The organism is Acidimicrobiales bacterium (assembly GCA_035316325.1).
Lineage (GTDB): Bacteria > Actinomycetota > Acidimicrobiia > Acidimicrobiales > VFJN01 > DASXTK01.
This window is the reverse complement of record DATHJB010000160.1, coordinates 1-41,088: the sequence shown is the minus strand read 5'-3', so window position 1 is coordinate 41,088 and position 41,088 is coordinate 1. Positions and strand designations below refer to the sequence as shown.

The following is a 41,088-nucleotide window of genomic DNA, read 5'->3' as shown; positions in this document are numbered from 1 at the left end:
CTTGTTGTTGTCGTTGCCGCCGCGGAGCTGGTCTCTGAGCTGTCCGCGGAGGTTGCGTTGGAGGCGTCGCTTGGCGCGGGCCTTGACGTTGGGCTTGGCCTTCTCGAGCTGCCCGCGGAGGCCCTTGGCGTCCTTCTTCAGCGGCGTCTTGGGCTGCTGCGGCCCGCCGGGGCCGCCACGGGCGGGGCCGCGGCTGCCCGGCCTGCCGGTGGGTGGCTTGGTGCCCGGGCGCCCCGCCCGCGCCGCCTGACCGGCGCCCCGGCCCGCCGACGCGGCGCCCCGACCGGCCGCGCCGGCACCTCGGGCGGCCCCCTGAGCCCCCTTGCCGGCAGCCTTCCCCGCCGCCTGGGCACCCTTCGCCGCACCCCGGCCGACGACCCGACCGGCCACGGCGCCCACCCGGGCGGTGGTCTGGGCGGCCACCTGCCCGGCCCGCTGGACCACGATCACCACGGCCTGGACCGCCATCGCTCACCCCCTTCCGAGTGCCCGTGGACCCCGATCAGGGCCAGTTCTCGCTCCGGCGCCCCATCCGCTCCGCGGTCCGCCGGTGGCCCCGCAGCGTCATGCGATGGCGCAGGCGCAGGGCCACGGCGTAGCCGGGGTTCTTCCAGTCGCTCACCCGCGGCATGCGCATCTCGGTGACGGTCCTGACGCTCGTCTCCTGACGGCCGGACGGGGCCGGCCCGGCCGCGCCGCCCGATCCTCCTCCGATCGTGGGAACGCCCCCGCCCCCGCCGCCGCCCCCGCCGCTCCCGGGCACGATCAGGCCCGAAGGGGTCCGGCCGGCCACGCCAGGCCCGCCGGTCCCGGGGACGATCGTCGGGCCCGACGGTGCTCCGCCCCCGCTCCCGCCGCCCCCTCGGGGGAACGGGCCCGGGTGCCGCACGTTGCCCATCGTCCGGCCGCCCACGTGACGGCCCATGTCGCGCATGTCGGCGCCGACGTTGCGCACCCCCTGGCCGGTGGCGCCCATCCCGCGGCCCACGGCCTGGCCGAAGCCGCTCCGCCCGAGGCGGCTGCTGGCCAGGCGGCCGGTACCGGCGCTGACCCCGCCGCGGATCCGCCCGCCGAGGCCCCGGGCACCGTTGGCGATGCCGCGCCCGGCACCGGCGAACGTACCGCCGACCGAGCGTCCCACGTTGGCGGCGCCCTGGCCGACCCGGCTGCTGGCGACGGCCCTGCCGGTGCGGCTCCGGGCGATGGCGCCGCCGGCCCGCCGGAGCCCGGCGAAGCGGGGCGGACGACCGCCGCCGCCACCACGACCGCCACCCCCGCCGCCTCCTCCTCCTCCTCCAACACCGCCACCGCCGCCGCGGGACGCCGTCCTGGAGCTGACGTGGACTTGCGGGCCCTCACGCCGGCGCTCCATGCGCTCCAGGTTCTTGAAGGCACGTCGGGCCTGGCGGCGCTCGGCGAGGCGACGCTGGGCGAAGCGGGCCGGAGCCGCGGCCGCCGCCATGGCGCCGCGGTCGGCGGCGCTCAGGTCGAAGCCGCCGCCCGTGCCGCCCGCCCAGTTGGCACTCGCCGGCGACAGCCGGGTGAGCGTGTCGTTCATCCGCTCGCCCATGTTCTTCGACGCCGCCAGCAGCCGCTTCCGGCCGATGAACACGCCCGCCACCACGCCGAGGACCAGGCCCCAGCGTTCCAGCAGGCTGTCCTTGCCGGTCTCGGCGGTGAGGTTGAGGATGCGCTCGGTGGCGATGAGCATCATCGACAGCAGGAAGCTCATCAGCACCACGGCGATGGCGCACTGGATCACGCTCGATACCCACGACCAGGCCATGCGGCGCGCCGTGCCGGGCAGGGCCGCGCAGGCCGCGGAGAACGGCGCGAGGGCGAACATCGTCGCCAGCAGGAACTTGCCGAGGATCAGCGAGATCGCGATCAGGCCGAGCGTGAACATCACGCCGATGGACACCGCCGTGGTGACCAGGGCACCGACGAAGCGGTAGGTGGTCGGCGCCTTGTTGAAGGCCACGGCGTCGCTGCAGTCGTCGTCGGAGTCGTCCATGTAGCGCCACGACCAGCCGCCGTCGTCGGTGAGGCCGGCGGCCTTGATCCGCTCGGCGCGCGTGCCGCAGTCGCCCGGCAGGTTGGCGGGGCCGCCCCAGTTGACGTACTCGTAGGGCTCCACGACGAAGTACTCGAAGACCTGCTGCTGGAGCTTCTTGACGGTGGGCGCGATCAGCGTCCCACCCGTGCCGTCGCCTCCGGTCGGGGGCTCGGTCTGTTCGGGGTCGGCGGCGTTCATGAGCGCCGAGGACACCTCGTCCATGCGGTCGGACAGGGCGTTCATGTAGCCCGCCTCGTTGCCGACGAGCACCGCGGCCAGGCCGATCATGACCGCCGAGAACAGGAACTCGCCGGCGGCGATGCCGATCTTGCCGCGCAGGGCGTTCCAGGCGACGAAGGCCATGAGGATGAGCCACGACAGGTCCTGGAGGTCGGCGGGCCCGACCACCTGGGTGTTGTAGCGGGCCGCGATCTCCTCCGAGAACGGCGACATCTCCCGCAGCTTCTGGTTGAAGGCCAGCGAGATCAGCCACATGCCGACCTGCACCGCGGTCTTCCCGATGTTGAAGATGATCCCGGTGATCCCGCCCCAGATCTTGCGGTCGAACGACAGGACGCCGCCGCCGTCGTAGGTGATGTTGTAGTTCGAACCTGGGTAGGTGCCGACGCAGGCGTCGGGGACGACGCCGTCGTCGTAGTCCTCGCCCATCTGCTCGCAGGTCTTGGGCCAGAGGTGCTCGGCGAGGGTGCAGTTGCCGTCCCCGGCCTCGTCCCTGGCCTCCTCCTTGAACCAGTCGGGGGAGTTGTCGTCGAGCTCGATGTCGCGGTCGTCGTCGATGATCTCCCAGCCCCAGCCGTCGCACTCGATGGTCTCGGCCTCGGCCCGCGCCCCCATGGCGTAGAAGAACCCGAGCGCGAGGAGCGTCAGGACCAGCCAGTGCCCGAGCCGGCGCCGGCGTCGTGCCGTGGTGGTCACGACCCCGACTCCTCGGCCAGCGCCTGCGCCAGCGGCGACCGCCGCCGGCTCCTCGCCCGCGCCCTCGCGGCCGCGGGGTCGTCGGTCACCTCGGGCTCGCCGGGGTCGTCGTCCGGCGGCATCGGCGCAGGTGTCGGCGGTGTCACCTGCGCCGATGCGACCTCTTGTGCCACCTCCGGCTCCGGCTCCGGTGCCGGTGCCGGTGCGACGACCGGTGGCGGTGCCGTGGCGGGGTCGGGCTCCGGCACGACGACGAGGGGCGGCGGCGCCGGGAGGCTCAGGCGTTCGGCGGGAACGCCGAGCTGGAGGGGTAGGGCGTCGAGATCCTCGGACTCGTCGTCGTCGTCGGGCTCGTAGGGCAGGCCCCAGCGCTCCGCGCCCTCGTCCGGGGAGTGGTGGATGGCGCCGAGGTCGGTCTCGTCGAACACGTCGCCGTCCTCGTCGGGCAAGCCGTGGCTGCCCTTCGGCGTGGTGTTCATCGCCTCCTCGATGTCCTGCAGGACCGGCGGCAGCACCTGGATCAACCCGACCCGGTCGCGCACGTCCCGGTACAGGCACTGCCCGGTGTCGAGCCCGGCTTCGAGCGTCGCGGCGGCGTCGCCGCTGTCGGGCGTCCCCAGGAACCGCAGCGCCGCCGGGATCGCCCGCCGGGCCTGGCGGAACACGAACCGGGACCCCAGCAGGTCCTCCAGCTCGTTGATGGCGAAGTCGTTCGGGTGCTGGCTGGCCAGCCAGATGGCTCCGTTGTGCTTGCGGCCGTCGCGCACGCCCTCGATCAGCAGCTTCTGCCCGTGCGGCGACGCCAGCAGCGCCCACGCCTCGTCGTAGAGCGCCGCGGCGAACCGGGTCGGGTCGCTGAACACCACCCGCCGCCCGACGGCCGCCACCAGGTACAGCAGCGCCTGACCCAGCACCTGCTCGGGCAGCATCATCCGCATGCCCTGCTCGGTCGACAGAGTCTCGCGGTCGGCCAGCGCCAGGTTCGGCGCCCAGAAGATCACGAAGTCGGCGTCGAGCGAGATCGGCCGCCCCCGCCCGAACGCCAGCTGGCCGGTCGCCGAGCGCCGGTAGTGGGCCAGGCGCCGGGCCAGGCTGCGGGCCGCCGGGTCGGGCTCCTTCACGTCGGCGCCCATCCGCTCCAGCTCGTCGACCACGTCCGCCAGGCACGAGTCCTGCCGCTCCGCCACGGAGTCGACGGCCTCGGCCAGCGCCGCGCCCTCCTCGCTGTGGGCCGAGCTGCCCGACAGCAACGACAGGAAGCCCAGCGTGACCGTCACCCGCTCGTCGCCGTGGAAGCTCCGCATCGGGTCGAGGTGGACGTCGGCGCCTGCCTCCAGCCGCACGACCTGCACCCGCCCCGGCATCGACTCGGCGAAGCGGACGTACTCGCCGCTGGGCGTGCGGTCGATCGTGACCACCTGCCCGCCCCGGGCCACGGTGTCCCAGCACAGGCGCTTGAGGAAGAACGACTTGCCCGACCCCAGCCGCCCGACCGCGGCCAGCGACGGGCTGGCGTTGGCCTTGGGCCCGAAGGCGGGGTCGAACAGCACCGGCGAGTTGTTGCCGCCGTCGAGCGACACACCCAGCAGCAGGCCCTGCGGGTCGCCGACCTCGGGGCCGCAGAACGGGCTGCCCGCGGCCAGGTCGCTGGTCAGCATGAACTGCGTGTAGTCCCGGCAGACCATGGCGGTCGAGGTGCCCGGCAGCATCGACCGCACCAGCTGCGCCTGCCCCGCGGTGGGCCGGGCCAGGCCGTACTCCTGGGGCTCGAACCGCCCGATGATGGCGGCCGCCCGGTGCTCCAGCTCCACCAGGCTCGACGCCGCCACCGACATCAGCACGGTGACCTGCAGCTCGGGCTCGGCGGGGTTGGCGCCGAGCTGGGCGCGCTGCTCGTCGATCGCCTGGATGGCCGACGCCAGCTGCGGGGGCGCGCCGGTGAGGTCGCCGTCGTACTCGTCGACCTGGCCGATGAGGTCGCGGTGCTTGCGGCGCACCTTGATCTGGGCGTCGGCGTTGCGGACCGACCGGATGCGCACGCACCAGTCGACCGGGAACCCCACCCGGTCGGCATGGAACAGCCACTCGCCGCCGCCCCCCGGGAACGAGAAGTAGTGCGGCATGTCGGACATCGCCATCACGGTCTGGTAGCTGGTGAAGCCGCCGGAGTCGATGCGGACGTAGCGGCGGTGGCGGGGCCGGTCCTCGTCGTCCGAGTAGCCGCCCTCCTTCACCACGGCGTCGGTGAGCTGGGCGAGCACGCCGCGGGGGCGCCGCCGCTGGTCGTCCATCTCGTCACGCCGGGCGCTGCCGCGGGGGTCCTCCGGCGGCTCCCAGCCCTCGTCGAACGCCGGCTCGTCGGCCTCCCGCCGCATCGCCCGGGCGTACAGCCAGCAGATCTCGCCGGCGCTGGCGCGCCGCAGCGGCACGTGGGTGCCGAGGCGCACCTCCATCTCGTGGGCCTGGCGCTGGCGGAGCTCGATCTCCAGCTCCGGGATCGGCGTGGGGCCGATGCCGAACTTGGAGCTGACGTCGGACACCGCGTCGGTCAGCACCTCGTGCCACGCCCGCTTGGCCGTGGGCAGCGCCGCGGCCACGTAGTAGCGGCGGTTGTGCAGCGGCACCTGCTCGAGCCAGTCGGCGGTGGCGTCGCACACGACGGCCCACGCCGGCTGGCGCTCGATGGGGACGCCGTCGATCATCCGCTCGACCACGTCCATCGGGTGGAGCAGCTCGCAGATCGACAGCAGCATCGAGTCCGGCGGCAGGCTCATGAGCAGGCCGCGGATCTGCGAGTGGATCGCCAGCTTGTCGGCCGAGGCGATGTGGGCGTGCGGGAACGGTTGGGCGTCCCACACGGCCCACACGCCGCCGTCGGTCGACCAGATCAGGTTGCCGACGATCGCCCGGGCCGGTGCCTTCACGGCCCGTCCTCGCCGCGCTCGAGGTAGACGGGCGTCAGCCAGGGCGTGGCGGCACGGGCGTCACGGTAGGGGCGGCCGCCGACGTGGCCCTCACGGGGCATCCACAGCATCGACAGGTAGGCGAGGGCCGCCCGGGGCAGGCTGCGGCCCTCGAACCGGGCGCTGCGGACCGCCCAGGCCAGCCCGACGGGGACGAGCACCATCGCCACGACGCCGAAGAGCCGCGGGAGGAAGGGGCCCCACCACTTGTAGGTGTACGCCTCGACGATGATCGTGACGACGACGACGGCCAGCTGGGGCAGCGACAGCTGGAAGGGGGGCGTCCAGCCGCCGATGTGGCCCAGCACCATCGGGTGGCGCCGCGCGTGGGTGTACGTGGCGCACATGATCTGCTCGTCGTCGAGCTCGTCGGCGTCGGACATGGCTCAGCCGCCGCGGCCGCCTTCGCGGTACTCGGTCACGTCCTCGTTCACCGCGTCCTGGAGCGTGTCCATCTGCGCGATGCCGAAGCTGACGATCGCGCCGAGCAGCACGGCACCTACGGTGGGTACGACCGAGCGGGTGCGCACCCAGGTCCAGATGACGAACCAGATCGCCATGACGGCCACCGCTGCGGTGAGCAGCGACTTCGCGTCGGCAATGGCGCCATCGAAGATGTCGAACATCGGGCTCTTCCTTTCCTGTTCTCCTGTTGCTGCGATGCGCCGGGTGCTGCGGAAAAGCGCGCCCGGCCGTCACAATTCGGGCGTCATTCACCTGGCACGGTCAGGGTCGTCGTGACCCCTTCCGTGCCGTCGCCCTCGTCCGGGTAGTCCTCCAGCGGGTCGCTCTCGGGGGCGAGCGTCGTGTCGGTGGTGTCGTCGGTGCCGGTGCCGTCGGTGGACGTGTCGTCGGTGGAGTCCGTCGACGTGTCGGTCGACCCGTCGACGGCGGGCGGCAGGCCCTGGGGCTCGCCCTGCTGCTCCTCGGGGATCGGGTCCACGGCCGGGGCGCCCCAGACCGAGAGGATCTCCCAGCGGTCGATCCGCTGCGTCGCCTCGAGCTCGTAGCCCACCGTGTGGGTCGAGTCGCCCGGCGTCGTCACCCGGGCCAGCGCCCAGATGCGGATGTCGCCGTTGTCGAGCTCGACCACCGCCAGCTCCGTCAGGACCAGCTCCGTGAACGGCGCCGGGTCGGCGGCCTGCATCTCCACCCGGGGGGCCAGGTAGCGGCCGGGGTCGCCCTTGCCGGCGAGCAGGGCGTTGAGGAAGCCCTCGACGGTGGCGGCGACGCGGTCGTCGTTCTCGGGCGCCTCGGTGTTGGGCGCCGCAGTGCGCCAGCCGTCGGGGATGCCCTGGGGCGCCGGCACGACCGCCGGCGTGGTGATGGCCTTGAGGCCCTTCGACACGCTGCCGACGATGCCGACCTCCACGTACCAGGTGGTCGGGGGCAGCTCCTCGTTGCCGCTGCCGATCTCCACCAGGTCGGCGGCGACGGTCACCGTCCAGTAGCCGTCGGCCTCCAGGCGCTCGCCGGCGACGGTCCGCGCCCGCAGCACCCGGATGGGCTCGGTGTCGACCCGCTCCAGCTCCGGAGGTTCGACGAAGTACTGCGTCAGCGTCGACGCCTCCTCCTCGGTGGCGGTCAGCCACTCCTCGACGACCACCTCCGCCACGCCGGCCACGGGCGCCGGCACGCCGATGCCGTCGTCCTCCTCGATGGCGTCGGTGGCGGCGGCCTCGGGCGACTTCCGCACCAGCCCGGCGATCCCACCCAGGCACCCCAGGCCCACCGCCAGCCACAGCCCGATGCGGGCCATCAGCTGGGTGGCCGGCCGCACCGGACGGGTGACGTAGCGCTCGACGGGCGCGAACTCGGCCTCCAGCTCCGGGTCCCAGTCCGGGCCGGCCGGCAGTTGCCCCGACGGCAGCTGGCCCGGCGGCAGCTGGCCGGGCGGCAGGGCGGCCGGCGGCGCCGACTGGGGCGCCTGCGAGCTCCCGAACTCCCAGATGCGTGTCACATCCGGTCGATGCGCCCGCAGCGGCGCGAAAGCGCGCGACTGCTCAGAGGCCGTCAGGCCGTCAGGCGACGGCGGTGATGCGGTGGCGGCGCATGACGTCGGCTACGTGGTACGGCGCACCTGCCACCGGCAGGCCCAGGCGCCGGCACAGCTCGACGCACAGGGCGTCCCGACGGTCGTCGGCCGCGGCCGCCAGCTCGGCCAGCGCCGCCCGCTCGCGGGGGCCGACGGCGTCCTCGTCGCGGCAGCGGGCGGCGAGCGCCTGCAGCTCCACGCTCGGCTCCGGCAGCGCCTCGGCCAGCGCCCGCAGGTAGCGGTTGCGGCCGAAGCGGAAGCTCACCGACAGGGCGTCGTCGACGTACTCGACGTAGTGCCAGCTGGCGGCCGGGATCAGCAGCGCCTCGCCGGGCTCGAGGACGCAGTCCCAGGCGTTGGCGTAGCGCAGGAACGCCTGCAGGTCGGTTGCGCTGAAGTTCTGGAGGAACAGGGCGCTGGTGCGGCGCGCCTGTCGCTGGTTGCCGGGGGCGAGCTTGCGCGACTCGGCCGGGTCGATCACGACGTAGCGCTTGCGGCCCGACACCTGGCACATCAGCACGTGGCGCTGGTCGCCGTCGTAGTGGAGGTGCGCGACGTCGCCGGCCCCGCCGGCGTGGACGTACGACTCCCAGGGGTCGTCGGTCTCGACGTACGCCGGCGGCGCGACGAGACCGGGTGGCGCGGCGTAGGCACCGGGCCCGACGTGGAGCTCGTCGAGGAACGTCCGGTCGGCCGCGGGCCGGAGCTGCGCCCGTGCGAGCGCCGCCCGGGCGGCGTCGACGTCGAACACCGCGCTCAGGACGACGGGCGTCCCCGTCCGCATGAACCTCCGCTCGAACGCCCGCACCTCGAGCGCTTCCGTCGCCGTTCCGCTCCGCACCTCCCGATGGTGCCCACCCCGGGTGAACCCCGCCCGACCCCTCGGGAAACCCCGCCGGAACACTCGGTTTCCGAGAGGTAGGGGCAGAGGGCGGTCGCTCTCGGCGGTCGGGAAGAGGCTGAAGGCAGTTGTCGATCACTCTCTGCAACTAGTGATCAGATTTTTGGAAAAACTTTGCAGTAAGCCGTTCACAACAGGGTCAGATATTCGTAATTTTGCCTTATAGGCAGCCGGACGAGTCCGGCCCGGAAAGGCGTCTGCGATGTCCAGATCGAGCCCGCCCCACCCAGTCCGTCCCCGGCGACTTGCCGCCATCCTGGCGAAGGCCGTCGTCCTCGCCGTGGCGATCGCCGCTACCGCCGTCCCTCACCCCGCCGCCGCAGCCGGCGGTCCGAACCTCGCCGTCGGCCGGACGGCGACGGCCAGCAGCGCCAAAGCGCCGCACGTCGCCGCCAACCTCAACGACGGCAACCAGTCCACCTACTGGGAGAGCACCAACGGCGTGTTCCCCCAGTGGGCCCAGGTCGACCTGGGCAGCAGCACCGCCGTCGACCAGGTGGTGCTGAAGCTGCCGAGCAGCTGGGGAAGCCGGTCGCAGACGCTCACCGTCCAGGGCAGCGTCGACGGCAGCAGCTTCACGACGATCGTCCCGTCCGCCGGCCGGGCGTTCAACCCGGCGTCCAACAATGCCGTCACGATCGACTTCGTGGCCACGACCACCCGGTTCGTCCGGGTCAACATCACCGCCAACACCGGTTGGCCCGCCGGCCAGCTGTCCGAGCTCGAGGTCTACGGCGTCGTGGGAGGCCCCGGCGGGGGCGGTGGCACGAACCTGGCGGTCGGCAAGCCGATCACCGGCTCGTCCTTCGTCCACGTGTTCGTGGCCGCCAACGCCAACGACAACAACCTCGCCACCTACTGGGAGGGCGCACCCGGCGCCTACCCGAGCACGCTGACCGTCGACCTCGGCGCCAACGCCGCGCTCAGCTCGATCGTGCTGAAGCTGAACCCCGACCCCGCCTGGGGTCCCCGCACCCAGACGCTGCAGGTCCTCGGCCGCGACCAGGGCAGCAGCTCGTTCACCACCATCGCGGCGTCGGCCGGCTACGCGTTCAGCCCGGCCACGGGGAACACGGTGACGATCCCGGTCACGGCGACGGCCGCGGCCGTCCGGCTCCAGTTCACCGCCAACACCGGAGCGTCGAACGGGCAGGTGGCGGAGCTCCAGGTGATCGGCACGCCCGCACCGAACCCCGACCTCACCGTCACCAACACGTCGTGGAGCCCCGGCTCACCGGTCGAGACCGACGCCGTGACCCTGTCCGCCACGGTCCGGAACGCCGGCGATCGCCCGGCCGCCGCGACCACCGTCGACCTCTTCCTCGGCGACACCCGCGTCGCCACCGTGCCCGTGGGCGGCCTCGCCGCCGGGGCCAGCACCACCGTCTCGGCCAACATCGGCGCCCGCACCGCCGGGTCCTACCCGGTGCGGGCCGTCGTCGACCCGTCCGGCACGGTGATCGAGAAGAACGAGACCAACAACGCCTACACGCACCCGTCCCCGCTGGTCGTGGCCGCGGTCGCCTCGTCGGACCTCGTCGCCTCGGCGGTGTCGTGGACGCCGAACAACCCGTCGGCCGGTGACGCCGTCACGTTCTCGGTCGCGATCAGGAACCAGGGCACCGTCGCCTCCGCCGGCGGCTCCCACGGCGTGACCGTGACCGTGCGGGACGCGAGCGGCGCCATCGTGCGGACCCTCACGGGCGCGCACACCGGCACCCTCGCCCCCGGGGCGACCGCACCCCCGGTCTCGCTCGGCACGTGGACGGCCGCCAACGGCAACCACACCGCCACCGTCGAGCTCGCGGCCGACGCCAACGAGCTGCCCGTCAAGCGGGCCAACAACACCAGCACCCACTCGCTGTTCGTCGGTCGCGGGGCCAACATGCCCTACGACATGTACGAGGCCGAGGCCGGCGTGGTCGGTGGCGGCGCCGGGGTGGTCGGGCCGAACCGGACCGTCGGCGACCTCGCCGGCGAGGCGTCCGGCCGCCGGGCCGTCACGTTGAACAGCACGGGCTCCTTCGTGCAGTTCACCACCAACGCCAGCACCAACACCCTGGTCACCCGGTTCTCCATCCCGGACGCACCGGGCGGCGGCGGGACGACCGCGACGCTGAACATCTACGTCAACGGCCAGTTCCTCAAGCCGATCACCCTCACGTCGCGGTACGCCTGGCTGTACGGCGCCGAAGCCAGCCCGAACAACTCGCCGGGCTCCGGTCCGGCCCGGCACATCTACGACGAGGCGAACGTCATGCTCGGCACCACGGTGCCGGCCGGGAGCACCATCCGGCTGCAGAAGGACGCCGCCAACTCGTCGAGCTACGCGATCGACTTCGTCAGCCTCGAGCAGGTGACGGCGATCCCGAACCCGGACCCGGCCCGCTACGTCGTGCCCACCGGGTTCGGCCACCAGGACGTGCAGAACGCGCTCGACCGGTTCCGCATGGACACGACGGGCCAGCTCCTGGGCGTGTACCTGCCGGCCGGCGAGTACCAGACGTCCTCCAAGTTCCAGGTGTACGGCAAGCCGGTGCGGCTCGTCGGGGCGGGGCCGTGGTTCACCCGGTTCAACGCCCCCGCGGGGCAGGAGAACTCCGACATCGGGTTCCGGGCCGAGAACACGGTGAACGGCTCGACCTTCTCGGGGTTCGCCTACTTCGGGAACTACACGTCCCGGATCGACGGCCCCGGCAAGGTGTTCGACTTCCAGAACGTGGCGAACATCACCATCGACAACATCTGGGCCGAGCACCAGGTCTGCCTCTACTGGGGCACCAACACCGACAACATGGTGATCAGGAACTCGCGAGCGCGGAACCTGTTCGCCGATGCCCTCAACATGACCAACGGCAGCATCAACAACCTCGTGAGCAACATCGAGTCCCGCGCCTCGGGCGACGACAGCTTCGCCCTGTTCGCGGCCACCGACGCCGGCGGCGGCGAGCAGACGGGCAACGTCTACGAGAACCTGACGTCGATCCTGACCTGGCGGGCCGCCGGCGTCGCGGTCTACGGCGGGTTCAACAACGTCTTCCGGAACATCTACATCGCCGACACGCTCGTCTACTCGGGCATCACGATCAGCTCGCTCGACTTCGGGATCCCGATGCTCGGGTTCGGCGCGAGCCCGCCCACCCGGTTCGAGAACATCTCGATCGTCCGGGCCGGCGGCCACTTCTGGGGGGCGCAGACGTTCCCGGCGATCTGGATGTTCTCGGCGTCGAAGGTGTTCCAGGGCATCCGGGTGAGCGACGTCGACATCGTCGACCCGACCTACTCGGGGATCATGTTCCAGACCAACTACGTCGGCGGTCAACCCCAGAACCCGGTCACCGACAGCGTGTTCACCGACGTCTCGATCACGGGCGCCCGCAGGAGCGGTGACCAGTTCGACGCCAAGTCGGGCTTCGGCATCTGGGTCAACGAGCTACCCGAACCCGGCCAGGGCCCGGCCGTCGGCTCGGCGACCTTCGACAACCTGCAGATGAGCAACAACGCCCAGGACATCAGGAACACGACGTCCACGTTCGACGTCGTCGTCAACTAGTCAGGCCGGAGGGCTCACGCGCTGCGGTGCTCCCGGGAGGGAGAGGAGCGGCGCGTGAGCTCTTCCAGGAGGGCGACGGTCTCGGGGTGGAGGGTGTCCTCGGGTTCGACGCCCATGTCGGGGTCGGCGATGACGTCGCACAGCTCGCGGAAGACCCGCTGCACGCCCGGGACGTTGCCGGCGGCCCGGGCGGCCCGCATGAGCAGGCGGTACATCCGCTCGTCGCTCGGGAACGCCCGCAGGCCCCGCCGGGCGGCCCACTCGGCCAGCCGCCAGTCGCCGGTGGCCAGGCGGATCTCGGCCAGCTCCTCGGCGGCGTCGACCACCTGGGCCACGATCATCCCCCGGTGCGGCCCCACCCAGGCGTAGCTGCGCCCGACACCCACGAACGGCTCGCCGCGCACCAGGCCGAGGGCCTCGCCCAGCAGGTTGGCGGCCTCCTCGACGTCGTCGGTCGCCTCGGCCTGCGCCACCAGGTCGCAGAACAGGCCGTAGTCGGTGAGCACCCGTTCGGACAGCTCGTAGCGGCCGCCCTCGGTGCGGGGGAACAGGTCCTCGCCCACCAGCGCCCGGGCCGAGCTGATCGTGTTGTAGACGGTCTTCGAGGCGTTGGCGCCGTCGGGGAAGAGGTTGATCTCCAGGTCCTCACGGTCGACCGACGACTCCCGCAGCGCCAGGTAGACGATCGCCTCGAGGCCCTTCTGCCGGGTGGGCAGCAGCGGCGCCTCGACGTCGTGCTCGTGGCGCGGCGGTCGGACGGCCTGCACCTCGCCGAACACCCGGACCAGCACGTCCACGTCGTCCATCAGGGCGGCCAGGTCGCGCACGGGTGCCTCCTCGGGCTCCTCGATCGGGGCGGGCACCGCCGCCACCACGGGTTCCGGCACCTCGAGCGGGGGAGGCGGCGGGGGTACTGGGGTCGGTGGTGGCGGAAGGGGAGGGGGAGCGGGAGGGGGAGGGGGAGGGGGAGCGGGAGCGATGTCGACCTCGTCGACGTCTTCGAACACGTCGTCGGGCACCTCGTGCAGGAAGGGCGCCAGGATGTCGGCGTCGACCTGGGGCTCGACCTCGACCTCGGGCTCGACCGGCGGAGGCGGCGGCGGTGCGACAGGGGGTGCGACCGGCGGGGGCGGCGGTGCGACCGGGGGTGCCAGCGGCGGGGCGAACGGGGCGTGGTCGTCGGGCAGGAACCCCGGCAGCGGCGCCGACGACGGTGGGGGCACGTCGGGCACGGTGACCATCGCGCTGGGCGGTCGGCGCACGTCCATCTGCTGGAACACATCCTCGATCGGCACGTCCTCGTGGCGGGCCGCGACGTCGAGCAGCGCGACCACCACGCTGGTGTCGTCGGTGTCGAGGCGGTGGGGCTGCACCTCCTTGTCGATCCCGGCGATGCGCAGCCAGCCGTCGTCGCCGATCGACATCAGCCGCCCGATCGGCGTGCCGTTCGCCGGCGTGATCACCGCCACCCCGCCGTGCGGCCGGTTCGTCAGGGCGGTGAGCCGCTGCCGCTCGCCCAGGTCGTTGGGCCGCACCGCGCTCACCACCACCAGCGGCTCCGACGCCTCGACGCCCACCCCGGCCGCCCGGGCCTGGGCCGTGGTCTGGCAGCGCAGCGTGCGCAGGGCCGTGTTGATCCGGGTGGAGTGCGCCTCGGCCTCGTCGAGGGCGTCGGCCAGGCGTGGCACCGACGTGACCCACGGCATCTCGGTGAGCTCGCCCTCCATGCCCACCAGCAGGACCCGCGACTGCTCGCTCCACGGGGCGGTCGACGCCGCCACCGCCATCGCCCGGAGCAGCCCGAGCGTCTGGTCCATCGGCCCCGACACCGACACCACCGGGCTCGCCTCCAGCTCCACCAGCACCTCGGTGCCGTCGGCACTGCTGCCCAGGGGGATCAGCGTGGGTGTGGGCATGTCGCGGCGGGCGGCGATGGCGGCCAGCTCCTCGAACGACGCTGCGGTCATCCACGAGCTGAGGTCGAGCGACATGAAGCCCCGCGGCGGCGGTGACGGCGAGTCCAGCACCAGGATCACCGCGTTGCCGCTGGCCTCGACCCAGCGCACCGGCGGCAGCCCGGCGGCGCCCGAGGCGGCGGCGGCGGCCCGCAGCGCCACGTCGAGCAGCCGGGCCCCGTCGACGTCGGCGCCGTAGCGCAGCTCCCGCTCGTCGTGCTGCATGTCGGGCGGGGGCATGGCGGCGATGTGGCCCCGGGCCCGGCGCCGCAGCTGGGCCCGACGTCGCCGCTCGACCATCAGCAGCACGCCGGCCAGGGCGACGCCGCCGTACAGCAGCCCCTTGTGGACGCCGCTGCTCTCCTCCTGGTGGCTGATCGTCTCGGGGGTGGGCGTCGCGGTGGGTCGGGTCGGCTCGCCGGTCCCGCTGTCCGTCGGCGGGACCTCGCCCGCGTCGGCGGGCGGCGGGGTGTCGGCCGGTACCTCGTCCACCGGCGCCTCGTCGGTCGACGGTGGGGAGTCGACCGAGCCGTCGGTCGACGGTGGCGTGTCGCCGCCGCCGGGTTCGGGACCGTCGCCGGTGACCGGCGGGGCGTCGCCCGAGCCGGGGATGCCGCCCATGCCGCCGGACGAGTCGGTCGACGGCGGGGCCTGGTCCTCGGTCGACGGTGGGGTCTCCTCCTCCGACTCCTCGGTGGACGGCGGGGTCTCCTCGTCGGACGGCTCGGTGGGCGGCGGAGACTCGCCCTGCTGCTCGGTGGTCGGTGTCGTCCCGTCAGTCTGCTGCTCGGTGGACGGTGGGGTCTGGTTCTCGGTGGTCGGCGGCGTCTCGGTGCCCGACCCGTCGGCGGGCGGTTCCGGCGCGTCGGAGCCCGAGCCCGCCCCGGGCGGTGCCGGCGGCAGGGGCGGTGCCAGCGGGTCGGCCGGGGTCGCCGGGACCGTGAACATCTGGGCGGGGTAGATGAGGTCGGGGTCCTCGGGCGGCAGCAGCCGGTCGCGGTTGGCCTCGATCAGCTGCTGCCAGTAGGGCACGACCTCGGCGTCGGTCGGCGCCCGGCCCCACTGCTCGGCCAGCTCGGCCTCGGCCAGGTCCCAGAAGTTGTCGCCCTTCATCACCACGAGCTCCCCGTCCGCGACGGGCGGCGCGGTGGGCGGCGGCGGGGTCTGCGCCGGGGGCGGGGTCTGCTGCGGCGGCGCCGGGACGCTGGTGCTCGACGGCGTCGACGTCGAGGGAGCCGACGTCGGCGTCGAGGTCGTCGTCGTCTCCTGCGCCGGCTCCTCGAAGCCGGCCCCGGTGCCCGTGACCGGGATCACCAGCTCCCAGCCCGGCCGCACGGACGCGGACGCGTTGGCCCACGTCTCGCCGTCGGGCTGCACCCGGTGCTGGTTGAGCTCCCAGATCTCCCGCCAGCGCAGGCCGTCGCCCAGGTGCTCCACCGCCAGCGACCACGACGTGTCGCCGCGCTCGACGTTGATCGTGCGGGTGGCCTGCGACGGCGTCGACGTGGACGACGACGGCACCGGCTGCCCCTGGGCGTCGAGATCGATGTGCACGCCCGCCCCGGTGGCCGCCGACGACCACACCGCGCTGGGTGCGGCCACGTCGCCCACGTGGAGCTCCACCGGCGTCGCCGGCGCGGGCGCGGCCATCACCGGCACCGCGGTCGCCGCCATCGACGTGAACGACCCGAAGCTCACCACCACCGACCCGACCAGCCGCCCGGCGAGCCGCTGCACCGGCCCGCCGAAGTTGAGCTCCGACGTGCGCCCCTGCACCTGGGCCCCGACCTCGGCCACGACGCTGCCGGCGAACAGCGCCCAGCTGGCCCACAGCGCCAGCGTCAGCACGGCGAACAGGGCCTCGTCGGTGACGACCGTGGTGGGCAGGTCGACGACCTGCTCCCAGGTGGGGACACCGGTGATGGGCCAGTCGCCGAAGCGCAGCAGTGCCCAGGGGATGCCGCCGAGCAGGCCGCCCAGGACCGCGAGGGCACCGAGCATCTGCAGCAACGCACGTACACGTCTCACGGCGCACCTCCTGGGTCTGTCGTCGGGACGGCCCTCCCGAGGGAACGACGAACGACGGGGCTCGCCCCGTTGCCCCCGCGATGCACCGACCGCCCACCGAAAGCGCGAGGCGCACGCTCGCTCACGGTGACACCTGGATCGCCTCGGCCGTGGCGGTCACGTCGATGTGGAGCGTCGGCACGCCGAGCATCCGCGGGTCGACGTCACCCTGCACGTTCACCGTCACCTCGAGCCCGTTGACGGTCACCGTGCCCTCGTAGCCCTTCTCCTCGACGTAGTCCAGGGCCGCGGCCCGTGCCGCGGCCACGTCGAGGACGACGCGCGATTCCCCCACGGCGGCCCGCTCGTCGATGCGGCTGGCGCCGAAGCGGGCTGCGGCGGCCGCGGTCCCGAAGGCGTCGCTGCGGGCGCGCAGCACCCGCCCGGCGTCGAGCGTGAACCCCATCACCGCCACGATGCTCACCGAGATCGCGACCGTCCACACGGCGACGAAGCCCCGGTCGTCCCGGCTCCGCCGCCTCACGGCGCTTCCTCCCGGTACGGGTCGATCACTTCGGTCGACGTGGCCGTCACCTCGAACGTGCCCGGCATCCCCAGGCCGGTGGCCTGCGACATGTCGACGTGGCAGGTGATCGTCACGGTCACGGTCGACGGGTCCTCGGGCGGGTCGTTGAGGACGATGAGGGGTTCCCACACCATCGCCGGGCAGAAGCTGCCGCCCTCGTCGACCATGTCAGCGGCCTGGGCGCGCGCCGCGTCCACGGCGGCGTCGGGGTTGCGGTTGTCACCGATGCTGATCGTGCGCGCCGCGCTGCGCGCCGCAGCCTCGACGTTCTGGGCGCCGTTGTTCGCCTTGCCGATGAACACGACCGCCATGATGAACCCCATGTGGATCGGCAGGAGCGCCACCATCTCCAGAGCGGCCGAGCCCCGATCCCGGCCGCGCCCGTCGCCCTGCCCCGGTCGCCGCCCCCGGCGGATCACTCCACGATCCTCTCGACCGGGCCCGTCAGGACCACCTGGATGTGCTTCTGCAGGCCCGGCACCACCGAGACCGGCTCGGCGTCGATGGTCACGACGACCTCCTCGGCCCCTCGATCGACGTCGACCTGCACGTCCTTGATGCCGCCGGCGATGCCGACGAACTCGTCGGCGGCCGTGCGGCCGTCCTCGGCGGTGGCGTTGTAGGAGCGCGCGGCCTCCAGCGCATGGTGGGCGGTGGCCGTGGCCACCGACCGACCGTGGTACCAGAAGCTGACCTGGATCACCGTGAAGAACAGGGTGAACACGATCGGCATCACCGCGACGCTCGCGGCAATGGCTCCTCGGTCGCCTCGGGCGCGCGCCGACATCTCGTCACCCCTCGCGGACGAGGGACCTACCAGCCGATGTTGATCGACGTGACCTTGCCGACGAGCCACGGCCCCAGGGCGGCGCCCACGAGGATCGCGGCGGCGGCGAGGGCGCCCATCATGGCGGCCTCGTCGGTGATGCCACCGCTGTCGTCGCGGGCGGTACGCCATGCGTGAGCCATGAAGCTCACCCACAACTTCATCGATTCGATCGTTCCCATCTCGTTGCTCTCCTTCTCGGGAGTCCTCTGCCGATTCCCTCTAACTGCCGATCTGGAATGTCGCTGATATCGCCGGGTAGCCGAGGAAGATCAGGAAGCCGATCACCAGCAGCACACCGGGCAGGCTCATCCGCTCGGTCGCTGCTGCTGCCACCTCCTCGGTCTCCGACGTGATGCGCTGCCGGATCGTCTGTGCCTTGGCGGCCACGGTCTCTCGCACCGCGGCCCCCTCCTCGCCGGCCATCCCGACAGTGCTGGCCAGTTCGTCGAGGTCTGTGATGCCCAGGTCGTTGCCGAGCTGGGCGAGTGCGTCCCAGGGCGTGTCGCCGCGCACGTAGCCGGAGCGCAGGGAGCCGCGCAGCATGCTGAACGCCCAGCCCTGGCCGGCGGCCGCGGCGGTCTCCATCGCCTGCTCCACGCCCCGGCCCGACGCCAGGTTCATCACCACGACGTCGCACCACGACGAGAGGGCGTGGGAGAAGGCGCGGCGCCGTTCGGCGGCCTCGCTGCGCAGGCTGGTGAAGGGCAGGAGCACCCCGAACGGCACGCCGATGAGCACGATCAGCCCGGGCACGATCGGGGGGAGGGGGTTGCCGGTGGCCGTCGACACGATGCTCAGCCACGGGCCGAGCAGCAGGCCGAAGAACCCGAACGACGCCACGCGGGCGGCGTGCTCCTCGGGCGTGCGGCCGACCATGGGCAGGTCCTGGGCGGCGCTCTCGACGGCGCTCTTCAGCGGGGGGATCGCTTCGAGCAGGTAGTGGCCCACCCGGGTGTCGCGGTCGGCCTCCTCCTCCTGGCTGAGGCGACGGGAGCGCTGCGGGTTGTCGAAGCGGCGCAGGATGTCGCCCAGGGGCTCGGGCGCGGGCCGCAGCCCCACCCAGGCCACCCACAGCCCGGCGCCCAGCAGCAGCCCGGCGAGGATCGCGGCGGTCACGGCTCCGCCACCTTCACGGAGAGGAAGCGCTCGGTCGGGCGGCTGCGGCCGAGTCGGCCCATCGCCATCACGCCCAGCGCCCAGATGACGCACACCACCAGCAGGACGACCTGCCCGACCGCGGAGCGGTAGGGCGACAGGTAGTCCCGCGCCACGACCACGAGCAGGACGACGAACAGCGCCATCACCATCAGCACCGAGCGCATGTCGGCGCGGGGCCGGGCCCGGGCCACCTCGACGCGGCGGTGCATCTGGGCCTCCTCGCGCGCCGTGGTCGCCAGGTCGTCGAGCACCGCCCGGATGTGGCGGCCGCCGGCGCGGGCCGACAGCCGCAGGGCGGTCACCACCAGGTCGCCGATGGGGTGGTCGAGGTCGTCGGCGAGCCCGTCGAGCGCGGTGTCGATCGACTCGTAGGGCAGCCGCCGGGCCAGCCGGATGACGTGGGGCCGGATCAGCACCGGCGCACCGGCCGCGGTGGCCACGAGCACGCCTTCGATGCCGCGGGGCGTGCCGGTGGCGTCGCGCAGCATCTCCGCCCAGGTGGTGAGGGCGTCGGCGATGTCGGCGCTCTGGGTGCGCTGGCGCAGGGCCGGCGACGTGGCGAACCAGACGGCGACGCCCAGCGCGAACCCGGCGACCGGCCAGCGGGTGAGGAGCACGAGCGCCACGGCCGGCGCCACGATCAGCACCACCCGCTGCGGCGAGACCGGGTCGAAGGTGCGGCGCTGCGACCGGGCCTGGCGCTCGACCACCGGGGCCTGCTGCAGGCCCGCCCAGGCCAGCATCAGGCCGCCGACCACCAGCACACCGCAGGCCATCGCGACGCTGGTCACCACGGCCTCCCGGGCAGCGGCGGGCCGTCGCGGTGCAGGTCGGGGTCGTAGCCGTACTCCATCAGCAGGTCGAGCAGGTCGACCGGCATGGGGGCGTTGGGGTTGCGCACGGCGGCCCGGTCGGGGCCGGGCACGAAGATCTCGTTGGTGATGACCTGCTTGTCGGTCACGTCGTAGCCGACCACCTGGCTGACCTCGGAGATCACCCGCTTCCGGTCGGGGGTGAGGTCGATGTAGACGATCAGGTCGAGGGCGAAGGCCGCGGTCTGCAGCACGTCGGAGCGGTCGAACTGCGCGCCGCCGCGGCGGGCGTAGTTGACGAGCTTCTCGAAGGTCTGCCGGGTCGAACGGGCGTGCAGGGTGCAGAGCGTGCCGGCGATGCCGTCCGACGCCGCCTCCAGCATGAACACCACCTCGGGCCCGCGCACCTCGCCCACCACGATGCGGTCGGGGGCGTGCCGCTTCACGGCCCAGGTCAGGTCGGCGAGCGTGATGGCGCCCTGGCCCTCCATGTTGGAGGGGCGCTCCATCAGCTCCAGCACGTGGTCGTGGCGCCGGACGTCCAGCCCGAGCTGCAGCTCGGCCTCCTGCTCCAGCACGACGATGCGCTCGTCGGGCGGGCACTCGTGGAGCAGGGCGCGCATGAGCGTGGTCTTGCCCCGGCCCATGCCGCCGGCGATGAGCATGTTGAGCCGGGCCCGCATCGCCGCGGCGAGCAGGCTGGCCATGCCCTCGTCGTACATCTTCCAGTCGTTGACCAGTGTGTACTGGTCGGCATCGACCAGCGGGTGGCGGCGCACCGACACGTAGGGCCGGGCCGACACCCACGCCACCGCGGCGAGGCGGGAGCCGTCGGACAGCTGCAGGTCGAGCAGCGGCCGGGCCGGCGAGAACTCCTTCTCGATGTTCGACACCCCGGACGTCAGGCCCAGGCGGCCGCCCTTCCGGGCCAGCGACTGGATCTGCTCGATGAGCCGCTCGTCGGACTCGGCCACCGGCGGCACCCGCTGCTCGCGGCCGTCGAGCGTCCGCACCCGCACGTTGTCGCAGCCGATCACGAAGATGTCGGTGACGTCCTTGCGGGCGAGGTAGGTCTCCAGGCCGGGCAGGGTGGAGAAGAGCCCGGCGAGGACCGAGTCGATGACGTGGTCCTCCTCGTCCGGGTTGAGGGTCATCTCGCCGCGGCGCTGGGCGGCGCGCCACTGCCCGTCGAGCTCGCGGCGCAGGATCGACCGGGCCATCTGTGTCCGGTCGAGCTGGTCGAGCGGCGGCAGGTCCTCCTGCTCGCGGCGCGCCTCCTCGTCGCCGATCTCCACGGCGACGATCCGGCGCAACTGGTCGACGAGACGCTCGTTCACGACTACACGACCTCCGGTCCGGTGATGCCGGGGTGACCGGGAGAGCCCGGGGGGCCGGCATAGCCGGGACGGGCGACACCAGGGCCGGGGCCGGAGCCGGGGAGGTGGGCGGGTGGTGCCGAGCCGTTCTGGCCGGCGGTCACCGGCATCGCGATCTCGAACAGGTTGCCCCACACCGCGGCCGCCGAGCGGGCCAGCAGGGTGCGCATCCAGGTGCGGCTCACGCCGTGGGCCCACAGGTTGGTGGCGCCGCGGGGGTCCCAGGCGATCGACCCGGCCAGCGGCAGGTCGAGGTGGTGGGCGACCTCCTCGGGCCGGTAGGGCTTGGCCCCGACCACCAGCGCCGCGGCCGGCCGCTTCGCGACCTCCCGCACCCGGTCGACGATGTGCCGGGTCGCCTCGACGCCGGCGACCGTGGGCCGCACGACCACCACCAGCACGTCGGCACCGAGCACCCGCCGGGCGGTGGTCTGGCTGGGCTCCCAGCGGCCGGCGTCGACGATCACGTCGAGCGCCGCGGTCCGCAGGGCCGGCACCCAGCGCTCGCTGATCGAGCCGATCACCGACTCGGCCACCGCCCCCGAGTTGGGCGCCAGCAGCGTGGCGACGCCGTGGGGCACCATCGTGGCGTTGTCGTCGACGGCCGCCGCCGACGTCGACCGCCGCAGCAGCGTGGCCGCGTCGACCAGCCCCACCACGGCGGGCTGGCCGGTGAGCACGGCGATCGACCCGCCCGAGGGGTCGAGCTCGGCGAGGATGGACCGCCCGCTGGTCGTGGCGACCGCCGCCAGCGCCGCGGCCGCGGTGGTGACCCCGGGCGACCCCTTCGCAGCGACGAGCACGTACGCGGGCATCAGGGCCGTGGCCATGGACGTTCGGCCGTCCACGGCGAGTCAGGGGCGCCGGTCGCAAGGACCGACGTCGAAGGAAGGCAGGCGCCTTTCGAGGCGGAGGACGCAGCGAGCGGCGTCATCTGGCCGTCGTGGTGGGCGCAAACGTTCATGGCCACGGCCCTTTAGTCCTGGCCCGGGACGCCGAGGGTGATGCGGCCGTCGCGGGCGGCGTCGCCCAGGGCGGTCGTGTTGTCGGCGTTGCGGACGATGAACTCGATCTGCCGCTTGCCGTCGTTCTCGTCCTCGTCGCCGACCGAGTAGAGCTCGGCGTCGACCTGGTCGACCGGCGGGTCGCTCTGCTGCTTGGGGATCACGTTGACGGTGATCTGGCGGCCCGGCACCAGGGCGCTGGGGCCGGCCTGCCCCCGGTCGACGACGCCGGTCACGATCGTGAAGCCCGCCGCCGGCGGCGACACGTCGTCGGCGAACAGCTGGGTGCCGGCCAGGAGCGTGCCCTCCCGCAGCTCCACCGCGGCGATGCGGCCCACCAGGTCGTCGGCCTGGCTCGCCTTGACCGTCTCCACCGACGGGTCGGCGGCGACGCGCACCGTGCGCAGGTCCTCGCGCGTCAGCTCCTGGTACATCGACACGTCGTTGGCCAGCGCCAGCACCTCCACCCGCTTGCCGGCCGACACGTAGACGGCGGCGAACACCCAGGCACCCAGCAGCGCCAGGGTGATGCCGGCGGCGAAGCGGCCCCAGCGGCGCCGGGTGGGCAGCCCGCCGGGCGACGTGGACACGGGCGCGGGCGTGCGGCGGCCCAGCCGTCGCGGCGGCGCGATCGTCGGTCGGCCCGCCGGTGGCCGGGCGGGCGTGGGCGCCGCCGGTGCGGGCCCGTACGGATCGCCACCCGGGCCCGGTCCGCCGGGCGGCGGCGGGGGAGGGGGCGGTGGCCTGTCGTCGAGTGAGCTCATCGTGTCCTCTCGCCTACTCGCCTGGCTCGGTCATCACGCCCTGTACCTCGTCCACGATCCGGTCGAAGGTGCCCACGCTCGGATCGGCCGTGAGGGCACCCTCCTGCCCGGGCTCGGACGACCCCCAGTTCACCACCCAACTGATGGTCACGTCACCGGCCCACGCGTCGGGGCGTCCGGCGGCCCCCGTCCGACGCCCGTAGACGTGGGCGCAGGCGCCGTCGACCTCGGCCTGCGCACGGGGGCCGGCGCCGCCCGGGTCGTAGGTCGTGCCGTCGTCGTCGCAGGCCACGGCGGGGGCGTCGGGCTCGCCGGGGTGGAGGGTCACGGTCGGGTCGACGGTGATCCACACGGTGATGCCGGCGAAGGTGGTGCGGTACTCGGTGGCCGGCTGGGGGTTGTCGATCGCCACGAAGGTGGGCACCTCGAGCGTGGAGCGGGTGCCCTCGTCGGGCGCGAGCACCGGTACCGGCGGCAGCAGGAGGCCCTGCACGTGCGCCCACAGGGGTTCGAGGATGTCGGTCGCCGTCGGCCCGGGCTCGGGGGGATCGTCCCCGCCCCAGCCCTGCTCGTACACCAACCAGTCGAAGTCGACGCCCATCTCGAAGCCGGTGCGCAGGAAGCAAGCGAAGACCCAGTAGGTGGTGGCCCCCTCGGGCTGGGGATCCGTGTCGTACACCCCGGGGGAGTTGTACACCTCCCACTCCTCCAGGGTCATCCACCCCTCGTTCGGGTCGTCGGGCGGCCCGCTGGGACACTCGGGACCGGGGCCGCCGTTGGGCACATCCCCGGGCGCCAGCGTGATGGGCACCACGACCCGGCCGCCGCCACCCCCGGCGTCGGCATCCGGGCACTGGGCCCCGTTCACCTGGTTGGGGCAGTCCTCGCTCTGCGTCGGGGCTGCGGGGGCCGCGGCGGCGGCGCCCGACCACAGGCCGAGCGACGTCGTCGACAGCAGGATCGCCACCAGGGCGGGATGGATGGATCGCGCTCTCATGGTCCCTGGTCTCCCTCGGTGCAGCCCTGGAGGCCGGGGGGCGTCTCCAGCGTGTCGAGCAGCCAGCGGCCGTCGACGCGCACGGCGGTGCCCTGGCCCGGCAGCAGCACGGGTTCGTCGGTGCGGTCGGTCTCGTCGTCGCCCTCGTAGCGGACGTAGCGCTGGACGGTGCAGTGGGCGAAGCGGACCCCGTCGTCGCCCACCTGTTGCACGCCGCCGTCGAGGTAGGTGAAGTTCAGCGGGTGCTCCGACGACGCCGGCTCCAGCCGCACGTCGTCGGCGGCCAGCTGCTCCCAGCCGTCGAGCGAGGCCCGGGCGAAGGCGTTCTCGGCGGAGAACAGGGCGAGGAACCGGTCGTCCACGTCGTCGCCGGGGGAGTCGAGGGCCGCCGGGTCGGCGACGATCTCCTCCACCAGCTCGTCGTAGCTGGCCAGCAGGTCGACGACGTGGGGGTACACCTCGTCGAGGCGCTCCGCCGGCGGATGGGTCTCGCTCGGGGTGTCGGCACCGGCGTCGAGCTCCACGCCCGCCACCTCCCCGTCGTCGCCGTCGCCGCGGGAGTCGTCGTCGGAGCTGCACCCGGCGACGAGCGACAGCGTGACGACCAGCGCCATCCCCGTCTCCGTCACCCTCCGTCCGCTCGCCGCGCTCACTGTCGCACTCCCAATAGCCGAGCCGAGGCCCGCGGCCTCGCCCCACCCCTCGTGCGGCGACACCTCGGGTCCTGGCGTTCCCGTTGTTCTCAGGGTCCCGATGGCGTTAGCGCGGACAGCACCACCGGAAGCATCAACTGTAGTGAACTTACTTGTGGTACGTCTAGTAACAGTCGAAGGACGTTACGAGGTATTTGTACGCCATTCCGAACGGGTTCACACGTCGCCTTACAGGTTCATCACACGTCGGGACAGGTTCGTCACCCGTCGATGACGCTCTGCACCTCCTCCACCTCGCGAGGTAGCGCCGCCGCCAGCGGGATGTCCGCCAGCACGCCCGTCTGGCCGCCGCCCGCGGTCTGCGCCCAGGAGACGGACCAGGTGACGGTCACCTCGCCCTCCCAGGCGGTCGGCCGACCCGCCACACCGGTCCGCAGGCCGTAGACGTGGGCGCAGGCGCCCTCCGCGTCGGCCTGCTCCCGGGGGCTCGGCCCCTCGGGGTCGAAGCGGGTGCCGCCCGGCTCGCAGGCGACGGCCGCGCCGCCGTCGCCGGGGTCGAACGTCAGCGCCGGGGCGGCGGTGAGCGTCACGCAGATCGCGCCGGTCGGGTCGCAGCTCTCCCGGGTGAACCCCTCCTGCCAGTTGCTGACGGACACGAAGGTCGGGACGTCGATCAGTGAGGGGGTCCCCGCGGCGGGGTCGCTCACCAGGGCGGGATCGAGCAGCTCACCGCGGACGTCCGCCAGCAGGTCGCCGGCCACCTCCTGCGGCGACGGGAGCGGCACCTCGCCCGGCTCGAGCCATTGCGGGATGTAGGGCCCGTACTGGGGGTTGCCGTTGATGTACTGGACGCACTGGTACGCCTTGATGTCGGGACTGGCGCCTTCCGGCTTGCCCCAGGGCTCCGACCCCGGGTTCACCTGCTCCCAGGGGTTGCACACCAGGTAGTTGTCCGGGTCGAAGCCGCCGCCGCCCCCGTCGCCGTCGTCGCCCGGTGTGGTGGGCCCCGTGGTGGTGCTGCCGCCTTGGCAGATCGTCACGCTGACCATCTTCCCCGTCACGCGGCTGCGCACGGCCGTCGTCACCGGCGTCTGGCCGGGCGGGCACGCCGCGGACGGTGCGGCCGTGGCCGTGGCCGTGGCCAGCGGCAGGCCCAGCAACAGCACCAGGCCCACGGCGGCGATCGAGAGGCGTCGTCCCTTGCGCATCATGCGTCCTCCGTGTCCGTGCCGTCGGTGCGGCACCCTGTCTCCGTCCCCAGGAGCTCCAGCTCCCGCAGACGCCACTGGCCATCGATGCGGACGGCCACACCCCTGCCCGGTTGGTCGGTGAGTCGAACGTCCTCCACGGGATCGCCCTGCGCGTCGTGCACGCTGTAGTGATGCTCGTCACAGGTCGGGAAAGTGACCTCGTCGTCGGACACGGCCTCGATCTCGCCGTCGAGCCACGAGGCGATCGCCGGCTCGCCCGCCTCGGACGGCTCGACCGTCAGCCCCTCCTCGGCGTTGGCCCGCCAGCCCGCGAGCGTCTGCTCGGCCGCGTCGCTGTCGGGCTCGAAGATGTCGAGGTACTCCTCGACCGTGGGGTTCGACGGGTCCTGCGCCGCCGGCTGGTCGGCGAGGATGTCGTTGACCGTCGTCTCGTACCGGGCCAGCAGGTCCTCGACGTAGGGCTGCACCGCGGCGCCGTCGGATCCGGGCGGCTCCGTGGACGTCGGGTCGAGCTGCACGCCCTCGACCCCGTCGCCCGAGCCGGTGCTGGCGTCGTCGTCCGACCCCGACGAGCACGCGCCGACAGCCAGCAGCGAGACGGCCAGAACAGCTGTGTGTCGCCATGTCACGGCGGTGTGCACGGTCGGCGCTCCTCTCTGTCCGGGCAGGGTGCTGGTTCTGACACAAGAAGTCACCGCTCCCCAATAGCGCTTACGGCCCTCGCGTTTGTCCAGCGAAACACCATCGATTTCACCACCGATTCACCGAGTGAGGGGGTCGGCCCCGTGGCTACAGCGCCAGCTCGACGTCGACGAGCGTCGTGTACCACCCGCTGTCCGTGAAGGCGTCACTGCTCTCCTCGCCCACGTAGATGTCGAGATGCTTCGCCCCGCCGGTGCCCGTCGGGAGCGGCTCGCCGACCAGCCAGCGGGCGTCGGAGATGCGGTCGCACACCTCGTCGGCCACCTCGGTGCCCTCGGCCGCCTGCCCGCAGTCTTCCACCCGGAAGTGGGTGCCGCTCCGGAGCACGTCGGGCTCGGCTCCGACGCTCACGAACGGGCGCAGCACGCCGCCCGCGGCGTCGCGGGGCGCGGTGTCGAGCCAGAACCCCCGCTCGGCCGACCAGTTGAGCACCAGCCCGGCGTGGTCGCCGCTGGTGAGGCGACCGTTGCCCTCCAGCTCCACGGCGTCGACGAAGTCGCCCGGGTAGCGGCCGAGGACGTCGTCGCCCCGCTCGCAGCCGACCGCCTGCCGGCACCCCACCACCCGCCGCGTCGGCCCCTCGTGGTAGCGCTCGACCGGCGTGTAGTACACGGTCAGCTGCCAGCCGGTCTCCGCCGGGTCGGCCCCGTCGCCACCGCCGCAGCCGGCGAGGCTCGCCGCCAGCAGCACCGCTCCGACCACCCACCGCGCCCGCACGACCTTGACGTTAGGGAACGAACCTGCCCCCGCCGTCCCGCGCAGTAGGCGAGGGCAGGTTCGGCTGGGGTCACGCCGCCGACGTGAGGGTCTGCAGCGTCGTGCGCAGCCGGGTCAGCGCACCGTCGATCCAGGGCAGCGCCAGCGGGTCGGGCGCCCGCAGCGCGGCCCAGCGCTCCTCGTCGCTGCGGCCGTAGAGCAGGCTGGTCGCCGCCCGGAAGCGCAGCGCCTCGGGCGCGTCGCCGAACGCCTCGCCCGGCAGGACGCCCACGCCGTGGTGCTCCATCAGGTGGCGGGCCAGCTCGCCGCCGCTGCTGATCCCCACCCGGGCCAGCACCTCGCGCTGCGTGCCCAGGTCGGGGTACACGTAGAACCCTGCCTGCGGCGCCCGGCAGCTCGCCCCGGCGGCGACGAGCTCCCGGTGCACGGCGGTGGCGACGGTCTGGTGCAGCGCCCGGCTGGCGGCCACGTGGGCGACGACCTCGGCGGGCTCGTCGAACACGTAGGCGGCGACCTCCAGCATTGGCTGGGCCACGCTGGTCCACAGCTCGCTGGCCAGGCCGATCACCTCCTGCTTCACCCGGTCGCCCAGCGCGCTGTCGGGCATGCGGGCGCAGCCGATCCGCCAGCCGCCCAGCGCCATGTTCTTGCTGAGGCCGGTGGTGACGAAGCAGCGCCCGGGGGCGTAGGCCGCCGGGCTGAGGAAGTCGTCGGGCTGGTAGCAGAGGTCGCGGTAGATCTCGTCGGACACGACGGCGAGGTCGTGCTCCTCGGCGACCGCGCACACCCGGGCCAGCAGCTCGGCGCCGGCGACGGTGCTCGTCGGGTTGTCGGGCACGGTGAGCAGCAGGATGCCGGGCGTCCGGCCCTGCCTCCGGGCCCGGCGGAGGGCGTCGTCCAGCAGGTCGGGGTCGGGCACGCCGCCCGACGACTCCGGCGCCGGAACCCGCAGCACCCGCTTGCCGGCCAGGGTGGCCTGGGGCTCGTAGCTGACCCACGAGGGGCCGGGCAGCACGACGTCGCCGGGCAGGCAGGCGATCAGCGCGTAGAGGAGCGGCTTGCTGCCGGGGCCGTACACCAGCTGGTCGCCGTCGGTGGGCAGGCCGCGGCGGGTGAAGTAGCCGGCGGCGGCCCAGCGGGCGGGCGACGAGCCGGCGACGGGGGCGTAGTGGTTGCGCCGCACGGCCCCGGCCAGGCGACGGGCGACCTCGGGCAGCACCGGGAGGCCCGCCTCGCCGAAGCCGAGGTGCAGCACGGACTCGCCCGCGGCGTGCCGGGCCTGGAGCTGCTCGTTGATGGCCAAGGTCGCTGATTGGGAGACCATGCCCGCAACTATGGCATTTTCATTCAGGAATGCAAGTGGAGTTGCAGATAGAGTGGCGGGCATGGGACCGGACAGCTACGAGGCACTCGTCGCGCTGCTGCACGAGCGCCTGCCCGACCTCAGCCGCTCGCACCGGCTGCTCGCCGACCGGGTGCTCGCCGACCCCGAGGGCATCGCCTTCATGACCATCGGCGACCTGGCGGGCGCGGTCGACGTCAACGAGTCGACCGTGGTGCGCTTCGCCACCGGGCTCGGCCTCAAGGGCTACCCGGGGCTCACCCGGCTGTGTCGCGACAAGCTCAGCGAGGAGGCCCAGCTGCTGCGGCGCTTCACCAACGCCGAGCAGCAGCGCCACGCCGGCGACGACCCGCTGGAGCAGGCCGCCGCCTTCGACCAGGCCAACGTCGCCCGCACCCTGGCGCGCATCGATCCCGACACCTGGTCGGCCACGGTCGAGGCGCTGGCGGGGGCGCCGCGGGTGCACGTGCTGGGCCTGCGCAAGGTCCACTCCGTGGCGTTCCTGCTGTCGTACCTGCTGGGGATGGTGCGCGACGACGTCGAGCTGCTCAGCCCCGCCACCGGCACCCTGGTGGAGGGCCTGCGCCGGGTCCGGCCGGGCGACTGCTTCGTCGCCGTCTCCATCCACCGCTACATCCGTGAGACCGTCCAGGGCTTCCGCTGGGCCAGGGACGCCGGTGCCACCACGATCGCGCTGACCGACAACGCCGGCTCCCCGCTGGTGCCCGACGCCGACCACACCTTCTACGTCGACACCGCCGGCGTGGCGGTGCTCCGCTCCCTCACCGGGTTCGTGACGCTGGTCCAGGCGCTGGCCAACGGGGTCGCCGCCGAGCGGGGCGACGCGGCCCGCGCCACCCTCGGCGTCGAGGAGTCCCTGCTCGACGAGTTCGGCGTCTACGAGTAGCTCAGCCGAGCAGGATCGCGACGACCCACCCGACGGCCAGCCCGGGCCCGAACGGGAGGTGCTTGGGCCCGCGGCCGACGAGCCGCAGCACCACGACCGCCAAACCCGTCACGACGAAGGCGCCCCACACGACCAGCAGCAGGCCCTCGGCGCCGGCGACCATCGCGGTCACGGTGGCGGCGGCGAGGCGCACGTCGCCGAAGCCGACGGCCCGGGCCAGCCACAGCACCGTGCACCCGGCCACCAGGAGCGCCGCGAACAGCACCGGTCCGACCAGCAGCTCGCCCCACTCACCGCGGTCGGCGGCGTAGGCGCCCAGCGCGACCAACGACACCGCGGTGGCGGCGTGGGCCACGAGCGTCGGGACGCGACCCTCCACGACGTCGACCAGGGCGGCGGCCACGATCCCACCGGCGGCGAGGCCGGGCGCCGCGGGCACCGGGCTCGCCGCCTGGGTCAGCGCCGAGGCCGCCCCCGCCAGCAGCCCGCCGAGCCACCACAGCCGCCGCCCCCCGTCGGTGTGCGCCGTCGTCCGCACCCCGATGGCGGCCACCGCCGCCGCGAGCACCGCCACCACGACCGTCATGGCAAATTGCGTCCGAAAACCCGCATGGAGCGGGCCGACCGACGCAATTTGCCGGAGGACGGCACGGTCACGTCACGTCAACCGGGCCGCGAGGCGCTCCAACTCGGCGACCCGGCTGGCCTTCACCAGCACGGCGACGCCCTCCCCGAGTGGGCCGAGGGCGGCGACGGCGGCGTCGAGGTCGTCGCCGTCGACCAGCACGCCGCCGTAGGCCGGGACGCCCACGCTCACCACCTCGATGCCCAGGTCGCGGGCCAGCTCGCCGATGCCGACGTGCTCGGCGTCGCTGGTGGCGCCGATCTCGGCCATCACCCCGAGCACGGCGACCCGGCGGGTGGCCGGCAGGGCGGCCAGGGCCTGCAGGGCGGCGGCCATCGAGGTGGGGTTGGCGTTGTAGGCGTCGTTGACCAGCACCGCCCCCGACGTCAGCCGCACCACCTCCATCCGCCACGGGGAGAGCTCGGCGGCGGCCAGCGCCTCCGGCAGCGCCTCGACGGGGACGTCGCACGCCAGCGCCGCGGCCCCGGCGGCCAGGGCGTTCTCCACCATGTGGACGCCGCGGACGTTCAGCTGCACGTCCGCGGAGCCCCAGGGGGAGCGCAGCGTGAAGCGGGCGCGCAGGTCGTCGTCGACGGTGACGTGGTCGGCGTGGACGTCGCCGCCGGCGCCGAACGTGAGCGCCCGGGCGCGGGTGCGTGCCGCCATCGCCGCCACCCGGGGGTCGGCGGCGTTGAGCACCGCGGTGCCGTGCGCCGGCAGCGCCTCCACCAGCTCGGCCTTGGCGGCGGCCACGTCGTCGATCGTGCCGAAGACCTCGGTGTGCACCGCGGCCACCCTGGTCACCACGCCGACCGTCGGCAGGGCCAGGTCGCACAGCGCCTTGACGTGCCCCCGGTCGCGGGCGCCCATCTCCACCACCAGCGCCTCGGTGCCCTCGGGGGCGTTGAAGAGCGTGAGCGGCACACCCAGCTCGTTGTTGAACGACTTGACGCTGGCCGACGTGCGCCACCGGGCCGCGAGGGCCGCGGCCAGCAGGTCCTTCACCGAGGTCTTGCCGACCGACCCGGTGACCCCGACGACGTGGGCGTCGGCACCGAGGTGGTCGCGGGCGTGGCGGCCCAGGTGCGCCAGGGCGACGGCGGTGTCGTCCACCACCACGGCGCTGCCCCCGACCAGCTCCCGGCTGGTGAGGTAGCCCGCCGCGCCGGCGGCCAGCGCTGCGCCGACGAAGTCGTGCCCGTCGCGCTCGGCCACCACCGGCACGAACAGCTGGCCCGGCGTGATCGACCGGGAGTCGATCGTGGCCCCCGACACCTGCAGGTCGGGCCCGTCGAGACGGCCACCGGTCGCCGCCGCCACGTCGCTCAGCTTCAGGTCCACAGCGCCCGATGATGGCACCTACGCTCACTGGCCATGACCAGCAGCGATCGTGTCCGCCTCGTCGTGCTCTTCGGGGGCCAGTCAGCCGAGCACGAGGTGTCGTGCACGACGGCGGCCCACGTCCTGCAGGCGGCCGACCCCGAGCGCTACGAGCTCGTGCCGATCGGCATCACCCGCGAGGGCACCTGGGTGCAGTCCGACGACGCCGTCGCCGCCCTGGCCCACGGCGTCGCCGAGTTCCCCGGCCGGGTGACGGCCGCCGGGACCGCGGTGGAGCCCCTGCCCACGGTCACCCCGGCGAGCACCGACGACCTGCCCGTCGTGGTCCTGCCGCTGCTGCACGGCCCCCACGGCGAGGACGGCACGGTGCAGGGGATGCTGGAGCTGGCCGGCGTGCCCTACGTGGGCAGCGGGGTGCTGGCGTCGGCCCTGTGCATGGACAAGCTGAAGGCCAAGGAGATCGCCGCCGCCAACGGCATCCCGCAGACCCCCTGGCTGGGCCTGCGCGACACCGAGCTGGCCGACGGGCCCGCCGCGGTCGAGGCCGAGGGCCTGCGCTACCCGCTGTTCGTGAAGCCCGCCAACCTGGGCTCCTCGGTGGGCATCACCAAGGTCGTCACCCCCGACGCCCTGGCCCCGGCCCTGGCGCTGGCCGCCGAGTACGACGAGTGGCTGGTGGTGGAGCAGGGCGTGGTCGACGGCCGCGAGATCGAGGTGGCGGTGCTGGGCAACGAGGCGCCGCGGGCGTCGCTGCCGGGCGAGATCGTGCCGGGCAACGACTTCTACGACTACGACGACAAGTACGTCGACGGCACCACCGAGCTCCGCATCCCGGCGCCGCTCGGCGACGAGCTCACCGCCGAGGTGCAGCGCCTGGCCGTCGAGTCGTACCTGGCGCTGCGCTGCGACGGGATGGCCCGGGTCGACTTCTTCCACCAGCAGGGCACCGGCTTCCTCCTCAACGAGATCAACACCATCCCCGGCTTCACCCCCATCTCGATGTACCCGAAGATGTGGGAGGCGTCGGGCCTGGCCTACCCCGACCTGATCGACGAGCTGGTGCGCCTGGCCGTCGACCGCCACGACCGCCGCTCCCGCTTCTCCACCAAGCGCTGAACCGAAATCTCGACAGAGATGGCCCTCTGGCCACCGTCTCTGTCGAGATTTCGGTGGGGGAGTCCCCAAGAGTGGAACGTGTTCTAATTTTGTGGTTCGCTGGTAGGCGATGCGCACCGAGATCTGCGACCGCCTCGGGATCGAGTTCCCGATCTTCGCCTTCAGCCACTGCCGCGACGTCGTCGCCGCGGTGACCAACGCCGGAGGCCTGGGCGTCCTCGGCGCCGTCGCCTTCGACGGCGACCAGCTCGAGGTCGAGCTCAAGTGGCTCGACGACCACGTGGGCGACAAGCCCTACGGCGTCGACCTCGTCATCCCCTCCAAGTACGAGGGCATGGACCTCGACGACATGTCGCCCGCCGACCTCGAGGCCGAGCTGCGCAAGCACGTGCCCGACGGCCACCGCGACTTCGCCGCCAAGATCCTCGCCGACCACGGCGTCCCCGAGATGCCGCCCGAGGACGTCCACGACCGCCAGCTCCTCGGCTGGACCAGCGTCACCGCCGGCCCCCAGGTCGAGGTGATCCTCCAGCACGACAAGGCCCGGCTCGTCGCCAACGCCCTGGGCACCCCACCCGCCGAGGTCGTCGCCGAGATCCAGTCGACGGACCGCCTCATCGGCGCCCTGTGCGGCTCGGTGCGCCACGCCCTCAAGCACAAGGACGCCGGGCTCGACTTCGTCGTCTGCCAGGGCACCGAGGGTGGTGGGCACACCGGCGAGGTGTCGTCGCTGGTGCTGTGGCCCCAGGTGATCGACGCCCTCGGAGGTGGCGGCCCCGGCAGCCTGCCGGTGCTGGCCGCCGGCGGCGTCGGCAACGGGCGCCAGGTCGCCTCGGCCATGGCCATGGGGGCCGCGGGCGTGTGGACCGGCTCGCTGTGGCTCACGGTGGAGGAGGCCGACGTGCCCCCCGCCCAGATGGAGACCTACATCGCCGCCACCAGCCACGACACCGTGCGCTCACGGTCGTTCACCGGCAAGCCCGCCCGCATGCTGCGCAACGACTGGACGGAGGCCTGGGAGCGGGAGGACTCGCCCGAGCCGCTGCCCATGCCGCTGCAGATGATGGTGGCGCTCGAGGCCGTCCAGCGGGGCCACCGCTACCCGGAGGCCGCCAAGGACGTGAACTTCAACCCGGTCGGCCAGGTCGTCGGTCAGCTCGAGAAGGTGGAGCGGGCCGGGCAGGTCGTCCAGCGCCTGGTCGAGGAGTACGTCGACGCCTGCGAGCGCCTCAACCGCCTCAACGGCGGCTGAGGCACCCGCTCGGGCGTCGGTCGCTCGGTCGCTCAGCCCGCCGCCGTGGTGGTGGTGGTGAGGCTCTGGGCGCAGCCGCTCATCACGCTCTGCAGCTCGGCCGTCAGCGGTGAGTCCTGCAGCGCCGCCTGGTCGCCGCCCGAGGTGAAGGCCAGCTCCCAGAAGTCGTGGATGAACTGGTCGTCCACGCCCTCGCTCAGGCACTCGGGCACGCCCGCCGGCACCGACGGGTCCGACCCGATCACCGCCACGAAGGCGCCCCGCAGGTCGATGCAGTCGCCGAACCAGTCGAGCAGCGCCGCGCCCTGCTCGGCGTCCGGCACGTAGGCGTCACCCTGGGCGATGGCGCCGCCGATGAAGCCCTCGATGGCGGCGGGGTCCTTGTCGGCGAGGCACTCCTCGTCGACGTCGACGTCGCCGGCCTCACCGGTGAAGCCCTCGGTGAAGCCCTGGGCCACCCCGTCGGCGACGGCCTGCCGGGACTCGGGGGCGCAGTCGACGATGCCCTGGTAGACCTCCAGGCCCTGGTCGTCGGTCAGCTCGATGCCCCAGTCGGCGTGGTCGGCGCTCGGCTCGGCCTCGATCTCCGCCGGCGTCACCTTGTCCGCCAGCTCGTCGACGCCGATCGTGTCGACGTAGGCCGCACCGACGCACTGGGCGTCCTCGTCGGACAGGTCGCCGAACGGGCTCTCCCCGTCGCCCTCGTCGCTGGTCACCGACACGGCGATGGCGTCGGCGTACTCCTCCCGGGTGCCGCCGCCGTCGTCGCTACTGCTGCTGCTGTCGCTCGACGCATCGTCGTCGTCGTCACCGCCGCACGCGCTCGCCACGAGCACCAGCGCGAGGCACGCGCTGCTCACGATCTTCCTCATCTCCGCCTTGGCTCCTTCTCCGCCCGCCGTGGGGACCGGAACCCTAACGGTCTCAGAGGGGGGTCGGAGCCTCACCCTCCGCGGTGTCACCGTGGTGGACCCGGCGCTCCCACACCCGGCGCAGCGGCGTGTGGGACTCGGGTGTGCGGCCCCAGCGCAGCTCCAGGTAGAGCGACTTGCCGGCGCCGGCCAGCGGGGTCGCCACCAGAGCGCCGGGGATGCCCGCGGCGGCGCCGCCGACCAGGGCCGCCAGCATCGTGGCGGGCGGCGACAGGTCCACCGCCTGGCCGACGACCGTCGGCTGGATGACGTGGTTCTCGATGTTCATGTAGACGAGGTAGAGCGCCAGGCAGATCAGGCCGGTGGTGAGCCCCTGGGTCATCGCCAGGATCACGAAGAAGCCGCCGCCGAGCAGCCCGCCGATCTGGGGGATCAGGTTCACCACCAGCATCCACAGCGCCGCGGCCGGGGCGAGCGGCACCTGGAACGCCAGGCCCACGGCGAGGATGAAGATGGCCGCCAGGCTCGCCACCAGCAGTGAACCGGCGAAGTAGGCGCCGAGCGTGCGGTAGAAGGTGCGGCCCACGCGGACGGCCGCGGGCTCGACGCCGGCCGGCAGCGCGGAGCGCAGCCGCTGCACCAGGCGGTCGCCGTCCACCAGCGTCGCCAGGCCCACGACCACCACCATCAGCGCCGCCAGCACGCCGTCGAGCACCGAGCGGGCCATGTTGGTGATGGAGTCGGTGTCGACGCGGGCGGGCAGGTCGGCGGCCCACTCCCGCACCTCGGTGGCGGCGTCGCGCTCCTCCAGCCAGCTGCCGACGACGGGGAAGTCGTAGGCGCTCTCGACGGTCTCGGGCAGCTCCCGGCCGAACTCCTCGGCCTGCTCCACGGCGGGCGGTCCGAGGACGAACACCAGGAGGGCGAACAGCGCCCCGACCGCCAGCGACACGATCGCCACCGCGGTGGGGCGGGTGCAGCCCAGCCGGTGGCGGAGGCGCACCACGATCGGGTCGAGGGCGAAGGCGAGCAGGAACCCGACGCCCACCCGCGTCAAGCTGTCGGGGATGTTGCGGACCAGGCCCACCAGCACGAAGGCCACGAACAGCCCGCCGGCGATCCACGCCCCCGACCGCCAGTCGAGGTGGGCCACCTGCACCACCTGCGGCTCCGCCACCGGCACATCAGGACGATCGCCAGCACCCGGCACGTCACTAGTGTACGCCTCCATGCCCCGCCCCTCGGCTCCTCTCGTGTGATGAGCGAGGACGTCGGCACCGGGACGGTCGAGACGCCGGATGTGCAACCGATGACGTTGCCGGCGCCACCGCCGCCCGGTCCGCCGACGCCCGGCGTGGTGCGGATGACCATCGGCCCCGAGGTGGTGGCCATGGTCCTGGGGTCGATCGCCGTGGGGGTCCTGGCCTTCGGCGTGGCGGTGGCGGCCCGACGGATCCTCGGCTGGGCGGTGGCGGCGGCGATCGTGGCGGCCCTGCTGGAGCCGTTCGTCGAGCGCCTCGACCGCTACCTGCCCCGGGTGGTCGCCATCCTCACCGGTCTGCTGCTGGTCGGGGTGGTGGCGGGCAGCGTGGCCACCGGCATCCTCGCCGACCTCGGCAACCAGTTCGACCGCCTCCGCGACGAGGCCCCCCGGGCCGCCGACGAGCTGGAGGACTCCGACCGCTTCGGGGAGCTGGCGCAGAACTTCCGCCTGGAGGAGCGGGTCGACACCGTGCTCGACCGGCTGCGCGACCCCACCAGCGGGGTGGCGTCCGAGAAGGCGGCCAGCGCCGCCGGCGCCTACCTGGTGGGGGCGGTGCTGACCGCCTTTCTCCTGTCGTCGGGCCCGAAGATGGGCGAGGCGGCGCTGCTGCAGGTGGCCGACGCGACCCAGCGCGAGCACCTCCGTCAGCTCGTCCGCACCGGCTTCGCCCGGGGGCGCACCTACGTGCTCTTCGGGCTGGCCAAGGCCGCGGTGGTCGGCTCCGTGGGTTGGGCGCTGTGCTACTGGCAGGACGTCCCCGCGCCCATCGTGCTGGGGGTCGCGGTGGCGGCGCTGAGCGTCGTGCCCGGCTTCGGCGTCCTGGTGGCCGGGATCTTCGCGGTGCTGCTGGAGGCCGGCCTGGGCACCGTCGAGGGCGTCATCTGGCTGGCCGTGGCCTTCGTCCTGCTGCAGGCCGCCGACGTGGTCTTCGTCCGGCGGATCGTGATCCCCCGCTCCCTGTCGGTCGGCCCCGCCGTGGTGGTGATCGCGGTGATCGTCGGCTTCGAGGTCTACGGCATCGGCGGCGCCCTCTTCGCCGCCGTCCTCGCCATCTTCGCCATCGCGATGCTCGACGCCGCCGGCGGCATCATCGAAGCCGCCGAGTCCCAACCTCCGTCCCAGCCCTCGACGACACCTCCCGACGCCTAGCCCCGAGGGGAGGGTTCTCAGGTCTGGTCGAGGGAGGCGAGGGCGGGGTCGACGAAGCCGGGCGGGCGGGTGAGCTCCTCGGAGCGGACCATCCCGAAGGGCCAGGTGGCGGAGCGGGTCGTGGTGCCCCGGGCCGCCGTGTGCTGCAGCACGGACACCTCGTCGCCCAGGTCGCAGAGCCGCAGGCACAGCATCAGCAGAGCGACCGGCGTCGGCTCGACGGCGAAGACGGTCCGTCGTGCCCCCCGCTTCGGCCCGGTGACCCGCAGTTCGGTGGCGACCACCTCGTGGGCGGCGAAGGCGCTGCGCAGCAGCTCGTTCACCTGCCCCGCCCCCTGGGTCACCGCGGCCCGACCCGCGGCGTTGATGTCGGCGACGTCGGCGTCGTCACCGGCGAGGAACCGACCCACCTCGTCCACCAACCACGCCGCCGGGCACACGTGCCCCAGCTCGTCCTCCTCGTCACCCGACATGAGTGTTAGGTAAACCTAACTACGGCCCCCTGTCAACCGCCGTCGAGACTCCCCGCCGGCGCCACCCACTCCGCCTCCAGCCCGGAGACCTCCGCGATCCGCTCGAAGTCCCGGTCGTAGTGCAGCACCGAGATCCCCGCCTGCAAGGCGCTGGCGGCGATCACGCAGTCGGCGAGACCCACCTGCCGGTGCTTGCCGGCCTCGGCGAGTGCCTCCATCAAGTCGAGCGCTCGGTCGAGGGTTGCCGTCGTGATGGGCACCTCCGCCAGTGCTCGGCGTTCCCTGATGGTCTCGCTGACGGCCCGTGCCCGTCGCGAGTAGACGTACTCCAGGTCGATCATCCGGCACGTCCAGAGCTTGCCGGCCAGAGCGAGGGCCTCGAGTCGTTCGGCGACGGCCGGTTGATGGCCGCGGGCGAGAACCGACGTGTCGACGAGTCGGCGGGGCTCAGCCATCGTCGGGCTCAAGTGGGAAGTCGGGCCTTCTGAGCGCCTTGAGCTCCTCCGGTGTCAGGTCGGACGGCTGGGTCTTGAGGCGTTCGATGTGCCGCATGACGAGGTCGTCGTTGGTGAGCTTCTTGAGGGCGACCTCGATGGTGCCCTTGATCGTCTTCTCGCCGGAGACGGCCCGCGCCCGTTCCAGCAGCTGGTCGTCGATGTCGACAAGGCGTTTCGTCACTACCGTCAAGATACACAATCCTCTCGACTGTATATACCGCTCGAAGGCAGAGTAACACAGGGAACAACGAGAGGGTGTGAGCTACTCCGGGAAATCGCCGGCGTCGACGCGGAGGTGGCGGAGCAGGTCGGTGATGCGGTCGAGGTCGCCGTCGGTGAGGTTCCCCATCCCGAGGGAGATCTCGCTGGTGGCCTCGGTGGCTGCCTCGACCACCTTGCGCCCCTCGTCGGTGATCTCGGCGAGGGTGGTCCGCCGGTCGGTCGGGTGCGACGCCCGCCGCACCAGGCCCTGGTCCTCGAGTCGGTCGATGATGTTGGTGACGCTCGTGGGGTGGAGCATCAGCCGGGACCCCATCTTGCCCATCGGCAGGGAACCGTTGCGGCTGAAGAACAGCAGCACCAGGGCCTCGTAGCGGGCGAAGGTCAGGTCGAGCGGCCGCAGCACGGCATCGACCCGGGCCAGCACGATCTGCTGGGCCCGCATGATCGACGTGACCGTGGCCATCGCCGACGCGCCCTTCCAGCCGTGAGACTCCCACTGCCGCCGGGCCTCGGCGATCGCGTCGAAGGGGAGCGGCCGGCTGTTGAGGCTCATTGCCCGCCAACACTAGACGCACGTCCAACGTTCGGGAACCCGTCGTTTGGGTGTTCGGGATGTTGAAGGTTCAACCCTCGGTAGCCAGAAACTAGGAGTTCCCACTAAGCTCCGCGATGTGGCCGGGGGAACACGATTCATCGAGGACGTCCTGGCGGGTGAGCGGCGGCCGCCCGCCGGGATCACCACTGTCGTGGAGGGCGGCACCCTGAGGAGCGACCTGCTCGACGAGCTGCGTGTGGCTGCGCGGCGACGTCGCGGGCTGGTCCTCGGAGTGACGGGCACGGGAGGCTCCGGCAAATCCTCCCTTGCCGACGAGCAGGTGCGCGGTCTTCGCCCCGACTTCGGGGCCGAGCTGCGCATCGCCGTCCTGGCAGTCGACCCCACCCGCCGGCGGGCGGGTGGGGCGCTGTCGGGACGACAACGGCGGGCTCCCTAGCGGTACGTGCGACGGTCGGGCCTGGCTCCCCCCGGGCCCGACCAGGGTCGCCGGATCGCCGACGTCGCTGGGGTCAGCCCGGTTCGGTGACGCCCAGCTCCGCCAGCAGGCGGGAGCGGAGGGCGGCGAACGCCGGGGCGCTGCGGAGGCGGGGGGCCGGGACGGCGACGGGTTCGTCGCAGCGGATGCGGCCGTCGGTGAGCACCAGCACCCGGTCGGCGAGCAGGATCGCCTCGTCGACGTCGTGGGTCACCAGCAGCACCGCCGGCCGGTAGCGGGCGCACAGCTCCTGCAGCAGCAGGTGCATCCGGATGCGGGTGAGGGCGTCGAGGGCGCCGAACGGTTCGTCGAGCAGGAGCAGCTCCGGCTCCCGCACCAGCGCCCGGGCCAGGGCCACCCGCTGGGCCTCGCCGCCCGACAGCGTCACCGGCCAGGCCCGGGCGTGGCCGCTCAGGCCCACCTCCTCCAGCATGGCGGGGCCTCGGCGGGCGGCCGCCGCCGAGAGCCCCACGGTCACGTTCGGCAGCGTCCGCACCCACGGCAGCAGCCGCGGCTCCTGGAACACCACCGAGCGCCGGGCGGGCACCTGCGCCGAGCCGGAGTAGTCGCCGTCGAGGCCGCCGAGGGCCCGCAGCAGCGTGCTCTTGCCCGACCCGCTGCGGCCCAGCAGGGCCACGAACTCGCCCGGGGCGATGGTCAGGTCGAGCCCGTCGAGCACGACCCGCCCGTCGAACTCCCGCCGCAGGCCCTGCACCTCTACGGCGGTCGAGGCCGTCGAGGCGGTGGTGGTCGAGGCCGTCACGAGCCCGTGAAGCCGCGGCGCCAGGCCAGCAGCGTGCGCTCGAGGAGGCGGACGATGGCGTCGGCGACGAAGCCGAGGAGCCCGTAGATCGACAGCGCCAGCAGGATGATGTCGATCCGGTAGGTGCTGCGGCCCAGCGTGAGCAGGTAGCCGAGGCCGCTGCGGGCGTTGATCTGCTCGGCGAAGATCAGGATCAGCCAGGCGCCCACCAGGGCGAAGCGCAGGCCTACCAGGAACCCGGGCACCGCGCCCGGCAGGATCACCCGCCGGGCCAGCCCCAGGCGCCCGAGCCCGAAGACCCGCCCCGCCTCCACCAACCGGTCGTCGATCCCCCGGATCGCCGCCAGCGTGTTGAGGTAGATGGGGAACGTGGTGCCGATGGCGATCAGCAGCACCTTGGGCTGCTCGCCGATGCCGAACCAGATCATGATCAGCGGCAGCATCCCGATGGTCGGCACCGACCGCAGCATCTGCAGCGTCGAGTCGAGCAGGTCGTCGCCCAGCCGGGACAGCCCGGAGACCGTGGCGAGCAGGACGCCGGCCGTGATGCCGAGAGCCAGCCCCTGCACCACCCGCCCCAGCGACGTGAGCAGGTGCTCCTGCAGCTCGCCGCTGGCGGTCAGGTCGCGGGCGGCGGCGAACACGTCGCCCGGCGGGGCCATCGTCCGCTCGCCCAGCACGCCGGTGGCGCACAGCACGTGCCACACCAGCAGCACCCCGAGCGGCCCGCCCAGCCGGCGCACCCCTCGGGGGATGAGGGGGCGCCGGCTGCGGGGGGCGAACGTGCGGGCTTCGGTGAGCGCCGGTGCGGCGACGTCGCCGGGAGCCCGGTCCCGGTCCTGGGCTCGGTCCCGATCCTTATCGACGAGATCGACCGTGGTGGGGGTGACGACGGCGGTCACGACTGGTCCACCCGCTCGACGATGCCGTTGTACTCCTCGATCACCCCGGGGTCGTAGACGACGGAGACATCGACCTCCTCGGTGAGGCCGATGTCTCCGCCGTCTACGACCCCGGGG

At 73.1% G+C, this 41,088-nt stretch carries 39 protein-coding genes; 6 read left to right on the top strand and 33 right to left on the bottom strand.

What is annotated here, in order from left to right; translation table 11 throughout:
- The 7 genes from VK611_21035 to VK611_21005 form a co-directional block, all read right to left on the bottom strand.
- Positions 1-468: hypothetical protein (locus VK611_21035; GenBank protein ID HMG43831.1), on the bottom strand; the 468-nt coding region annotated here is incomplete at its 3' end.
- Between the two features lie 34 nt (positions 469-502).
- Positions 503-2,992: a type IV secretion system protein gene (locus tag VK611_21030; protein ID HMG43830.1), complete on the bottom strand. Its 2,490-nt coding sequence runs from the start codon at positions 2,990-2,992 to the stop codon at positions 503-505.
- Positions 2,989-5,916, bottom strand: coding sequence for an ATP-binding protein (locus VK611_21025; protein ID HMG43829.1), 2,928 nt, complete (start codon positions 5,914-5,916; stop codon positions 2,989-2,991). Before VK611_21025 ends, VK611_21030 begins: the two co-directional genes overlap by 4 nt.
- Entirely contained in the window at positions 5,913-6,338 is a 426-nt protein-coding gene (locus VK611_21020; protein HMG43828.1) for a hypothetical protein, read from the bottom strand. Before VK611_21020 ends, VK611_21025 begins: the two co-directional genes overlap by 4 nt.
- Before the next feature lie 3 nt (positions 6,339-6,341).
- Positions 6,342-6,581: a hypothetical protein gene (locus VK611_21015; protein HMG43827.1), complete on the bottom strand. Its 240-nt coding sequence runs from the start codon at positions 6,579-6,581 to the stop codon at positions 6,342-6,344.
- Positions 6,582-6,664: 83 nt separating this feature from the next.
- Complete coding sequence (locus VK611_21010; GenBank protein ID HMG43826.1) at positions 6,665-7,915, bottom strand: conjugal transfer protein; 1,251 nt, start codon at positions 7,913-7,915, stop codon at positions 6,665-6,667.
- Positions 7,916-7,976: 61 nt separating this feature from the next.
- A complete protein-coding gene (locus VK611_21005) occupies positions 7,977-8,831 on the bottom strand; it encodes a cupin-like domain-containing protein (GenBank protein ID HMG43825.1) in 855 nt (284 codons plus the stop codon).
- 262 nt (positions 8,832-9,093) lie between these two features.
- On the opposite strand from VK611_21005, the gene VK611_21000 reads away from it, so the two are divergent.
- Positions 9,094-12,444: a discoidin domain-containing protein gene (locus tag VK611_21000; GenBank protein HMG43824.1), complete on the top strand. Its 3,351-nt coding sequence runs from the start codon at positions 9,094-9,096 to the stop codon at positions 12,442-12,444.
- Positions 12,445-12,458: 14 nt separating this feature from the next.
- Here the strand turns inward: VK611_21000 and VK611_20995 are convergent, their stop codons facing one another.
- From VK611_20995 to VK611_20920, 16 genes are all read right to left on the bottom strand, one after another.
- Positions 12,459-16,427, bottom strand: a complete 3,969-nt coding sequence (locus VK611_20995; GenBank protein ID HMG43823.1) for a BTAD domain-containing putative transcriptional regulator — start codon at positions 16,425-16,427, stop codon at positions 12,459-12,461.
- 121 nt (positions 16,428-16,548) lie between these two features.
- Complete coding sequence (locus tag VK611_20990) at positions 16,549-16,950, bottom strand: hypothetical protein (protein ID HMG43822.1); 402 nt, start codon at positions 16,948-16,950, stop codon at positions 16,549-16,551.
- Positions 16,947-17,411 carry a TadE/TadG family type IV pilus assembly protein gene (locus VK611_20985; GenBank protein HMG43821.1) on the bottom strand — a complete coding sequence of 155 codons (465 nt, stop codon included), beginning with the start codon at positions 17,409-17,411 and terminating at the stop codon, positions 16,947-16,949. The genes VK611_20990 and VK611_20985 overlap by 4 nt, the downstream gene beginning before the upstream one ends.
- Positions 17,408-17,725, bottom strand: coding sequence for a TadE/TadG family type IV pilus assembly protein (locus tag VK611_20980; GenBank protein HMG43820.1), 318 nt, complete (start codon positions 17,723-17,725; stop codon positions 17,408-17,410). The genes VK611_20985 and VK611_20980 overlap by 4 nt, the downstream gene beginning before the upstream one ends.
- Before the next feature lie 80 nt (positions 17,726-17,805).
- Positions 17,806-17,982, bottom strand: coding sequence for a hypothetical protein (locus tag VK611_20975; protein ID HMG43819.1), 177 nt, complete (start codon positions 17,980-17,982; stop codon positions 17,806-17,808).
- 58 nt (positions 17,983-18,040) lie between these two features.
- Complete coding sequence (locus VK611_20970; protein ID HMG43818.1) at positions 18,041-18,937, bottom strand: type II secretion system F family protein; 897 nt, start codon at positions 18,935-18,937, stop codon at positions 18,041-18,043.
- The gene (locus tag VK611_20965) at positions 18,934-19,770 is read right to left on the bottom strand and encodes a hypothetical protein (protein ID HMG43817.1); all 837 of its coding nucleotides are present in this window, start codon (positions 19,768-19,770) and stop codon (positions 18,934-18,936) included. The genes VK611_20970 and VK611_20965 overlap by 4 nt, the downstream gene beginning before the upstream one ends.
- Positions 19,767-21,128 (bottom strand): ATPase, T2SS/T4P/T4SS family, encoded by a 1,362-nt coding sequence (locus VK611_20960; protein ID HMG43816.1) that lies wholly within the window; start codon positions 21,126-21,128, stop codon positions 19,767-19,769. The genes VK611_20965 and VK611_20960 overlap by 4 nt, the downstream gene beginning before the upstream one ends.
- A gap of 2 nt (positions 21,129-21,130) precedes the next feature.
- Entirely contained in the window at positions 21,131-21,997 is an 867-nt protein-coding gene (locus tag VK611_20955; protein ID HMG43815.1) for a hypothetical protein, read from the bottom strand.
- A gap of 146 nt (positions 21,998-22,143) precedes the next feature.
- Positions 22,144-22,935 (bottom strand): SAF domain-containing protein, encoded by a 792-nt coding sequence (locus VK611_20950; protein HMG43814.1) that lies wholly within the window; start codon positions 22,933-22,935, stop codon positions 22,144-22,146.
- 13 nt (positions 22,936-22,948) lie between these two features.
- The gene (locus tag VK611_20945) at positions 22,949-23,932 is read right to left on the bottom strand and encodes a hypothetical protein (protein ID HMG43813.1); all 984 of its coding nucleotides are present in this window, start codon (positions 23,930-23,932) and stop codon (positions 22,949-22,951) included.
- Positions 23,929-24,561, bottom strand: a complete 633-nt coding sequence (locus tag VK611_20940; GenBank protein ID HMG43812.1) for a hypothetical protein — start codon at positions 24,559-24,561, stop codon at positions 23,929-23,931. Before VK611_20940 ends, VK611_20945 begins: the two co-directional genes overlap by 4 nt.
- 284 nt (positions 24,562-24,845) lie before the next feature.
- The gene (locus tag VK611_20935; GenBank protein ID HMG43811.1) at positions 24,846-25,793 is read right to left on the bottom strand and encodes a hypothetical protein; all 948 of its coding nucleotides are present in this window, start codon (positions 25,791-25,793) and stop codon (positions 24,846-24,848) included.
- Positions 25,793-26,425 (bottom strand): hypothetical protein, encoded by a 633-nt coding sequence (locus tag VK611_20930; GenBank protein HMG43810.1) that lies wholly within the window; start codon positions 26,423-26,425, stop codon positions 25,793-25,795. The genes VK611_20935 and VK611_20930 overlap by 1 nt, the downstream gene beginning before the upstream one ends.
- Positions 26,426-26,585: 160 nt before the next feature.
- The gene (locus VK611_20925) at positions 26,586-27,215 is read right to left on the bottom strand and encodes a hypothetical protein (GenBank protein HMG43809.1); all 630 of its coding nucleotides are present in this window, start codon (positions 27,213-27,215) and stop codon (positions 26,586-26,588) included.
- Positions 27,216-27,285: 70 nt separating this feature from the next.
- Positions 27,286-28,539, bottom strand: coding sequence for an aminotransferase class I/II-fold pyridoxal phosphate-dependent enzyme (locus tag VK611_20920; protein ID HMG43808.1), 1,254 nt, complete (start codon positions 28,537-28,539; stop codon positions 27,286-27,288).
- A 61-nt stretch (positions 28,540-28,600) separates the two neighbouring features.
- Here VK611_20920 and VK611_20915 point away from each other — a divergent pair, with 61 nt between their 5' ends.
- The gene (locus VK611_20915; GenBank protein ID HMG43807.1) at positions 28,601-29,464 is read left to right on the top strand and encodes a MurR/RpiR family transcriptional regulator; all 864 of its coding nucleotides are present in this window, start codon (positions 28,601-28,603) and stop codon (positions 29,462-29,464) included.
- Position 29,465: 1 nt separating this feature from the next.
- On the opposite strand, the gene VK611_20910 is transcribed toward VK611_20915, so the two are convergent.
- Both VK611_20910 and murF read right to left on the bottom strand, forming a co-directional pair.
- Positions 29,466-30,050, bottom strand: coding sequence for a hypothetical protein (locus tag VK611_20910; protein ID HMG43806.1), 585 nt, complete (start codon positions 30,048-30,050; stop codon positions 29,466-29,468).
- A gap of 72 nt (positions 30,051-30,122) precedes the next feature.
- Positions 30,123-31,430, bottom strand: coding sequence for a UDP-N-acetylmuramoyl-tripeptide--D-alanyl-D-alanine ligase (gene murF / locus VK611_20905; GenBank protein HMG43805.1), 1,308 nt, complete (start codon positions 31,428-31,430; stop codon positions 30,123-30,125).
- A 33-nt stretch (positions 31,431-31,463) separates the two neighbouring features.
- Between murF and VK611_20900 the strand changes: the two genes are divergently transcribed.
- Positions 31,464-32,546, top strand: a complete 1,083-nt coding sequence (locus tag VK611_20900) for a D-alanine--D-alanine ligase family protein (GenBank protein ID HMG43804.1) — start codon at positions 31,464-31,466, stop codon at positions 32,544-32,546.
- A 109-nt stretch (positions 32,547-32,655) separates the two neighbouring features.
- Positions 32,656-33,798 carry a nitronate monooxygenase family protein gene (locus VK611_20895; GenBank protein ID HMG43803.1) on the top strand — a complete coding sequence of 381 codons (1,143 nt, stop codon included), beginning with the start codon at positions 32,656-32,658 and terminating at the stop codon, positions 33,796-33,798.
- 32 nt (positions 33,799-33,830) lie between these two features.
- On the opposite strand, the gene VK611_20890 is transcribed toward VK611_20895, so the two are convergent.
- Both VK611_20890 and VK611_20885 read right to left on the bottom strand, forming a co-directional pair.
- Positions 33,831-34,670: a hypothetical protein gene (locus tag VK611_20890; protein HMG43802.1), complete on the bottom strand. Its 840-nt coding sequence runs from the start codon at positions 34,668-34,670 to the stop codon at positions 33,831-33,833.
- 52 nt (positions 34,671-34,722) lie between these two features.
- Positions 34,723-35,880 (bottom strand): AI-2E family transporter, encoded by a 1,158-nt coding sequence (locus VK611_20885; protein HMG43801.1) that lies wholly within the window; start codon positions 35,878-35,880, stop codon positions 34,723-34,725.
- A 48-nt stretch (positions 35,881-35,928) separates the two neighbouring features.
- On the opposite strand from VK611_20885, the gene VK611_20880 reads away from it, so the two are divergent.
- Positions 35,929-37,083, top strand: a complete 1,155-nt coding sequence (locus VK611_20880; GenBank protein ID HMG43800.1) for an AI-2E family transporter — start codon at positions 35,929-35,931, stop codon at positions 37,081-37,083.
- Between the two features lie 17 nt (positions 37,084-37,100).
- Here the strand turns inward: VK611_20880 and VK611_20875 are convergent, their stop codons facing one another.
- From VK611_20875 to VK611_20860, 4 genes are all read right to left on the bottom strand, one after another.
- A complete protein-coding gene (locus VK611_20875) occupies positions 37,101-37,556 on the bottom strand; it encodes a hypothetical protein (GenBank protein ID HMG43799.1) in 456 nt (151 codons plus the stop codon).
- Positions 37,557-37,588: 32 nt separating this feature from the next.
- Positions 37,589-38,011, bottom strand: coding sequence for a PIN domain-containing protein (locus tag VK611_20870; GenBank protein ID HMG43798.1), 423 nt, complete (start codon positions 38,009-38,011; stop codon positions 37,589-37,591).
- Entirely contained in the window at positions 38,004-38,234 is a 231-nt protein-coding gene (locus VK611_20865; GenBank protein HMG43797.1) for a hypothetical protein, read from the bottom strand. Before VK611_20865 ends, VK611_20870 begins: the two co-directional genes overlap by 8 nt.
- A gap of 81 nt (positions 38,235-38,315) precedes the next feature.
- Positions 38,316-38,828 carry a MarR family transcriptional regulator gene (locus VK611_20860; GenBank protein ID HMG43796.1) on the bottom strand — a complete coding sequence of 171 codons (513 nt, stop codon included), beginning with the start codon at positions 38,826-38,828 and terminating at the stop codon, positions 38,316-38,318.
- A gap of 118 nt (positions 38,829-38,946) precedes the next feature.
- Here VK611_20860 and VK611_20855 point away from each other — a divergent pair, with 118 nt between their 5' ends.
- The gene (locus VK611_20855) at positions 38,947-39,267 is read left to right on the top strand and encodes a hypothetical protein (protein ID HMG43795.1); all 321 of its coding nucleotides are present in this window, start codon (positions 38,947-38,949) and stop codon (positions 39,265-39,267) included.
- A 73-nt stretch (positions 39,268-39,340) separates the two neighbouring features.
- Here the strand turns inward: VK611_20855 and VK611_20850 are convergent, their stop codons facing one another.
- Entirely contained in the window at positions 39,341-40,069 is a 729-nt protein-coding gene (locus VK611_20850; protein ID HMG43794.1) for an ABC transporter ATP-binding protein, read from the bottom strand.
- Positions 40,066-40,971 (bottom strand): ABC transporter permease, encoded by a 906-nt coding sequence (locus VK611_20845; protein HMG43793.1) that lies wholly within the window; start codon positions 40,969-40,971, stop codon positions 40,066-40,068. Before VK611_20845 ends, VK611_20850 begins: the two co-directional genes overlap by 4 nt.
- Positions 40,972-41,088: the final 117 nt, after the last annotated feature.

Excerpts from the sequence above, each read along its gene's own strand:
- VK611_20875 (HMG43799.1), bottom strand. The coding sequence starts at position 37,556 with ATGTCGGGTGACGAGGAGGACGAGCTGGGGCACGTGTGCCCGGCGGCG.
- VK611_20935 (HMG43811.1), bottom strand. The coding sequence starts at position 25,793 with ATGCGCAAGGGACGACGCCTCTCGATCGCCGCCGTGGGCCTGGTGCTG.
- VK611_20870 (HMG43798.1), bottom strand. The coding sequence starts at position 38,011 with ATGGCTGAGCCCCGCCGACTCGTCGACACGTCGGTTCTCGCCCGCGGC.
- VK611_21020 (HMG43828.1), bottom strand. The coding sequence starts at position 6,338 with ATGTCCGACGCCGACGAGCTCGACGACGAGCAGATCATGTGCGCCACG.
- VK611_20900 (HMG43804.1), top strand. The coding sequence starts at position 31,464 with ATGACCAGCAGCGATCGTGTCCGCCTCGTCGTGCTCTTCGGGGGCCAG.
- VK611_20975 (HMG43819.1), bottom strand. The coding sequence starts at position 17,982 with ATGAAGTTGTGGGTGAGCTTCATGGCTCACGCATGGCGTACCGCCCGC.
- VK611_20910 (HMG43806.1), bottom strand. The coding sequence starts at position 30,050 with ATGACGGTCGTGGTGGCGGTGCTCGCGGCGGCGGTGGCCGCCATCGGG.
- VK611_20950 (HMG43814.1), bottom strand. The coding sequence starts at position 22,935 with ATGAGCTCACTCGACGACAGGCCACCGCCCCCTCCCCCGCCGCCGCCC.
- VK611_20955 (HMG43815.1), bottom strand. The coding sequence starts at position 21,997 with ATGGCCACGGCCCTGATGCCCGCGTACGTGCTCGTCGCTGCGAAGGGG.
- VK611_20880 (HMG43800.1), top strand. The coding sequence starts at position 35,929 with ATGAGCGAGGACGTCGGCACCGGGACGGTCGAGACGCCGGATGTGCAA.
- VK611_20895 (HMG43803.1), top strand. The coding sequence starts at position 32,656 with ATGCGCACCGAGATCTGCGACCGCCTCGGGATCGAGTTCCCGATCTTC.
- VK611_21015 (HMG43827.1), bottom strand. The coding sequence starts at position 6,581 with ATGTTCGACATCTTCGATGGCGCCATTGCCGACGCGAAGTCGCTGCTC.
- VK611_20890 (HMG43802.1), bottom strand. The coding sequence starts at position 34,670 with ATGAGGAAGATCGTGAGCAGCGCGTGCCTCGCGCTGGTGCTCGTGGCG.
- VK611_20860 (HMG43796.1), bottom strand. The coding sequence starts at position 38,828 with ATGAGCCTCAACAGCCGGCCGCTCCCCTTCGACGCGATCGCCGAGGCC.
- VK611_21000 (HMG43824.1), top strand. The coding sequence starts at position 9,094 with ATGTCCAGATCGAGCCCGCCCCACCCAGTCCGTCCCCGGCGACTTGCC.
- VK611_20915 (HMG43807.1), top strand. The coding sequence starts at position 28,601 with ATGGGACCGGACAGCTACGAGGCACTCGTCGCGCTGCTGCACGAGCGC.
- VK611_20920 (HMG43808.1), bottom strand. The coding sequence starts at position 28,539 with ATGGTCTCCCAATCAGCGACCTTGGCCATCAACGAGCAGCTCCAGGCC.
- VK611_20945 (HMG43813.1), bottom strand. The coding sequence starts at position 23,932 with ATGAGAGCGCGATCCATCCATCCCGCCCTGGTGGCGATCCTGCTGTCG.
- VK611_20980 (HMG43820.1), bottom strand. The coding sequence starts at position 17,725 with ATGCCGATCGTGTTCACCCTGTTCTTCACGGTGATCCAGGTCAGCTTC.